We start from the raw sequence: 56,919 nt of genomic DNA, 5'->3' as shown, positions 1-56,919 counted from the left end.
GATCACATCACTAATCCCAATATCATCGTTGGCGATTACAGCTATTACTCGGGCTTCTATCATCAAAAAAGCTTCGAAGAGCAAGCGGTACGCTACTTGTTGGGTGACCCCGTCACACTTCAAGAATGGCAAAGTAGAGAACCCGATAGCATCGACAAATTAATCATTGGCAAGTTTTGTTCCATCGCTTCTGGAGCCACCTTCATGATGGCAGGAAACCAAGGTCATCGCATTGACTGGATTTCGACCTTCCCCTTCTCTCCTGAAGACTTTGGAGAAGGCGTACAAGACGGTTTCGAGCGTGCCGGAGATACAGTGGTGGGGAACGATGTTTGGATTGGCAGCGAGGCGATGATCATGCCCGGAGTAAACATCGGCGATGGAGCCGTCATCGGAGCACGCGCAGTAGTGACGAGAGACGTCCAACCTTATTCGGTGGTGGTTGGAAACAACCAAGTCGTACGTCAACGATTCAGCGATAAAGAGATTGAAACTCTACTCAATATCCAATGGTGGAACTGGCCAATAGAACACATTAAACAAGCAATGAAAGTAATGTGTAGCAGCCAAGTCGGTGCGCTTGCGGACTACTATCAAGAGCACATTGTCGATTTGTAGATAAACAAAAGCCCATACATCTTGTTGCGACGTGTGGGCTCAGTGAGTAAGAAAGCTTAAACCGCAGCGACGTCCTCTTCTTCCAAGTTCGCCGAGACTTTAATTTCGTATTGATTGAAACGGAACGAACAACCGCCATGAGTACGCTTTGTCGTTACTTGCTCGTCGCCAAACTGCACCGTCACGCGAGTGAAGACACGCTCTTTGGCTTCGACAATATTTTCTTCTAACGCGACTTCAAAGTCATGTTCCGTTTGTTCTAGCTTTTGCTTTATCGCTTCAAGCTGCTCGTTGTTTTGTGTTTTCATCACATCAATCTGAGCTTGTTCTTCGTCGGTACGTTCGGCTTTAGGACGTTTCTTAAATTCGAGCTCTTTACGAATCACATCCATCGTGCCTTCTTGAGCGCGTTTGTATTGATCTTTGAGCTCTGCTAATCGCTCCTTAAATGCAGAATAGCGCGCGAACGCTTCTACCTTAGTGGCGGTGTCGCCTTCTACGCCCAATTGTAAGCACACCACTTTGTCACCGACTTTTGCATCTCCGCCGCTGAGCGTACCGTTCCTACCGTTCGCATCCAGCACCGTCAGATTGCGCCCACAAACAATATCGTTATTCATGCTGTGCACCGCCAACTCAATATCTTCGCCGGCTTGCAAATCACAATATTGGGCGTAGCTGGCAAGAATCGAACCTTTGGCTTTGACGTGACAACTCTTTGGCTGGCCATCACTCACGGTGTGGCCAATGATCCCTTTACCAACTTGGATGTCGTCTTGCGCTTGTACGTCAGCCGATTCAATGAAGCCGCCTACAGTAATAGAACCCGTCGCTTTAACAATCATGCCAGATTCAATGTTGCCACCGATAATCACATTCCCTTTGAATTTCACGTGGCCTGTATTCACGCCAACGCTATTAAGGCAGAGTGCGTTATCAACTTCGATGGTTTTGTCTTTAATCAGAGGCGTACCGGATACCGATGCAATCAATAGGTTTGGGTCTTGCTTGCTTATCTCGGTGCCCTTGCCTGGCTTCATTGGGCTGTCTTTTCCGACTTGTGGAGGAATCACTCGCCCTTGAACAGTAAAACCAGGCGTACCTTTGGTCGCAGGCGTGCGGCGCATCACCTCATCGCCTACGTCAACCGCGATAGTTTCACCGAGGTTACGTAAATCAATTTTGTCGCTAGCAGATTGGCCGTCTTTGGGTTTGAGGATGCGTTTGGTGATGTCTTTAACAAGAGGAGTAAAAAGAGCGTCTTTGCCTTTGATAGGTTGCTTACCAACCGCTACAGGTTGAGAAAAAGTTTCGCCGGGTTTGAGCTGAGTGCTGACAACCAACACTTTCTTCAAAGCCAGTTTGTTGATGCCTTTCGAAACTCGCGCTTGAGCAAGGGCTTGAACAATCTCGGGGCCACGTAAACCTCGGCCTCCGTACGCGCCGACAACGTTCATACTGGCGAGCATGTCATTATTCGATAATTCAACCTCAACTTGCGCGTTGCGTTTTTCCGCAATGACGATGCCTTCGTAGGCCTCGGCTTTACGTTCTTTGGCGCAGTTAATGAATCTCACGACTTCCCCCTCAACAACAAACATCTTTTCAGCGTTCATTGCGACGAGCTGCTCGTTTAATTCATTTTGATTTAGCTCACCACCGAGGTCCACTTCTCCCGGAAGACGGGCTATCACCTTGGTCTTATCTTCAGATAACTCAAGACACAGCTTCCACATACCCTTACCACTTTGCTTCCCATCAACACTTTCAGTCTACCCAAATCCGTTTTCTGAACAAACCTCGCATTTCTTATTATAGGGCTCACGTCACTAAAGAAAGTAATCCATCAATAACGGTTAAACAGATATTAAGAGAGCATTTCGATTTAACCTAAAGCTCAATCAAAATACACGCCGAAATAAAAAGGAGCTGGATTTACAGTGTAAAATCAGCTCCTAATAATTTCATTTACAGTGTAAATTTCCCTTTAGTGTTTACAGTGTAAATCGTTCCAAATGTGTCTTACTTCGTCCCTTAACTGCTGCTCAACTTGCCTTCTTCCAGGTAAACCAAATTGCTGAGCACATTCAGTCCAACTACGGTTAAGAAAAAGCTTACTGATCATCAAGTCGGAAGCGGAGTTCAAACCTAAGTTAAGTAACCACTGCTGAAGCCAAGCAGACACGGACTCATAACTGTTACCACCATCAGCATAGCATTCAATTAGTAATAACTTAGCGGGATGAAGTGGACTCATTCCCAAAGGTTGCGGTAATAGAGCTCGAAAAATAGAGGCTTCTAATTTTGGATAGACGTCAGCCACATTGTTAGACAACATTTCTTCAAATAGCGCCTGAGATTCATCGACCCAAGCCGTCTGTTGGGAATCACAAGGTTTGACCATCAAGACTGAATAACAACCGCTAGCAGCATCGCGCATTGACCCTAAACGAATTGCACGGAAGTTCGATTGTCGCCAGAAATAGAGCAACTCTTCCGTCGCACCAAAACTCGTGGATAAGTAGGCAATGTGTTTAGCAGCCATTTGCTCAAGTTGCTGCAGAATTTTTTGACCAATGCCTTTGCCTTGCAATGCTGGATGAACCGCAATTCTCATGACTCGCAGCGTCGATAGATTCGCGACATTCGGGAATCCTAGGTGGTTTGCAATCGTAATTGGGGCTAAGTGTCCTTTAGGACGACGCTTACCAAGCTGGATTTCTTCAATCAATTCATCGTCAAGGCCCCCCTCTTCGACCGCTAATATCACCCCCACAACCGCATTATCTTGCTTAGCAAAATAGAGCTGACTGTTGTCGTCTTGCAAAAGGTGAATCAAATCATTCGGAGAGGTCTGATAATGAGCATTCACCAAAAGAGCGAAGCACTCACGCAGCAAACTAGGCTGCGATATCAAATTGTTCTTATCGGCTTTAGAAAGGGAAATTGAGTCGACCTGGTTAAGTTGATGGTGCGTTAACTCCGCATCCAACAAAAACGCGTCATAGAGCCATGATTCGAGCGCATCATTCATGCTCCAGCGGATGGGCTGTGTCATGTGCCATGTTTTCATTCCCGAACGCTGTTTCTGAAGCCAATCAACAAATTTAATCGTAAAGCCCCGACCACAACCTTCATAACCATGAACAGTCGTAGAAAAAACGAGTCGATGATAATGTTCGGTAATGCTTTTGAGCATAGGAACTGGAATTGCAGCCGCTTCATCGACAAGTAACAAATCACATTCAGGTCTGCTCGATAGAAGTTCGTCAGGAGCAATGAATTGAATGGCTCCCTGCCCTGATTCTAATCTGTCCTTCCTAATACGCTGCGCATTAGGAAGTAGCCGCAAAGCATGTTGGTAAACAGGCTCAACGGCTTTTATAGATGGTGCCGTAATTAAGATTCTAAGCGGCTTCTGCTTTAATAAGTTCGCACACGCAATGCCGAGGGCACTTGTTTTTCCACGTCCACGATCAGCGGTCAAAACTAACGGTCGCTTTCGATGTCCAGTTACCACCTTTTCAATTAGAGAAATGGCATGTTCTTGTTCCGTGTAGTGGCTTTCTTTTTCTGCTTGCTTGATGTCTGGAGCCGTTGGCAATGGTTTGTCTTGCTCAAGAACAACGAGCTTCTCCCATTGTTTGTGCATCCATTGCTGAGCAAAATTCGTTGGTTGTCGCGGCTCAGTAATGACAATAAGAAAACCGCCGCCAACCAATGAGCCAAGCGCGGCGGTAAAACTATTTGCGTCAAAGCCATTTCGAGCATCAAACAATAGAACGTCACACTCTCTGCCTAGCAACATGTGCCCTTGTTTAGACGAAACACTGGATACGTTTTTCAAACCAAAATCACCAACAGAAAACCAACGTTGATGGCGCTGCGTTTTATGGAACTCTGACATCAACGCATTTTGCCAAGAAGCCTCGCCTTGAATGACAACACCAATCCTTTGGAAAGATTGGTGAGCTTGTTGTTGAAGTGATGAAAGGAAATCAGATTGTGTCTGCATTTTGTCTATCCAACGTTGAACTGACGCAATGGTATCACATCTTTAATTTGACGCTTCTCAGATATAAAAAAACCGCCCGGAGGCGGTTGATTCAATCATCTTTTGTTATTGCAGCTTGTTTTGCACAAAGGCAAGAATCTCTTCCATCAAGCTGTCGTCAACTTTCTTCAAGTTCAACGCCAGACTGCTACCTTTTCGGCTGTAGCTTGCTCGACCTTTAACTAAGTCGACTTTTTCCGTCTTCTTACCAGGTTTTGCTGGTGCAAGTTCAGTAATCCAATTTTCGATGCTTTCCGTGACTTCTTTTGTCAGACGAGCAACGCCTTGAGCTGTGCTTCGCTGCCATAAGAATCCTTCGCTAGAGCGACATTTATCTAACAGCTCTTGCTGTTGCTCTGGCGTTAGCGTTGAAAACTGTTTGTGCAGTTTCACGATTGTTGGGCGACCGAGATCGCCAACATTCGGATACGCTTGAAGCAGTTCTAACGGTAATGCTGCGGCTTTTAAAGCGCCACTTACCAACGCTTCACTGCACTGGAACATTTTTGCCAATGCTTTCTGATCCTCAGCTTCACCACTATCAAGCTTAGCTTGCATCTCTTTACCTTTTTCGTATAAAGAGAGCGGCTTGTGAGCATTTGCCACATCAGACAAAAACTTAGCATGGTCAGTATTGATGTTGTCAGCAACATAAACCAAAAAATCTTGTTCAGCGAGGATACAAGACATGCGACGACGGCTACCATCTAAAACTTCAATCTTGCCATCTTCAGTTCTACGACCCACAGCTGGATATTGTTGGCCACGCTCTTTGAGTGTGACCAAAACATCAGATAAAGCATGTTCGTTTAAGAACGATTGCTCACGAGCGTTATCAACAAATACTGTTGTTTCTGTCGCAACTTTATTTGCGGGAATACGCACAAGTTCAAACTGAACAATATTTTCACCTGCAACTGCTAGTTCAATCGTTTGAGCTTTCTCTTTTGCCGCAGTTTGCGCCTCTTGCGGAGTCACAACACGACGCTTATTCGTTTTGCCAAATAATTTCGCGTTTAATTCAGACGTTTTCAAAGCCATTTACTTATTACCCCTGATTCAATGACGGCCAATTAGAGTGCAGCACACGCTCTAATTCCAGTGCGCTTTTATGAACAGCGTCTTGCGCGGTAGCTAGTGTCTTCTTACCGCCTTCAAAATCGCTTACTGTCAGATCAAATACTGTGCTGTAGGTATCGGCACAGGTTTCAAACGCACGGCTACGAGGAATAGTAGCCATCATAACTTGGTCACCTAGAAGATAGTTCATTTCAGTTAAAACAGAAACTTGCTTCTTATTGTCGTCCTCAAACATGGTTGGCATCAAGCGAACAAACTCAAGACCATTCCAGTCCTCCGGGAACATTTCATATACCGTAGGCAAATGCTGGAAGAAGTTTACTGTTGAAGCCCAGTCCAGACGCTTAGCCGCACAAGGAATTAGCAAGGCATTTGATGCATACATAGCATTCCATACTAATGGGTCAACGTGTGGACCGGTATCAATCATAATGATATCGAAGTCATCAGCAATTTTATCAATCAGTTGCTCTTTCAGCAGACGGACGATATCGAGTGATGGGTCTTCAGATAGCGTTTGCCATGCTTCCGCATTAAACATCGCGTCTTCTGGAAACGCTGAAATCGACTTTAAGTTCGGATATTGCGTTGGCAGCAATACGTTTTTACGTAAGAATTCACTGTCAATTTCCACACCATCTGGCACGTTACCCAACATAATGTCTACCGCAGAATAGATATTATCATGCTCTGCCATGCTGATTTGCGGGTTGAGGAATAAACGTAGCGAGCCTTGTGGGTCTAAGTCGATTAAACAAATACGGTATCGTTTATCCAAATTTAGCGCTAAACATGCCGCTAAATGAACCGCGGTCATTGATTTACCTGTACCGCCCTTTTGGTTCTGCACATTAATAATCCAAGGTTTGTTACCTGAATTCTTTTTACGCTCATGAAATTTAGGCACTTCAGCCGCATCCATGAGCATGTGTGCTTCTTCTAACGTAATTGAATAATGATTCGCGTTGTTTTTAGTAAATTGATGCCCAGCGGCTTCCATTTTACCAATCGCGTCGTCGAGCTTACGGCGAGTTAGACCAGAACGGGTTTCCATCATCGCTTTCGACATTGGTGGGAAGTAGTTATCGCTTCGCTCTTCTAAAACAATTTCAATACGGTCAGCTTGAACCTGCTGAGTCAGCTCCGCTAACTCAAGAAGGTTTTCAATCGTTTTTTCTCTTTTCATGCCAAATTCCGTTGGAAGGATTTATAATTGCAATTGTACAGCAGTAAAGACCAAAAACAACAAAAAGGTGCACGAACATTTTGAATTACCATCACATAAAAAAACACCCAAATCGACGCTTTTATGATTTATGGTCAAAAAGATAACTATTTTTAATCAAATAATCTTCTCATAAGTGGACACCTAAACTTAAAAATAAAAAGTGTTACAGCGTCACTCATTTACAATGTAAATCAATTTTCTACCGGAACGATTATAATCTTAAGCTAAATTACGGATTATGTTAGACCAACCTAATTTAAACGAAAAATAGTAAGTAATATCGAAACAATAAAGACCTGAACACCTTGATCATGTCTCCGAGCAAAATAGGGCAGTTCCAGCGAAACATCTATGGAAGTATGATCAAGGTATGCTTATGATCATGCTTCCGTGTTAATAAACAAATCCGAAAGCATGATCATGGAAAAATAGAGCAGAGTACGGTGTAAACACTCAAATAAAATAAGATCCATTAATCGGAAATATGATCAAGCCTTAGAATCTCTCGGAAGCATGAGTTTTCTTCTCTGATTTACGGTTGAGTGCAGACAGAATGGGGGATTGAGCAGAAATTGACGGTATAGAAGCCGGAACAATGAAATTGCTCAAGTTGCTATGATAAATCACGCTCTCATGATCATGCTTCCTGTAAATAAGCAGAGACTAGGATTTACTTCTAAATATGAGCGACTTGAATGTATTTTAATCAGATGAGTGATATCTCATCAATATGGACGCCAGAACGATAGATATATTGGCTCTTGATCATCGATCCGAGTATAAATAACATCACCAATGCACGATATAATCATCGTGAAGATCATTATTAAATACTGCATCTGTGGATAACCTGTAAAAACATCATGATCATCGTTTCAAGACTCTTTTGATCATCTTTTCATAACCTTAATGATCATGCTTACGAATAAATATGATCATGCTTTCAGGTTATTGTTGATCATACTTTCAGACTTCTTATGATCATAGTTCCGAAATACATGGAAGCAATAGTCTTATAGAACAAAAGCTTAGCGAAAAATTTCAAGCCAGATCATTAGATCATATAATCAATTAAGATCAGATTAATCAAAAAGATCAGTTATTTAAAAAACAATCTTTTTTCTTTATTTATGATCTGTTTTTCTTTATTCTTCGGAACCATAGCACAACTACGGCTAGTGTGATCTGGATCTAAAATGACGGCTGATGAAAAAATTCTGATTAAAGCACCGAGAAGCCACAAAGATGGCCATCTTTTTGAGGTACATGAATCCTCTGCGGATTGGGTAGAGCAGTACCAACATTTCAAAGGGGTGACCAAAAGCATCTTAGAGTTGCTTAATCTGATCTCATTACGAGGCTTCAGCAGCAAGGATGGTTTGGTTTCAACCACTGAGATTGTGGAAGCAACAGATGGGCAACTCACACGCGCAGCCCTGCAACAACGTTTGCGCGCGGCAGTAAATATTGGTTTATTTACTCAAACTCCAGTGCGTTTTGAAGAGGGACTTGCTGGTAAAACGATGCTACATAAATTTGTGAATCCCAATCAGCTTATATCTGTGTTGGGAGCAACAAGTCTTGTTACCGACAAAGTTCGCCAGAACGAGAAACAAAAACGTTCGAAAGCATTGGCTCAGACTCAAGTAAACAAACGTTTGTTGAATGAGCACGGGTTAAACACACCTCCCACGATGAAAGATGAAGCCGATCAATTTGTTGTATCTCCAACAAATTGGGCTGGGATCATTGATCAAGCACTTGCGCCACCAAGAACTCGAAAAAGTTATCAGAAATCCATGGTGTCGATCTCTGGCACAAAAGCCGTTATCGAGACGCGATCATCCAAAAATATCATGACTGTGGATGATCTCATGACCCTGTTCGCTCTCTTCACGTTAACGGTTCAGTATCATGATCATCACAAAGATCAGTATCAGCTTGATGCGGCTCACGTACCAAACAAAACGCCGCTATACATCACTGATATTTTGTCGCTCAGAGGCAAAAAAGACAGTGGGCCAGCTCGTGATTCCATTCGCGATAGCATTGATCGCATTGAATTCACTGATTTTCAGCTCCATGAACTTACTGGACGTTGGCTAAGTGAAAACATGCCAGAGGGCTTCAAAAGTGATCGTTTTCGTTTTCTTGCACGAACCATCACAGCCTCTGAAGAGGCACCAGTGGAGGGTAGCGATGGTGAAATTCGTATCAAGCCAAACTTATATATTTTAGTTTGGGAACCTTCGTTTTATGAAGAGCTGTTAACACGCGATTATTTCTTCTTGTTTCCGCCAGAGATCTTGAAACAACATACGTTGGTGTTTCAACTGTACTCTTTCTTCCGTAGTCGCATGGTTCGTCGTCACACGGATTGCATGCTACTGAGTGAGTTAAATCAGAAGCTTGCACGTAACATTGAATGGCGTCGGTTCTCCATGGATCTGATCCGTGAGCTGAAACGCTTGTCAGACGGCAAAGGGACAGACGATCTTTTTGTGGTGAACTTATGGGGCTATCACTTAACGATCGAAACTATGATCGAGAATGATAAAGTGATGGATTACCAGATCGACATCAAATGTGACGTCGAAGAGGTACTGCGTTACTCACGTGCTCGTACAACCAACGCAGGCAAGCGCAACATGGCGCCTACGCTGCCAAACCCGCTTCGTAATGAGATGGTAACCCGACAGCAGCTTGAGGAGCTCTCAGGCATCATAGACGGCGAATTTGAGCCCATTCAACGCAAAGCACCGTCTCCAAGAGGAAATTTAGGGCGACGCGTGAAGCAAAGAAAACATTTGGTAGAGATCAATGCTGATGAGATCACCATTACTCTATCTAAATATACCTCACCAGAGGCTCTAGAACGCAGTATAACGGCTTTGTCTGCGATGACAGGGCACTCGTATGCCTCAATCAAAGAAGAGTGCTCAGATTACATAGAGAAGCTCGATTGGCTAAGGGTAGGGGATGAGCCGATTCCTTATGAGACATTAAGTAAAACCGTCGAGCTGTTTAACACCCAGAACGATGTTAAGCATCTTACCATCGAGCGACTGATTGCGGGGTTAGCGGTGCGTCGGAAAGTTTGTCGTCAAATCTTCGATGGTCACATGGATGAAATGGTATTTCGTGCCTTGGATGAAATGGCGATTTAAAAGTGTCGCTTGATGTGTATCAAGCTATAGGTGTGATGTATCGGTTTGAAATGTAACAATGTCTTTCGATGATAAAAAACAGACTTAACTCTTACAAACCACTGACATTAGAAGCTAAGCCTAATACTACTATTTATCCCGAATAGACAACCTTTTGTCCTTTCTGATGATTAATAGATTGGCTCATATTGTTACATTCATTCTGAATAGACTTCGCGAGTTTCTCCTCAGGAAACTCGCTTTTTTTTGCCTAAAATTCCGCTAATTAAGCCTTGATCATTTTTCCGGACTAATGAGGTAAACCTTGATCATGCTTCTTGGGTTCATTCCAATGTAATGAACGCATCAACGCAACATGTGATTCGATTAAGCTATGGGCTTGTTCCTGCCACTTGTTTTGATCACACTGCTGATTACAAAACTCTAAAGCCACAACGGTGAGATGCTGAAGTCGTCTCAAACACCAATCTTTGATCAGAATATCAGTCGAGACTTGGCATGCTGCTTGTTCAAGCTTTGCACTCGTATAAAGCAAGGTTTGATATGCTTTCTGAGGGTCTTGGTACCTTGCATGTTGAAACACGCGTAAACATCCATCCAACCAGCAAGCAATCGCTTTACTTTGAAGATCACTCAATTCGGGTCCAAACACGTCATCAGGCACCTGATATAAGATCGTTTCCAATTTTTCTACTTGATCATGTTTCCGCTGTTCGTACCACATGGCGATTTGATCTTGCCAAGTACTCAAATCCATTACGCTGCCTCAGTCCATTGTTTTACATAGTGATTTGGCCCTATTTGATCAAATTCGTCGACAATTATGCTGCTACGTTGACGAATTTCATCGGCATCTATCGAATAGTTTGGCTCATTTTTCACTAAGTTACCAAAAGGTAAGTCAGGATCAGGAACGGCAGAAATCAACAGCTTAGTATAAGGATGCTGCGGATTCTTAAGTATTGAATGAGTGTCGCCCCATTCAACGATTTGCCCTTTGTACATTACTGCGGTTTCTTCCGCGATGTAGTGCGCAGTCGCCAGATCATGAGTGATGTATAAAAAACCAATTCCCAGTTCTTGCTTCATTCGTTGCATTAAATTCAACACTCCCAAGCGAATAGAAACATCCAGCATAGACGTAGGCTCATCCGCAAGAATGATTTGCGAACCTACCGCTAAAGCCCTTGCTAAGTTTACTCGCTGACGTTGCCCACCACTGAGTTCGTGAGGGAACTTATTCAATGTCTCTTCAGGTAGTTCCACCAGCTTTAGGAGCTCTTCCAAGCGGGCTGGGATGTCGCGCTCGTTTTTGACTTGTTTATGAATTTTTAAAGGACGTGTTAGGTGATGGCGAATGGTATGAGTTGGATTGAGAGAGCCAAACGGGTCTTGAAACACCATTTGTACTTTACTGCGATATTCTTGTAGAGCCGATCGTGACGTGATCTCATTTATGTCAGTGCCATTGAAAAGGATCTCGCCTTCCGTTGCAGGATAGACTTTGGTTATTAAGCGAGCGCAAGTACTCTTACCGCAGCCTGACTCTCCAACCAAAGCCAAGGTTTTTCCTGCGTACAGATCAAAAGTCACTCCTTGAAGCGCACGAAAGGTTTCCTCTTTCGCTAAACCACCGCCCACTTTGAATTCTTTAATCACATTTTTCATTTGGATGATAGGCTGGCTCATGGTTACGCTCCTTGTAACTCTGGTTGTTTGTGGACGTCATGGATGTTTGGGAAAGAAGCCCATAGCTTTTGCGTGTAGGGGTGTTGAGGATGATTGCGTATATCGTATGCTCGATTGACTTCGACGATTTCTCCGTGACGCATGATTGCAATTCGATCACATAGTTGGCTCATGAGTGCCAGGTCATGAGTGATAAAGAGGACTGAAAAACCGAACTCATCTCTAAGCTGATAAATTTGCTGTAAAATTTCTCTCTGTACCACTACATCTAATGCTGTTGTGGGTTCATCCATAATGATCAGTTTTGGATTTAGAGACAAAGCAATGGCTATCACCAACCGCTGACGCATTCCTCCTGAAAATTGATGAGGATATTCTGCTAAGCGTTCTCGAGGAATATTGACCAAGTCCAACAACTTTTCTGCTCTATCTTTTGCTTGAGCGTTAGTGAGGCCTTGATGGTGTCGTAACACATCTGCAAATTGCTCTTGTATCGTTAAGACAGGGTTGAGTGAGTTCATCGCGCTCTGGAACACCATGGCGATTTCACTCCACCTTAGAGCGGTCAGTTCAGAGTCTGAGATACTAAGGATATCTTTGCCATCAAACCATATTTTACCGCCAGAAATGAACGCTGGCGGCTTATGAAGACGATTTATTGAGAATGCGATTGTGCTTTTACCACATCCAGATTCACCGGCGAGACCAAATACTTCGCCTTTGCCGATATCAAAGCTGACGGACTTTACCGCATTAAAATCACCATTATCAGTGATGTAATCGACGCACAAATCTCGGATCTGGATGACCGGGTCATTGTGGTATGCATGACTTAAGTTAATACCATCCATATAAACACCTAACCAATCTAAAAGATAATTATTATCATTATCAGGTGTGACGGTTTTTAGAAAGTATCAAACCATGAATCAGTGAAGTGACTCGAAAGTTAGGTGAAACAGGAAGTGGTGTAATGCGTCGTTGATAAAACTAAAGAAGAGCAGAATTGAGAGCTAGATCAGCACACTTTTCGTAGGGGGAATTACTCAAATTTAATCGTAAATTTGTCCCTTGGCAAAACTTAAATGATTAATCTATTAAGGAGTTAACGAAAGGGCGGGAGGGGTCACATTTCCCTACAGTTTTTCTTACCACCTTGTTCCGGTTTTGCTATAGATTACGCATCGAAAACATGGTGTGTTCGGAGGAAATATGTCCATTAATTCTATCGACCATGACGAGATGACCAACATCGCTCACAAATGGGAATTACCTGATGAGGAAACCGTTGTGAAGCCAGAGAAAACAGTGAAATCAGCAGAAGCCAGAAGACGCATTGAAGCGTTACGTGAGATCCGTGAAAGTGGGTTGACCATTGAAGAAGCAAGGGAGCTTGGCTTGATACACTGATCGCCTCAGGTTGGTTTAGCAACCCATAGGGTAGTCGACGGACTGCCCTTTTTATTTTTTCACTCTATTACTCTCTTATTCAAACTCTCCATTTATCTGTCTTGCGCCTCAAAAGCACGAGTTTCACACTCACGTCCCGTCCCGAAGAAGTTTGACAATCTGACCTTGTGTTACTAGATATATCAGTAGCGATATGCTTTTTGTTGATTATCGCAACCACAAAGCAAGGAGCGCAAGTATGGTTGATCAAATCCTTTTTTATGAGCCCGATGAGCCCCACGGTTTTCTCTCAAATTTTTGCCATGCCCCAGTCAATATCTCCTCCCAAACTTGGCCCACCAGCGAACATTATTACCAAGCCCAAAAGTTTCTCGATGCTCAGTTGCAAAGTAAAATTCAGCACGCAAGCACCCCTGACGAAGCGTTTGCTTTAAGCCGCAAATACGAACACTTTGTCAGAAGCGATTGGGACGATATAAAGTTGGCTGTTATGGCTTTCATCGTTAGGGAAAAGTTTCTACAAAATCCACCATTAGCGCAGCAATTAATGAGAACGGGTAACGCTTGCCTAACAGAGCATTCTCATAAAGATGCCTTTTGGGGAGACGGGGGAGATGGTAAAGGAGAAAATCATCTAGGAGAGATTCTGATGAATGTGCGGGCAGAGCTGAGACATGTTGAGCCTTACAATCTCGTGAAGTTTATCGATAAAGCCAAATTGCCCACCCAGTGGGGCACATTTATGATGTACGGCTTTATTGAAGCCGCGACAAATAAAGAGCATCTTGCTCTGGTCTATGGCGAGCCAACAAAAAGTGCAGCTCCACTTATTCGGTTGCATTCGGAGTGTCTTACCGGAGATGCTCTATTTAGCACGCGTTGTGACTGTGGTTTTCAGCTTAATAGAGCGCTACAAAACATCGTCAAAGAGGGATGTGGCGTGCTGCTTTATTTACGTCAAGAAGGGCGTGGAATCGGCTTGATTAATAAAATTCGTGCCTATCACTTACAAGATGATGGCGCAGATACCGTGGAAGCAAATGAACGTTTAGGTTTTGCCGCTGATATGCGTGATTACGCGTTCTGTAAAGGAATGCTAGAGCATTTGGGGATTGACGCTGTGCGTCTAATGACGAATAACCCACGCAAGCTCGCCGCCTTAAAAGCGGTTGATATTAACGTCATTGAACGAGTGCCATTACAAGAAGGGAATAACCCAAGTAATCAACATTACCTGCAAACCAAGGCGAGTAAATTGGGGCATATGTTTGATCCTAAGTTTGTTAACCACACTAAGTAAGTTCTACAGATTTCTCAGAAACAAAAACGCCAACGTATCATCGCTGGCGTTTTTGTTAATGAGTTGATTCATTGATACTTTTGAATGATTTCATCAATTTCCCCTGAGGTTTTTAATTCAACGAGTCGTGTATTGATGTAATTTTGAGTTTCTGGTTGCATTTGAGGTGAAAAAGCTAGGTAGATTGAGTAGTCAGGAATAACCGAGCTGAAAGGCTGTATCTGAAAATTCTCTAACGGCAAATTGAGTCGCTTTAAGTTGTAAAGGACTCGGGATTCCATCTCGACAAAAGCTGTATCTCCAGGGGTTCGGCTTATCACTCGGTATGCGGCGTTGTAGTCTTTCACACGCATTTCATTGACACTGCCATTTTCAAAGAACGGTGTTAAATTTGGATAATCAAACCCCAGCAGTAATACAATAGAACGACCATGCATCGTATCCATATTTTTGAATTCTAAAGGCTTCTCGCTACTCGACACCAGTACATGTTTTACAGTGTAAATGGGCTCCTCAGATAAATTTTCCGATTGCACCTTGCCCCAGTTCGGGCTGCCATAAGTTAACCAGTTTGGCTCAGCGCCTTCTTCCAATATGGAAATCATACGTTTAAATGGATAAGTATGATAATTCACTTGGTAATCCGACTCCGCGAAGATAGCGCTGACGATATCGGTCACAATTCCGGAGTGCATTTGTCCCTGTTGTTCAATTTGAAATGGTCGAGCTTGTTCAGCAATGACGTAATAGTTCACTTGATTTGCGGTCACATGAGAACTTACAACAATTAAGCTAAAAGCCAATCTAAGTAGAAGTCTTTTCATCGTATCCTCGATTATTATTTGTGCGTAGCTATATTTAGAGTAGCGCAAGTTTATCGGAGCGGTTTCATATGGATGAAAAAGAGCGATCTCAACGTCGTTTTAGTATCGGCAACCAACTTATGTTGGCGGTATTAACGTTGAGTTTAATCTTTACGGTCATCATTTCTACAGTGAGCTTATATCGAGTTTTTCACGAAGATTTAGCCCATTTAGATGTTGAATTAAAGCAGGTTGAGTCTAGCTATTTATCGAGTTTTTCTGCGAGTTTGTGGGTAGAGGATAGGGAGCTGTTGCTGACACAAGCTCAAGGTGCAATGCGTATGCCCTCGGTGGACTACTTACGTATTGCTAGTGAAGACGAAGTTATCATTGAATTAGGTTCGGCGCTTTCTGAGGATGTTGTCGAGAGAAGCTGGCCGATGCAGTATCGGGTCGGCGATAAAACGTATGATCTCGCGATATTAACGGTTCAATCGGATCTTAGCGCGATATATGAAGATCTTTGGCAGCAGTTCTTTTTTCTACTTACGACAGAAGCGATCAAAATTCTTGTCCTCATCATTGGTGTTCTTTGGGTGGCGTTTCGCTTGTTGGTCAATCCGTTACAATTGCTGTCTGGTGCGGTGAGCGATTTTCGTGGCGGTACAGTGCCGAGTAAAGTGACTCTCCCTAAACGATGGTGCTTTGATGAAGTGAGTGTTTTGGCAGAGAAATACAACCGAAGTGTTGAGAAAGTGAAAGAGCACCAGACTGAGTTAGAGGCTGAACGCGATAGGGCAGAAGTCGCTAATCGTAAGAAAAGTGAGTTTCTTGCCACTATGAGTCATGAGATCCGCACACCGATGAATGGCATTATTGGTGTGTCGTCGTTGCTCAATGACACCGACCTCGATCCCCAGCAAAAAGAGTTTGTAGAGATCATTGACAGTTCTTCTCACTCACTAATGACGATCATCGACGACATTTTGGACTTCTCTAAAGTTGAAGCTGGCAAAGTAGAGCTGGAATACACGAGCTATGATCTTCGCGAGCTACTTGACGATGTCATCAGTTTACATAGTGTCAAAGCCAAGCAGAAAAACTTACAGCTGCTCAGCGATATTGATCCTCACTTGCCAATGGAAGTGCAAGGTGATGCCACACGATTGAAACAAGTTCTGAACAATTTGTTGAGCAACGCGATTAAATTTACCGAGCGCGGCCATGTGAAGCTTCTTGTAGCGTTATCTCGACTTGATGGAGAGACCGCTCATATCCGGTTTCGAGTTGTGGATTCTGGTATTGGTATTGCGAAAGAGCACCAACAAGCAATCTTCGAACGCTTCCAACAAGCTGATGGTAGTACCACCAGAAAGTATGGTGGGACAGGGCTTGGTTTGGCGATAGCTGCACAGTTGGTTAACTTGATGGGAGGGGAAATACAACTAACAAGTGAGCTTAGGCTGGGAAGCTGTTTTGAATTTTCGATTCCTGTTGCTGTAATAAATGCGCAATCGACCTATACCGACCAACTTAATGTATTAGATTTCCCGAAAGCGGAAGACAACGAAATCAGCCCTCAAGATAACGATAAACCTTGGGTATTGGTTGTTGAAGATACCATCGTCAATCAGAAGGTAGTTCGCATCATGTTAGAAAAACTGGGTGTGCGAGTGAGTGTCGCCAACCATGGCGAAGAAGCATTGCAGCTGTGTGATCAGCAGCCTTTCGATTTGATTTTTATGGACTGCCAAATGCCTGTGATGGATGGGTTTATTGCTACGGAGCGAATTCGAAAAATGGGAGAGTGGGGGAAACACGTTCCAATTATTGCGCTAAGTGCCAATGTCATTAAAGAGGATCAGCAACATTGCTTCGATGTTGGGATGAACGAGTTCGTGGCTAAACCCGTTACCAAGACTCGATTACAACAAATATTCGAACAGCATTTACCAAAAGCACTGAAAATCAGCGCTGTGCCTAAATAGTTAACTTGAAATCGATCAAGTTAAGTGCGTTTCTATTCTGTAATTGTAACTCTGTGTGATATAGTGCCCGGCTAGTATTTAAAGTACCTTGAGGCTGTGAATGTCGTTTAATCTATCCCTATTGCCGCCTGACGAAAAAAACAAAATCGAACTGGATAAGCAGGCGTCGTTTTTGGTTTGGAAGCTCAGAGAGGCCAAATCTGGTCCTGAAGCAATAGAAGAACAGTTGTCCAAGATTAACGATGCTGATGAAAAGGCGTTTTTCCAGCAATCGGTCGAAAAGTACAAACGAGTAATGGGTGTCGCTTAACGCGAACCGTGGCAATGGTTCAATCCAATGCGACGAATGAGGTAACCTCCCTATTCCTTTGCTAAGCGAAATTGAAAAGGTTTCGCTTTTTGCTAAAATCCTTCGCATTAAATTTGAATTTAGAGAGACATCCCGATGGGAAGAAGTTTTGAAGTGCGCAAAGCCTCTATGGCGAAAACTGCAGGCGCGAAAATTAAAGTTTATTCCAAATACGGTAAAGAAATTTACATGTGCGCGAAAAACGGTGGTGGTGATCCAGACATGAACTTGTCTTTGAAGCACCTGATCGCAAAAGCGAAAAAAGACCAAGTTCCTGCGCACGTTATCGATAAAGCGATCGACAAAGCGAACGGTGGCGGTGGTGAAGACTACACTCCAGCACGTTACGAAGGCTTCGGTCCTGGCGGTACTAGCGTTATCGTTGACTGTCTAACAGACAACGGCAACCGTACTTTCCAAGATGTACGCCAATGCTTTGTGAAAGTCGGTGCGAAAATTGGTGTTGAGGGCTCGGTTTCTCACATGTTCGATCACCAAGCGGTATTTCAGTTCAAAGGCGACGATGATGAAATCATCCTAGAAACGCTAATGATGGAAGACGTAGACGTTACTGACGTTGAGCTAGAAGACGGTGTTATCACTGTATTCGCACCTCACACTGAATTCTTCAAAACAAAAACTGCGCTTAACGGTGCATTCCCAGATCTAACGATCGATGTTGAAGAAATCACATTCGTTCCGCAAACTCATACGCCTGTATCGGGTGAAGATGCTGAGAAGTTCCAGAAATTCCTAGATCTTCTAGATGACTGTGATGATGTTCAGCAGGTTTACCACAACGCAGAGCTGTAATTAATTCGCTCATATCGTTGTAAAAAGGCTTCCTCAGGGAAGCCTTTTTTTGATCGCTTTTTCTCAAGCAGAGCTATGCGTTACGATATTTGGAATAACACAGCGACATGATTACACCAAAACAGATACCTTGAGTTAGCATCGCCGTGCCGCCATAGCTAAAGAAGGGAAGTGGGCTACCCATTACTGGCAACAAGCCACTCACCATGCCCGTATTGATAAAAGCATACAGAAAAAAGCTCATCGCTAATGCGCCACTTACCAGCCGACTAAAAAAGTGGTCAGACTGACATGCAAGCAACATAACGCGTGCAGTAATAAACAAGTACAATGCGAGTAAGACTAAACTGCCAACAAAGCCCCATTCTTCCGCATAGGTCGAAAAAATAAAGTCCGTATGACTTTCTGGAATAAAGCCAAGTGTTCCCTGCGTTGCATTCATCCAACCTTTGCCTTTCATACCGCCTGAGCCAATTGCAATCAAAGATTGGATGATTTGGTAGCCCGAACCCAGTGGATCGGACTCAGGGTGCAAGAACTGTGTTACACGGCTCTTTTGATAGGTTTCCATAACGAAGAACCATAAAATAGGTGTTAACGTTAAAATGCTCGCAATAAACCCGCAGATTATTTTCCAGCTCATGCCAGCCAAAAACAAAACGAACAATGCATAAATGATGGTAAAAACAGCACCGTCTAAATCCGGTTGTAGCGCGATTAACCCGGCAGGAATCATTGTAATAAGTAAGCAAAACGCAATTTTCCGACTGTCTGGTCGACCTCCTTCAATATGCAGCATCCAGGCGATCATGATTGGAATGGAAAGTTTGATTAGTTCAGACGGTTGAAAGCGGAAGAAGCAGATATCGAGCCAACGTTGAGAGCCATTGGTGCTATCACCAAATAAAGCGACAGCAAGTAGTAGCGTAACCGCAATAATGTAGAGATATGGAGCTGAGCGCTGATAGCTGGACGCTGGAATCGAGGACATGACCAAGATACAAACTAATGTCAGTCCGCAGCGCGCCAAATGTTTGAAGAGCATCGCCTCATTAAAGCTACTGGCACTCCAGAGAGTGAGCGAACTTAACAGCATGATCGGAATGATCGCCATGAGTAGTGGCAAATCAACTCTTGGGAAATAACGCTTATTCATTTTCAACGACCTAATAACGCACCTATTTTGAGTGCGAAAACAACTAAAACTCGAAGAGTTCAAACTATTCCGATGCTAAGAATCTCGATTTGGAAACAACAGACACCATGCAAAGGTGTGTAAGAAAGGAGAGTGCGACACTGTCTGTTATGGGTAGTTGTGGGATGGATAAATACACTAGCCTCAGATTTTAAGCCAGTGTTTTTATTGTGACTGCCGTAAAAATGTAGCGTTACGAATGAACGGAATTGTATTTTCTGTTTAAGTGAATGTCATTCATCCTCTCTCAATACCATTCACTCCGCATAATTGCCATTGGTCGCATGCACAAGCAGCGTGCGACCTTCTCCCTTAATCTGAAACCATCAAATCACGTTCAACTAAGGACAGTACATGATGGTTTCTCAATCTCGCTCAATCAAAGCTCTTAAACTGGCAAGTACGTTTATCGCCGCATTTGCACTTAGCAGCAATCTGGCTCTGGCTAATCCAAGCGAGCGCACACTCAGTCAATTCAACCAAGCGGCGCAGGGTGACTCTGGTTTAGTTGATACCGTTTACGGCGAATTATCCAAACAACTTGAAGAGCAGGGCGCAACGCCGGTGACCTTGGTTTACTTGGGCAGTGCGGAGACGTTGCAAGGTCGTGAGGCGTTTATGCCTTGGAACAAGATGAAGTTCACCGAGCGCGGTCTTGCCACAATCCAAAAAGGTTTGGACTTAATGGCGAATCAGCCATTACCACTGCAAGAGCAACAACGCTTACAAGGCTTGCCGGAATACCAGCTAGCTACCGCCATGGCAGCTACTACGTTTACCTCTCTGCCAGACATGTTCAATCACTTTGAGCGTGGCTACGAGCTGTACCTTTCTCTGCTCGATGAACCGAGTTTTAGCCAACAACCTTTCGCGGCTACTTCGTGGATTTACCGTTATGCCATTGAAGCGGCACTGCGCGCTGAAGATGTTCAACAAGCCAAAATATGGTTAGCGCAAATGGAGCAATTGGGCGACAGCAATCTAGAAACGCAAACCGCGAAAGCGCTGCTAGCCAAGTATTAGGGAGGCGTCATGATTGTTTTTAATCAACTTAGCCGCGATTACGCCCTTGGCAGCCAAACGGTGCGTGCATTACGAGACGTTTCTGGTGAAGTGTTTTCCGGCGAAATGGTGGCATTGTGCGGACCGTCTGGCTCAGGCAAAAGCACCTTACTTAACGTGCTTGGCATGCTGGATACTCAATACCAAGGTCAGGTGACATTTGCAGGCAGCCCATACCCAACCGGACAAATGCAGGCGGCGAAAATGCGCCGTGAAAAGCTTGGTTTTGTGTTCCAAAAATTCAATCTTGTGCCTGTGATGACGGCGTTGGAGAACGTGGCGTATCCGTTACACCTCAACGGCTTTTCAAAAGCAGAGCAAACCGAGCTCGCTACGCAAATGCTAGAACACGTTGGCTTGGGCGAATTTATTCATCATATGCCCGATAACTTGTCGGGCGGTCAGCAACAACGTGTGGCAATTGCTCGTGCGTTAGTACACAAACCAGCGTTGGTGATTGCTGATGAGCCAACCGCAAGTCTTGATAGCCAAACTGCCAACAAGGTCATCGACATTATGAAAGGGCTTGGACACGAGCTTGGCACTACTTTTATCGTCGCCACACACGACCCTCGTATGGCATCCCGCTGTGACCGCACCATTGAGTTGGTGGACGGCAAAATCACCCAAACGCATGCAAGTGTGGAGGAGGTTTCATGGGCAAGCTAATTCCTGTTTCGGTTCGCCTCGCTTGGTTGAACCTGCAACGTAATCGCCGCCGCAGTTTATTGTCGATGCTGATCATTGCCATTGCCGTGTTTGCGTTAACCAGTGCGGGCGGTTTTGGTCTGTACACCTATGACAGTTTGAAAGAATCGACAGCGCGTGACACGGGGCATCTGACGTTAACCACGCCGGGTTACTTCGCTAAAGAAGAAGAGATGCCACTGAGTAACGGTTTAACTCACGCCGACGACATCACCAAGCAATTGATTGGCTTAAACGAAGTGCGAGGCGTGCAGCCACGAGTTGAGTTCAGTGGTTTGATTTCCAACGGCAACAAATCATCGATCTTTATCGGTATTGGCGTGAACGAGCGCGAATTCGATATGAAAGGACCGTTTTTGGATGTGCGCGAAGGGCAAACGCTGTCCAACATTCATGCATCGCGTTATGACCCAGCAGAGCCGGAAGTGATGCTTGGCGTTGATTTGGCGAACAACTTAAGCGTGCACGTTGGCGATTGGATCACCTTGCTGGCGACCACAACCGACGGTGCATTGAATGCGTATGACTTCAAAGTACGTGGCATCTACTCAACTGGCGTGCCTGAGCTTGATAAACGCCAACTTTACGTACACATCAACAGCGCGCAATCGTTGCTCGGTTCAGACAAAGTCAGTGCGTTATCTGTCTTCCTGTTCGATACCAGTTTAACTAACCAAGTCGAGCAACAAGTGGCTTCGGTGCTGAGTAAGCAAAAGCAGAACTTTGGCGACCAAGATATTGAGATTACGCCTTGGCAAGAGCGCGCGTTCTTCTATCTCAAAGTGAAAGATTTGTACGACCGTATCTTCGGCATCATGGGCGCAGTAATGGCGCTGGTGGTCTTTGTTGCGCTGTTCAACACCATGACCATGTCGGTCACCGAGCGTACACGTGAAATTGGCACCTTGTCGGCTCTTGGTAGCTACCCTCGCGAAATCATTGCTGGGTTCTTGCGCGAAGCAGGGTTACTCGCGGTGATTGGCAGCTTAATCGGTGCTTTGTTTACTGCGTTAGTTACCGTCTTACTGATGGTCGTGGAGGTACAAATGCCGCCACCACCAGGACGCACGGAAGGTTACCCATTAACGATTTACTTCTCTTGGGAGCTGGTGGCCGTCGCAGGATTCGCAGTATTGATGATTTGTTTGGTTACGGCGTTTTTCTCGGCGCGCAAAGGGGTGAACAAGCCAATTACGGAGGCACTGATTTATGTTTAATTTCAAATCACTATTACCAATTGCATTGCTGACGGCAAGCGGCGTTGTAAGCATGAATGTCAGTGCGAATGAAAGAGCGTTAGATGCACAGCAAGTTGCGCAATTGATTGAAAAAGCCGACAGCTACCGCTTGCACGATGATTCCTCCAAAGTGGTGTCTCTGGTGCGCTTATATCAAGACCAAGAGTTAGATAAAACCCGCCTTTACCACGTGTACACGCGTCCAAATCGTGAATCGCTGGTGGTGTTCAAATCAGCAGTCGAAGCTGGGCAAAAGATGCTGATGATGGGCGACAACTACTGGCTGCAAATGCCAAAGAGCCGCCGTCCGATTCGCATTACGCCAATGCAAAAGCTGCTTGGTGAAGCGTCTATCGGCGACATCTCAACGCTGACGTGGAGCCAAGATTATCAAGGTGATTGGAAAGCGACAGAAACTGTCTCGGTGAACGGAGAGAGTGTCGCGGCTTATCACCTTGCGTTAACCGCGAAAACCAAAGGGGCGAGCTATCAGAAGATCGATTTGTGGTTGTCTGAGCAAGATGCGTTTCCAATTAAAGCTGATCTCTACTTGCGCTCTGGCAAGCTCGCCAAGCAAGCGCAATATGGACGTGCAACCGACAACGGCGAAGACTACGTCAGTGAGATGACCTTGCTTGATAGCATTCAGCCGAGCAAAAAGACCGTTATCGAGTACCAAGAAATCGTGCCTTGGCAACTGGATAACAAGTTCTACAACCCAAGTTATTTGCCTAAAGCCAACACGACTCAGCTTTAGTCTGAGCTTCGTAAATAGAACCATGAAAACGAGCAAGGAAGTCACATGAAATCGCGCCAGCCTAACTTTACCAAAAGCACCAGTTTGTTGATTGCTGCCTCATTGTGTGTGGGCGCGTCAGCCCCTGCTTTTGCCAATGATGAACTGAGTTTTGAGTGGGATTGGGCTGTCAGTTACGAAACGGCCAAGCAGCGTGATAGCGCATTTATGCAGGCGCAGAGCAGCTCTCGTGATTCACTTAATGCACTGTTGGATGTGCAGGTGAATTATCAGAACTTCAGTGGTTTGTTCGCTCTGTATAGCCAAGGTTTGTACCTCAATCAACAAGGAAAGAGTGATTGGTGGAGTGAAGCTGATAACCAGTTGCTGATTAGAGAGCTGGCTTGGCTAGGGGAATGGCAAGTCGGTGATACCACTCTTGATGTGAGTTTAGGTAAGTTGCGTGTGGATTGGGGCGTGGGTTATGGCTACCGACCTTTGGATCTGTTTAAGCCTTATCGACAAAACCCGGTTGGCTTAGTCGCAGAAGAGGGGGCGGGTGTGTTTTCACTTTCACACTATGATATGGCCGGCGAGTGGACCGTCATTGCGACCGATTCAAGCTGGGGGCAACAAAACCAAAGTGCACTTGATCAAGCCGCAGAGCAGCAAGGTGTTGGTATTCGTCGATACGCGCTGGTGGGTGACACCGAGTATCAACTTATTGGTTATTACGATGATGTGCGCCGAGGTTTACTCGGAGCCAGTGCCATTGCCGTGTGGGATGAATCCATCGCCATGCACGGATCAATGCTGTGGCAAAAGCAAAGTGTCGGCTATCAGTTTCAGCAAGACGATCTTTACCAACCCGTTTCAGTTGAGGAGCAGGGAAGCGCATTCCAAGCCTTAGTTGGGGTGAACTGGGCAAACCAAGCCGGACACAACGTGATTGCTGAATATTGGTACGACAGCCGAGCATGGTCGAAAAGCGAATGGCAACAAGCAATAGAGCGTGGCGAATTACTCTCTCAACCCCTTAATTCCCAAACGTCTCTACTTGCGACAAGCTACGCCCAAGGGTTTCAGCATGCCAATATCGTTCAGCATAATGTAATGCTGCACTGGAGTTGGGATGTGGAAGCGTGGGCTGCATGGAACGGTAAAGCGGATATGGGCTGGCTAAGTGATGTAACCCCTACGTTGGATGTGATGTTGTCGCCACAAGATGGTGGTGTGATTGTCACGCAGTGGCTTAACTACCAATGGATTGATACTGGCGATCAAAGTGTAGAAGTGGAAGTTGCCGCACGCTTTTTAACCGGAGACGACCAATCTGCTTACGCACAAATCAATGATAAGCATATGATTGTATTTAACATCAAAGGGAAATTCTAAATGTGTTCAGCAAAATCAGTGGTGAAAAGTGGATGGCCGCGTAGCTTATTAGTGACCACGGCATTTTGTTTCTTTATTGCAGCAATGACGCTCTCGGTTTGGGGCGGTCCATTTTATATTCATGTGGCGGTTAGCTTTGGATTTGGCTATTCGGCTATCTTCTTCTCATGGCTTGTCGACCGCCTGTTTCCTACCATTCCTCGTTTGGTGGAAGTGGCTATCTCGCTGACGGCTTGCCTATTGTTTGGTGTGGTGAACGCCCAGCTTTGGCTTGGGGAATACTTCGGTATCTCAAGTATGCTGTCGGTTGGTCTGATGGGATTGTTATTCAGCGCCATGTGCTTTTTCTATTTCTACTCACGCGAGCAACATGCGGTCGCTCAGCGAGAGTTGGAGGCCATCAAACGCGAGAAAGCAGAGCAAGACCGTGCGCTGCTGCTGAGTCAACTTAAGCAGATGCAAAGCCAGATTGAACCGCATTTCTTATTTAATACCTTGGCGAATATCAGCGCGCTCATGTCGCAAGATGTCGATAAAGCCAAGCTGATGCTAGAACAATTAACCGCGCTACTGCGTGCAACGCTTAAAAGCTCACGTGAAGAACGCACCACCATCGACGATGAAACGGCGTTAATTGAGGCTTACTTAGGTATTCAACAAACTCGTTTGGGTGAACGACTCAGTTACAAGATTGAGGTGGAAGAGGGTTTGGGCAGAACCGAGTTACCGCCGATGATGCTACAACCCTTAATAGAGAACGCTATCATCCATGGTATTGAGCCGAAGCGAGAGGGTGGTGAAGTCCGTTTGCTCATCAAGCGCGAACAACAGAACTTGAAGATTGAAGTCAGAGACACCGGTGTTGGCTTGAATCACGTTAGTGGGCACATGGGCTCTGGCGTGGGTTTAAGTAATCTCAAGCAGCGAGTTGAAGCTTTGTTCGCAGGGCAAGGAGAGGTTTCTATCAGTGAGTCTGCTCAGGGTGGCGTTTGTGTTCGCTTGCGCTGGCCAATGGAATCGTAATCAAGGAAGAAAGGAATGAATACAGGGTTTACTGCCATTATTGCTGATGATGAACCGCTACTGAGGCGCCATCTTGATAAAAGCCTAGCTGAAGTGTGGCCAGAGCTAGAGGTGATAGCCAAAGTCGCGGATGGTGAACAAGCGTTGCAAGCCATTGAGCAAAACCAACCTGACATTGCGTTTCTTGATATTCGTATGCCAGTTCTGGATGGCATGACACTAGCGCAAAAACTCAATCAACTCGCCAATCCACCTTTGATTGTGTTTGTCACTGCGTACGATGATTACGCCATCAAAGCCTTTGAACAAAATGCCGCCGATTATTTGCTCAAGCCTATCTCGGATGAGCGCCTGATGACGACGTGTGAAAGAGTGAAAGCACGCCTTGCTAAGCGAGAGCAAGAGAGCAGTAATGTGCAGATGAGCAGCCTGTTAGAACAGTTACAACAATTATCCGCGCCACAAACGCCGCAATATCTTCAGTGGATCAAAGCGACGCAAGGGGAAGATATTCATCTGATTGCCACGTCTGATGTGTTGTATTTCAAAGCGGAAGAAAAATACGTTTCTGTGTATGCACAACAAGGACAAGGCAAAGTGCAGGAGTATTTGATTCGTACATCGTTGAAAGAGTTGATAGGGCAGCTTAACCCAGAACAGTTCTGGCAAGTGCACCGTTCAAGCGTGGTGCAAGTGTGCAAAATTAGCAAAGTAAACAAAGACTTTGCTGGCAGAATGTTTGTTCACGTTGGAGAGAACAGGCTCCCGGTGAGCCGTGCATCTCAAAGTTTGTTCAAAGGGATGTAATCGCTAGAGCTGCTCACTTTTTACACTGTAAACTCGCTGCTCATTTTTTTCAGCAATAAAAACAAAAAGCGCCTAGGTCATAAGACATTAGGCGCTTTCTTCGTTTTATAGCGACGATTTCTCCGAAGAGGCGAATGGGCTTATTCGCTGATCGTCACTTTCTCGATAATGATTGGATCGCATGGCACATCATCGTGACCAAGTTTAGAGGTCGTTTTCACTTTCGCGATGCGGTTTACGACATCCATACCCGCGGTCACTTTACCAAACACGGCGTAGCCCCAGCCTAGGTTGGTGGTTGCGGTGTGGTCTAGGAAATCATTGTCTTCCAAGTTAATGAAGAACTGTGCCGTTGCAGAGTGCGGAGCATCGGTACGCGCCATTGCGATAGTACCAACAAGGTTTTTTAGACCACGGTTTGCTTCGTTCGCGATAGGGGCGCATGTTGGCTTTTCTGCCATGTCTTCGGTATGACCGCCACCTTGGATCATAAAGCCGTCGATAACGCGGTGGAAAATGGTGCCGTCGTAGAAGCCATCTTCACAGTATTTTTTGAAGTTCTTTGAGCTAACTGGCGCTCGTTCTAGGTTCAATTCAATTTCGATGTCACCGAAATTGGTGGTCATAATAATCATCTTGTTTGCCCTTGTGGGTGCTAAGTTGGCGGCATTATAGCTAAGTCGCATTATGATAGCAGAAATAAAAACAGCGACGTTTTGGCGTCGCTGTTTGCATGTTGAGTGTTTGAGGAAAGCTCTAGACCGTAAAGCGACCGACCAAGTCGTACAGCTCGTTAGCTTTGTGGTTTAGGTTGCCACTACCTGCGCGGTTTTGATTCGCAAGGTGTGCCGATTGGCTGCTTTGTTGAGAGATGACTTCGATGCGTTGTGAAATCTCTTGGCCAACTTGGCTTTGCTCTTCGGTTGCTGTTGCGATCAGGGTGTTCATGTCCATGATGTTAGCAATTGCGGCTTGGATTTCTTGCAGTGCGGCAGAGGCAGCTCGTGCTTCCTCAACCGTTGCTTCACCACGCGCTTGGCTTGAGCCCATGGCTTTCACTGCTGCATCCGAGCCAGACTTCAACTGCTCAATCATTTGGTGAATTTCGCCTGTGCTGTCTTGAGTGCGACTTGCCAGTTTACGAACCTCATCGGCAACGACTGCGAAGCCTCGACCTTGTTCGCCTGCACGGGCTGCTTCAATGGCTGCGTTTAGTGCCAATAGGTTGGTTTGCTCGGCAATGTCTTGAATCACTTCTAGCGAAGAAGAAATGTTTTGTACGTCGCTCTCTAAACGAGAAATTACCGTGCTGGCTTCCGACACCTCTAGCGCGAGCGCTTCGACAGAGTTCGCTGCCGAATCAACAATGTGTTTTGCTTGTTGTGAGTTTTCATCGGCGTCTCTGGCTGATTGCGCGGCTTGGTTAGCGTTGTTTGAAATCTCGTGCGCCGTTGCTGTCATCTCAGTCATTGCCGCAGCGACCTGTTCGGTTTCTTCACGTTGACCTGAAGCTAACTCGTCCACTTGCGATGCACGCTGTGACATCTCGTTGGTCTCTGAAACCACTTCTTGTCCGACATGGCTAACACTCTTGATGATGCCTTGCAGGCTTTCAACGAAGATATTGAAGTTACGGCTAAGTTGGGTGAACTCCGGCACGCTCGATTCTTCCATGCGCGCGGTTAAATCTGCATCGCCTTGCGCGAAAGAGTGAATTGAAGCATCAAACTGCTCAATAGGCTTCATGATGCTGCGGTTAACAAACACGGCAAAGACTGCAACTATCGCTGTAATCGAGGCACAAAACAGGGCTATCGCAGTTAGTGTGGTGTTGAGATCTTCGTGTGCGGCTTTTTCCATGTCTGCCACAATGGCGTCGATATCGTCCGTGTAGAAACCCGTTCCTAACATCAAGTTCCATTCAGGAATAAAGACTGAGTAGCTGAGTTTCGGTAGTGCTTCACTCTGACCGAGTTTCGGGAAGTAATAAGTCGTGAACTCACCAGTTTTGGCATTTTTGATCAAATCCTGAATCAGGTAATTGCCTTTCTTGTCCTGCAAGTTATAGAAGTTTTCCCCGATGCCTTTGGTGTTTTTACCCACCACGACGCGAACGCCTTTTGAATCATAACCAAAGATGTAGCCGGATTGACCAAACTCTAGTTGTTTCAAGATAGGCAGAGCCTCTTCCAGTGGGGCATTTTGTGCGAGTAGCGGTTCGACAGCGGAACGCGCCATTTGTACGTAACTTTTGAGTTCGGCTTTTTTCATCTCCATCATTCGACTTCGAGTTTGCTCAATCTCGTGCTCGTTGTAGGCCGTGGTTTGTACGTAGGTGAACCACATCATGCCTATTGCCATAGTTAGAATTGGAATTATTGAAAGGATATATAGTCGTTTTCTGATCGTCAGATTCATAGAGACGTCCTTCTCTCGGCGCAGCGTTACAAGTGACAAGCTGAATAAGCTTGCCTGATAAAAGTGTTAATACTTATTGTTGTAATGCTTAGAGATTAACCGAGTTAATCAATCAGAAGTACTGGAAATTTGTAAATCTAGACGAAGGTCGTAGCATTTTTAAGCGGGATCACAATTAACGTGAACACGACCCACTATTGCAACGAGAAGTCCCTGTTAACCAATATGAGACGCGATACCTATTCTTTGCGAATTTGAGGTAAAGCCAGTCAGCAACAGGTTTAACGAGGCGCCAACGCAGTGGAGCGTAGAGCCAACCGCGACCAACTAATTGCCACGCACGATGAGTCACGTCCAACCCAAGCAGAAGCTCCCCCTTTTCGTTGAGGGCGTGCAAAATGGTGTTGGCTTGTTCAGGATCGATCTGCGGATAATCTGCGAATGTATCACTATAGATATCGACGGTTTTGATGTGCTGCTTGGAATCGCGTTGTTTTAGCGCCTTCATCTCTTTGGCACAAAGCGGGCAGGTTCCGTCATAAAATATGGTGAGGTTTGTCATTGCGGTCTTCTTATTTGAGATTTTCTAATCGCTTTTACGTGGCGAATTTTCTTTTGGTTCATTGTTTTGCAAGTAATGCAGCCAATTGTCGCGAATGTTGCCGTAATTGAATTGGCAGAACTCTTTGCGATCACGCAGGTAGTCTTTTTCTACTTCATCGAGTAAGGCTTTGTATTGCTCAGGATCACTACCGTACACCAAACATAACGTTGAAAAGTAACGCTGCAAATCAAAGCTGTGTTCGTCAATGTACTCGCCAAAATCGTAGTAGTCCGGTCTGTCGTCGGATTCGAATGCGAACATGTCGGCGGCGCTAATGGCCATATCTGCGCCATCTTCTAGGAAGTCAATCATTAAAATAGTGGCAAAATTATCGACCGCATCTTCTTCTTTTCCGAGAACAGGGATGCTTTGATCTTCGATGTAAGCATGTCCAGCTTCATGAAGTAAAGTGTGCAATAACGTATCTAGCGCCCCTGTTTTTGGGGATTTTCCGAAGCGTTCTCCATACTGATTATTGGAGAAGTAATTGAGCGACTCCAAATAAAAAGTGTAAGGAACGTATATTGTGTGTGTATCAGGATCATACATTGGACCATCTTCTCCGCCGTAAACCAGCGTGAGAGCTTTATCAAATGGAAAGTAGGCCTGAGACAGCTCAACAAAGATGGTGTTTACATCGCTGCTTTGAATCGATTGTTGGGCGATTTTTTCATGAGTTGTCTCTATGGGAGAATATTGAATACGAATGTTTTCAGCTGCTGTAGCTGATGAGACGATGCTGAGTAATAGCGCAGCGCAAAGCGAATGAATGTTCATGTGGGACTCTTGTTATTGAATAACTTGTATAAAAAATTATACATGTTTTTGTCTGATGCATAGTTGGGGGTGTACTCATTAGCCAAAGTCGGGACGTCGGTCTCGAAAAGCAATCATGATAACATCGCATATTTCGGCTGCTTGGTTCTCTAGGGCGTTTATCAAGACCTCTTGGATAAGAACGGCGGTGAAGTTATTAGCTATGCATCGTATTCTAAGAAGCTTACTGAGTAACTGTGCTTCGATTTTTATCTGTGAAAATGATAATAGGCAGTTAATCATTGCAAGGTTTAACTATGGGGGTGGTGAATGTCACTGAATTGAAGAAAATTATCAGCGATATGTTATAATCCTGCTCCGTTGTGACGAAAACGTTTGTTGCAGCCTGAGAGTTTCCTTGGATTCGGCTCGTTTATACACCATGAGCCAGAGTTGAAAAGCTACGACAGGAACAGGCAAACCCAATTGTTTTGAACGCGCTCTCGGCGTTTAGCGGTTACAACGGGAAGGAACTTTGTTTGATAGTAATTGACACATTCTGTTTAAGTAAGGGAGCCCGAAGTGGTTCAGAAAGTGTCACCCAGAATTTACTCACAACACAACACCCCAAGCGATAACGCACAGGTATTGCGAGGGGCCATTTGAAGGAGCTGTATCAGCTCCTTTCACATTTAAGGGCTTGCTAACAGCGTAAAAACTGACACATCGCTTAAGGAGCGCCCCTTAAACTAGCCTAAGGCGCATCTACACCAACTTTTTGAGTATTTTCGAAACAATAAAGCGAGAAAATTTGCTATTGAACGAAGGTTAAACTAACACTCATTCATTACGGAGAATGAAGAGAACAATAATAAGAGGCGATATGAATCATTTAATATCTGTAGGTGCACTGGAGTCCTTCTTGGTCGCAATCAGTGTGCTTTTCCTGGGGCATTTTATTAATGCTAAGCTACCGATTTTAAAGAAATTCAACATACCTGAGCCGATTGTAGGTGGTCTTATTGTGGCCTGCATGATTACTGCTCTTCATTTCAACGGCATCGACTTAGAGTTCGACTTGCCATTACAAAATACGTTTATGTTAATGTTTTTTGCGACAGTTGGTTTGGCCGCAAATTACACTCAGTTGATGAAAGGAGGTGCGAAGGTTTTTATCTTCTTAGCTGTCGCATCGTTTTACATCATCATACAAAACGGCGTTGGCGTTTCACTTGCGGCGGCGCTCGGTTTAGATCCTTTGATGGGGTTAATTGCTGGCTCGATTACTCTGTCAGGTGGTCATGGTACAGGTGCTGCGTGGTCACAAACCTTTCAAGACGTGTATGGATTGGATAACGTCTTAGAAATTGCAATGGCATCAGCGACTTTTGGTTTGATCATCGGCGGTATCATTGGTAGCCCTGTAGCGCAGCGTCTGGTGGAAAAGAACAACATAGAGTCTGAGTATGGTCGTGGTGGTCGAGATGCCAAAACTCACGAGAAATTCCCGGAGTTGGTGACTTACAATGAATACGAAGAAGATAAAGTAACGGCGAAAAAAGTGGTGGAGAAACTCTTCTTCCTACTGATCTGTGTTACTGGGGCCAAGTATGTCGAGCAATGGGTAAGCACGTATGAAATCTCATGGCTGATGATTCCAGACTTCGTATATGCGCTATTCATTGGTGTGATCATTACGAATTTCTTGGAAGTGACCAAGATTCGTAAGTTAGATGCCGAAACGGTCGATATGTTAGGTACGGTATCGCTATCTCTGTTCTTAGCGATGGCTCTGATGAGCTTGAAGTTATGGAATATCTTCGATCTAGCGATTCCATTCTTGGTTATTTTAGCTGTGCAGTCTGTCGTCTTAGCAATCTTTACGTACTATGTTACGTTCAAAGTGATGGGAAGCAACTACGATGCTGCTGTTATTGCAGGGGGGCACTGCGGTTTTGGCTTGGGGGCAACCCCAACAGCCGTAATGAACATGGGTTCGATCGTTAACCGATTTGGCCCGTCGCCACAAGCATTTATGGTGGTGCCAATTGTGGGCGCTTTCTTTATCGACATCGTCAACTTAATTATCTTGCAAGGCTACATTTCATTCCTTGGTTAAAGTTAAGTGGATGAGCTCCTAGAGGCGAAATAAAACGGTCACAACACTGGTTGTGACCGTTTTTTTATGACTTGGTTTGGTCGTTTATTGAACGAAGCATTATTGGATAGTTCGGCTGAACTTGAGGCTAGCTGTCCAACCAAGAATACCAATGAAGGCGTAAATGCCAACGTTTAACCAACCCGCTTGAGGAATGGCATTGAATGGGTTTGGTGTAATAATGGCGTGCAGCGGAAGGTAAAGCACTTCGGAGAAAAACTGATCTAGCCCGTAGAAACCAAAAAGTGCGATAGGCATCCAACGCAGCGCATAAATGGCGATAAACAAAATGACCAGTGGTGAGTTCACTTTTTGTGAAATAGCCATCGCAGTTAATGCCAGCGGTAACAGCAGAATACCGGCGAACAACATTCTGATTAAAAACTCTCCCCAATGCAGCAGCACGTAACCTAACGAGGCTTGGCGGTACAATAAAGCCAATTGGTGATCAGTAGAGATGTTCAGCAACCACAACATTGAATTTGCAGCGAGTACGAGCACCGAGCAGACAAGCGGAATCACCAATAAGCCAAATCCTAGCTTCACTAAATGGGCTTTTATGTCACTGACAGGCATACTGCGCCAAAACATAATGCTGCCTTCCGCCCGTTCTTTGCGTAGCGTTCTTGGGAAGTACTGAACGGCTAACAAGATAGACAGCAGCCCTGCTCCTCCGGTAATCAACATATTGACATCATCACCAAGCTCTTTGTGAATGTCACTGACATCGCCACCAAAGCTCATTTGGAAAAACATATTGTGTTGTAGAGTGTCGTTACTCATTAAACTCACAAAGAGAATAACTCCACACGCCAACACAAACAGTGGAATACGTAAAACAAGAGGGTTTTCTAACCACTCTTTTTGCAACATCGCGACAACTGAACGCATTACGCTGCCTCCTTCTGCAATGCTAAAAATAAATCCGCTAATTTCACCCCATGGATGGAGCCCATTGTTTCTGCTTGTTGGGCATACTGGGCTTTGAGTAACCATTTCGTTGAACCGAGGCCTTTTTGTGACGAGAGTGGGTTCATCGCTTCAATTTGTGTGCGGTGCTCGTCGTTGGCTTCAAGAATGAAATAGTCTTCACTGATACTGTCCATCGAGGTTTGCAGAACGGGGCGACCATGCTTAAGAATCAGAACATCTGTCAGCAAGTGCTCAATCTCTGATACTTCATGACTGGCGATGATCAACACGCGCTCGCCGTCGTGAAACCATTCCAATAAGTGACGATAAAACGTCTCGCGATACACGAGATCTAACCCGAGTGTCGGTTCATCCAATATGAGGATTTGGGTGTTGGTCGCGATCACAATCGCGAGGTGTAATTGCACCTTCATCCCTTTGGATAAAGATTTGATACGCGCACGAGGTTTGATGTCCGTTTGACGAAGTAGCGTATCTGCTTGGGCGCGATTGAACCCTGGGTGCACGCCCTCGGTATAGTTAAGCAGTTGAGCAACGGTCATCCAATCTGGCAGAACGTTGACATCCGAGATGTAGGATAAGCTCTGCATTATCTTGTCGCGTTGCATAATGGGTTCAAATCCGTTGATACGAATAGTGCCCTGATATTCATGTGCACCGAGTAGGGCATTAATAAGCGTTGATTTACCTGCGCCATTATGGCCGAGTAAGCCAAGTACTTGTCCTGCATGTAGGTCGAAACTCACTTCATGCAGTGCTTCTCCTTGTTGCTGATATTGCTTGGAGACGTTGTTTACACTGACTAATGCGCTCATTGGTCACCTTTCAAGTGTGGTTTTAGTTGTTGAATGAATTCGTCGAGTGACATATCCAGACGCTGTATTGTGTCGGCTATCTGCGGAATTTGTTGCTGAAGAAAACGTGCCTTCTCGTCTGCGAGTAATTTGAGCTTTGCTCCTGAAGCGACAAACATACCTTGACCGCGTTTTTTCTCCACTAGCCCGTCATCAACAAGCAATTGATAGCCTTTCATAACGGTGAGGTGGTTAATTTTCATATCTGCAGAGATGCTACGGACGGAGGGCAGAGCATCGCCTTCTTGCCAGACACCTTGCAGTATTTGCTGCGTGATCTGGTCTGCCAACTGTCGAAATATCGGTTGGCGATCATGCCAATTAGTCATGAGTGAATCTCTTGGTTGAGATGGTGTTATATATATGTATAACACCTAGTGCATTAGAGAGAAAGTAATAATTTAAAACCTAGTGTATCCGCCTGTCTCATTCGCTCTAAATATCCACCTATGTGGTCGTTGTTTTGAGGTTTTGTTTTATATGGAAATTAATTGCTTCTCATAAGTTGAGAAGTGTTGTTTTTCTCTTCCCATCAATACACTTATCGCCTGTTCTAAATGAATATTCTCACCGAATGATAATTAGCATAATTTTAGGTCTGCCTATTTCTTACTTGATGAGAATTGATGGTCAAGGAGGCCTAGAAAACAAAAGTTTCGAGAGGCAATCTGACTGGCTTAGGCACCTATCTCACGTTGAGCGCGTGCTCAATGAATGAGAAAGAGTAGAGTAAAGAGGTCTCATGAATCAGGTAATATCTATCGGCCCACAGGAGTCGTTCCTCGTCGCAATTTGCGTGTTGTTTTTAGGGCAGTTCATCAATACCAAGTTACCAACCTTAAAAAAATTTAATATTCCAGAGCCAATTGTTGGTGGTCTAGTGGTCGCTTGCGTCATCACGACGATGCACTTAAATGGTGTGGATGTCTCCTTTGATTTACCACTGCAAAACGTCTTTATGCTGATGTTTTTTGCAACCGTTGGCTTAGCGGCAAATTACACCCAACTGATTAAAGGCGGTGCGAAGGTTTTCATCTTCCTAGTTGTGGCATCGGTCTACATTCTTATCCAAAATGCGGTCGGCGTGTCCTTAGCAACAGCGTTGGGGTTAGATCCACTCATGGGGTTGATCGCCGGATCCATTACGCTTTCTGGCGGACATGGAACTGGAGCTGCGTGGTCGCAAACTTTTCAAGAAATGTATGGTTTGCATAATGTTCTAGAGGTGGCAATGGCTTCTGCTACATTTGGCTTGGTGATGGGCGGGATTATTGGCAGCCCTGTTGCACAAAAGCTACTAAACAAACACAACTTGGAATCGGAATACGGACGCACCAATCAAAGTCATCAGAGTTTCCCTGAACTGGTGACGTACAACGAACATGAGGAAGATCGTGTCACAGCGAAAAGAGTCGTTGAAAGTTTGTCCATCATTTTACTTTGCGTGACAGGCGCAAAGTATCTGGAGAGTTGGGTAAGCAGTTTTGACATCAAGTGGCTAATGATTCCCGATTTTGTGTATGCGCTGTTTATTGGTGTTGTTATCACTAACATCATGGAAGTGACGAAGGCGCGCAAGGTTGATTTAGAAACCGTTGATATTCTTGGCACGGTTGCACTATCTCTATTTCTTGCCATGGCCTTGATGAGTTTGAAATTGTGGAATATTTTCGATCTTGCGATCCCATTCCTTATTATTCTTGCTATTCAGTCGGCAGTGTTGGCGATGTTCACTTACTACGTAACATTCCGCATGATGGGAGGCAACTACGATGCGGCGGTGATCGCTAGCGGACACTGCGGTTTTGGGTTAGGTGCTACACCAACTGCGGTCATGAATATGGGCTCCATCGTGAGTCGATATGGTCCATCACCACAAGCATTTATGGTTGTTCCAATTGTCGGTGCATTCTTCATCGACATTGTGAATTTAGTGATTTTGCAAGGATGCATCGCTTTTATTAGATAACATTCGCTTTTTACCGAAATAACAAAGCCAGCACCTATACGCTGGCTTTGCTATTTGTAACACGAAATCTTGTTTGCCTGACTTCAAGCCGTGAAATCAATGCGTTACTATGACGACATAGTGTTCATTTTGCAGCAGCATGAGGTACCCACATGTCTGAAAAAATATCGACGTCGGCATTAGCGAAAATGCGCAAGGTAGAAGCTAAGCTGCTGTTTGCCGATCTCAAACGTGCAGGCTACATCGTTCGCCAAGATGAAAAGTGGATTTTGACCGAAGAAGGAGCAAAGTTTGGCGGTGAGTATGTGGATCACCCTAAATTTGGCCAGTTCATCGTCTGGCCGACCAACTTACATATTGAGCTGACTCCCAGCTCAGGGAAAACATTGAGCGCGACACAACTGGGTGAAAAGCTGAAATTGAATGCGAAGCGCATGAACCAGCTTTTGAGTGAACTGGGTTGGTTGACCAAATCCGAAGAGGGATGGAGTGTCACAGAAGCTGGTGTGCGCGCTGGTGGGCAGCAAAGAACCGATAAAGAAACACAAAATACCTTTGTCGTATGGCACGATGTGGTGCTGCGTAACAAGCGTCTTAAGCAGTCTGTCATTGAGTTTTTAGGGCAAGATGCGGAGTCACATTCTACGGATAAATCGTACTCAAGCTTTCGCCAAAAATTTGAAGCCAAGCACCGAACATTAGATGGGCATTACGTGCGCTCTAAGGGGGAGTTGCTCATCGACAACTGGCTGTACTTGGCTGGTGTAGTGCACGCTTATGAGCGTCAGTTGCCGATTGACCAAGATGTCACTAGCGATTTTTACTTACCAGGCGGTAAAGTCTATTTGCAATTTTGGGGAAGTGACGATGGGGAGATGGCTCAGGCCGACCGTGAGACCATTCGTACTGTTTATGAGCAGCATCATTTCAACCTTATCGAAGTCGAACCGAGTGAACTAGACAAGTTGGATGAAGTGCTTCCTAAGCGTCTTCGTCAGTTTGGTATTAAAGCTTATTGACGACTTAAGCCCGCTGTTCAGATAAGAAAAAACCCGTGTTCAACACGGGTTTTGTATTTTTAGTGTATTTCTAGGCTGCCATCCTATGAGTTAAAAGCCTTTGATGTTTTCTGCTTCTAGCTCAGAGAAGTACTTCACTGTCTTCACTTTCAGTTCTTGTTGAGCTGGTTCGTCGCATACGATCACCGCTTTAGGGTGAAGCTGAAGTGCAGAAACTGTCCATAGATGGTTTACACAACCTTCCACGGCTGCTTCTAGTGCCTGAGCTTTGTTATGACCAGTGACCAAGATCATCACTTCTTCTGAGTCTAGAAGCGTACCAACACCGATAGTCAGCGCGTATTTAGGCACTTGGTTGATATCGCCGTCAAAGAAGCGAGAGTTCGCAATGCGAGTGTCTTCAGTGAGGGTCTTGATGCGAGTACGAGAAGAAAGAGATGACGCTGGCTCGTTGAACGCGATGTGACCGTCGTTACCCACGCCGCCCATGAACAGGTTGATCTTGCCGTAAGACTTAATTTTGTCTTCGTAACGCTTACATTCTGCGTCGTGATCGTCTGTGTTACCGTTCAGTAGGTTGATATTTTCTTCTTGAATATCAATGTGATTAAAGAAGTTGTTGTACATGAACGAGCGGTAAGATTCTGGGTGATCCGCAGGGATGCCAATGTACTCATCCATGTTAAAAGTCACGACGTTTTTGAAGCTCACTTCGCCGGCTTGGTAAAGCTCGATTAAGGCTTTGTAGGTTGCTAGAGGAGTGCCACCAGTTGGTAGACCCAGAACGAATGGACGCTCAGCAGTAGGTTTAAAGTCGTTGATACGCTTAGCGATATGCGCAGCTGCCCACTTACCTACTTGTGCTGCTCGAGTTAACGGGATAAGTCTCATTTTGTGCCCCTAGTTATTGGAATTGACGATGTACTGAAACATTAATTCGCATTATAAAATAAGTAATGGCGAACTGCTATTGTTTTAGGTCAAAATTTTGCTTTTTCTTTAACCAATGTTGGTTTTGTCGACGATTTTTATATCTAAATGCTTTTATAAGACGATTTTTTACAAAGAAATTGCATTATGAAACTGACGAATCAATAGATAAAATTTATGATCTAAATTAAGTTCTGCCTTCGCACTTAACCTTGTTTTTTAACAACCTACAGAGTGCGAAATCGCACACGAACTTCAAATATTATGGGTTAGATATGGCATGGCGCTCATTCTTTAACCATAATTGAAATGTGTAAACCAGTGAGGAATTCGGTATGAAAAATGAGTTAGATCCGAGCAAAGTACTACAGGCTTACGAATGTGTGATGAACAACGGTACGCCAACCGAATTTGGTAAAATGTATGAAGGTGTAGAAGCGTTTTCTGACTACGATGGGTACAACGTTTTCTTGAGAGGGAATGGTGTTGAGCTAAAAATTGGCTTCCACAACACCTATCACTTGGAATATGACCAAGAGCATTTGAAAGAGAGCTTTCTGAAAAAGATTGCGACGCTCGCCAAGTAAACGGTCATCACCCAAATATTAAAAAAGCCCTTGGGAGAATGCCCCCTTGGGCTTTAGGAGAAGAAATGAGCTTGTCTTGCTCGCTCAGTAAAGTCAAACGAGCTTTCGCCTACTGCTAGAAAAAGGCGAGAACTAGGTTATTGGTTATTAATCGTCTTCAACCAAACTCTCTTCAATGTATTCTTCTGTGGCGTCAGGCTTGTTACGACCATTTAGCGTATGGAAGCGCTTGCGACCACGAGCAAGTTGGGTGTACTTTAGCCACGTACGCTCAAGTTTTGTTTTTGCTTTGCCCGGGTTTTCTAACACCTTGATGAAGTGTTTCTCTTCGCTGTTTTCAGGTGTTAATTCGCCTGACTCTAAGCCAAGCATTGTATCCCCATAAATTGTTAGGATTTCCTCTTCTGAAAGAGTAAAATCGCCAGACTTTGCAAAGCCGCGTGGGAATTTTACGTTATCGTAAAAACGTTTTTTGCCATGACGGAATTCAGTGTCAGACATGTCAACAGCCTCTGTAACCGTTATTGATGAATGTAGTGAACTTACGGCGAAAATTAGGCTTAAATCTAACAAAAGAAAAACAAAACTTTTTTGTCGTCATGATTTTAATTAGTTGTTAATCTGGTTTTATATTAACCAGGAGATGGTTTATGGATGTAAAAGTCTTTCGAACATTTTTAGAGCTGGCAAGAGTTCGTCACTTCGGACGTGCTGCTGAGAACCTTTATATTACCCAAGCCGCTGTGAGCGCACGTATCAAACAATTGGAAAGTTACTTCGATACGCAATTGTTTATTCGTGATCGAAATAACATAAAGTTGACCTCTGCAGGTGAGCGCTTAATCAGCTATGCCGAGGTAATGGTCACTACATTGCAACAAGCGAAGCTAGAATTATCGCTTGAAGATGGCAAAGCGCTGCAACTAACGTTAGGTGGCACGCCAAACATTTGGGACGCTTATTTACAGAATTGTTTAAGTGTCGTCACAGATTCGTTTGGTGGTTATGGCTTCATGGCAGAAGTGATGGGACGTGAGATGCTCAGTCGTAGCTTGCTAGAGCGCACGTTAGATATGGCATTTGCGTTCGATCAGATCAAAGCTGATGAGCTTAACTGTAAAAAAGTGGCAGATGTTGTTCTCGTTCTGGTATCAACTGAGAAAGATTCTTTAGACACCGTTTTCGAAAACAAATATGTGTACGTTGACTGGGGGACGCGTTTCTCCTCGGAGCATTCTGAACGTCACCCTAAGATTCCGGCTCCATATTTACGCACTTCAACAGCGCGTATCGCATTGGACTTTATTTTAGAGAAGGGTGGAGCCGCGTACTTACCAATCTCTCTCGTGGAGCCATTTATCGCTAATGGGCAGCTTCACAAGGTGTCTGGAGTAGAAGATTGGTGTCGCCCTATCTATTTGAGCTATCGTAAAGCTAGCTCGTCTGTAGACGCAATTAAGCAAGTGGAAGAAATTGTCAAAGAGATCGATCCACTGACCGCTTACAGTTTTCAGCAAATTGGTTCTGGCACTTCCGACGAATAGCGTTGAATGAAAAGTCAGAAAAACGAAAAAGCCGCCTTGAGAAATCAAGGCGGCTTTGTTTTTCTCTCGATGAATCGATAGTTATGGTAAGTCAAACAACAGGGCTGTTGTGCTTTCGTTTGATGTATTGCGCAAAACAACCTTACTCTGGTGTTCAATCTTCGCGCCGTCGCCAGCCGTCAAAGTGGTATTGTCGACACTAAGGCTCCCAGTCACTTGATGGATGAATAGATTTCGGCCCGACTCAATCTCAAAGTTTAGTTCGCTACTTGGCTCAAGAATTAACTGATGCAAAGTCGCATCTTGCTTAATAAGTAGCGTGCCGTTTTCTCCAGTTGGAGTTGCGATAGTCGTTAACCCAGGATTGCGACCAAAATCTTTTTGCTGATAACCTGGTTTGGTTCCAAATGTGTTCGGTTGAATCCAAATCTGTAGAAACCGCAGCGTATCTTGGTTCGATGCATTGTACTCACTGTGGTAAATCCCTTTCCCTGCCGACATGAGTTGGAATTCACCTGCAGGTAGTGTTTTGACGTTACCTTCACTGTCTTTGTGTGCGATAACACCTTCCAACACATAGCTGATGATCTCCATATCACGGTGGCCATGTGTATCAAAACCCGCGCCAGGCTTGACTACATCGTCATTAATGACTCTCAGCTCAGAAAAGCCCATATGTTGAGGATCGTAGTAGCTACCAAAAGAAAACGTATGTTTGCTATCAAGCCAGCCAAAGTTTGCTCGACCTCGGTCTGCTGCATGTCTTACCGTAACCATAAGGCCTCCTTAAGAGAGCTTTTTGTTTAAAAAGTTATCTAACGCTGCTTTACCTGCGCCAGAGAACGCCAGAGAAACGCTCGCTGCCAGTAATGCCAAGCCAAACTCGTAACCGTTGTTTGCCATGAACAGGCCATTCTCAAAGTGGACAGAGAATATCGCTACCACCATCGTGAACGCCAAAGCAACGGCTGCTGGTCGAGTTAGCAGACCAAGTAAAATGAACAAGCCGCCAAAGAACTCTGCGCTGCCCGCAAGTAACGCCATGAGTACGCCAGGACCTAAACCGATAGATGCCATCCACTGACCTGTGCCTTCTAGGCCGTAGCCACCAAACCAGCCAAACAGTTTTTGTGCGCCGTGCGCCATAAAGATAATGCCGATTGGAACGCGAAGTGATAGTGCGCTGTAACCTGCGTTTGACGTGGTAATTTTCTGTAATAGTGCTTTCATGATTCTGTCCTCTGACTCTTTTCAATGAGTGGGAAGCGTGTGCTCCCGTGCTGTTGAGAACAGTTTAGGTAGAGGCGAACATAAAAATAACGGGAGGATTTTGATAAACTCGTTCTAAAAAATTGAATGATTGGTTTTTATTTATTTAAATCAATGTCTTGATTTTTATATTCGGGTGTTTATTTGCCGATTATTGTCTGTTTTAAATCAAGGTCTGTCATTATTTTCGATAAACATTTTTGCTGTTAAATAAAAAAAGAGCACATGTACTGTGCTCTATTGCTTTCGCTTTTAACAAGGGAGAAAGGTGTGTTAAAGAAAACCGTCAGAGGTTCATTAAGCTCTCTAATGACTCCTCTACATTGTTGTAGTGATAAGTTCGAATATTACGTCCATCCGTCGCATTAATCTGAATTTCTGAGATCTCGTTATCTGAGTCTCGTTCGATAATTCCAATAGAATGATCTACGGATTTACTGGTAATAACCTTTTGGTTTCTTAATACAATTACGCAAGTATGTAAGTCCATGCCAATTCCCTTTAGCCGACGTTGTTGTGATGTTCTGGATCTAACTCTAGTGTACAAAAGCGCTAATGCCAATAAATCTCAATATTGAGTTCCGAAAATGGCTAATTGCGGGCGCTTAAGCAAGCTACAATAACACTATATTGAACGATGCCTATGAACAATAAATGACAAAAGGCATGAGCAAGGAAAGCACTATGTTTATTCACCCCCATACCTCACTGACCTTCGAGCAGTGTCACAAGGCGCGAGTCGCGCGAGACAGTCGTTTTGATGGGCGATTTTATGTGGCGGTAAAAACAACGGGAATCTTTTGTCGTCCGATTTGCCCGGCAAATTTGCCTAAAGAAGAAAATGTTGAGTATTTCGCTGATAAGACGCAAGCCCTTCAAGCAGGGTACCGTCCGTGTTTACGCTGTCGACCTGATAGCGCGCCTGGATCTTGGGCATGGAAAGGTGTCGAGACGACCTTTCAACGAGCGATTTCGTTAATTGATAGAGGGGAGTTGCATCACCATTCGGTGTCTGAGTTGGCTGAGCGTGTTGGGATTTCTGACCGTTACTTACGTATGTTGTTTGAGCAGTATCTAGGTATGTCACCCAAGCAGTATGCGCAATATCAGCAACTAATGTTCGCCAAACAGTTGCTTCACTCCAGCTCTATGTCGGTCACCGACGTGGGGTTTGCGTCAGGTTTTAACAGTACGCGCCGCTTTAACGATGCTTTTCAAAAGTTTCTCAAACTAACGCCTTCTCAAGTACGCCGTAAAGAGTTTGATGGTGCGGGTTGCAATCGAATTGCCTTACCTTATCGAGGTGAGTTGAATTGGTCGCACATGTTGGACTTCTATCGTTTGCGAGCGGTTGAGGGGGTTGAGCTAGTGAGTGATGAGAGTTATCAGCGCAACGTTTTTTTGGATAACAGCAAAGCCTGGTTTAAAGCGACAAAAGGTGAAGGATACTTAGAACTGGCGTTTGAAATTGAAGACGTAACGAAGCTGCAAAACTTGGTGTCTGACATTCGTCGTATGTTCGATCTTGACGCTGATATTTGTACTGTTGAGCAGCATTTGGAGTATGTCGCGCCTGGGCTCGTGTCGAGTAAAGGTATTCGTATTCCTGGTGTATGGAATGCATGGGAAGCAGGGGTTAGAGCGATTTTAGGCCAGCAAGTGTCGGTTAAAGCTGCGATTGGTCAACTTAACTTATTGGTGGCCACACTTAGTGGAGAGTCAGAAAAACGTTTTTTCCCGACTCCCAGTGATATTGCGAACGCCGACGTGAGCTTTTTGCGCATGCCGCAAAGCCGTAAAGAGACGCTAGTGCGCTTCGCCCAGTTTATGCAGGACAACTCAGAAGCTGACCCCCAGCACTGGCTAGCTTTGAAAGGCATTGGACCTTGGACCGTCAGTTATGCTCAACTGCGAGGGCAATCTCAACCCGATTGCTTTCTAGATAAAGACTTAGTGGTGAAAAAGGCGATGCAGCGTTACCCATCACTGAATACGCACACTGCGGCCCCTTGGGGAAGCTACGCGACGTTTCACTTATGGAATCAATCATGAAAACATTTTATACCGAAATGCCGAGTCCACTAGGAACGGTGACTATCCAATCGAACGCTGAGGGCTTACTTGGCATTTGGTTTGAAACATGCACCACTAAGCCGAGTGAGCTGGGGGTGCGAGACGAGCAGCATCCGGTCTTGCGCCAAGCTGTCACCCAACTGGATGAATACTTTGCTGGTCTGCGCAACGAATTCGATTTGCCCCTTGCAGCGACAGGCACTGATTTTCAAAATCAAGTTTGGCAGGCACTAACGACCATTCCATATGGGGAAACGTGGAGCTATCAAGATCTCGCGAATGCGATAGGTAACCCTAAAGCTGTGCGTGCTGTTGGGTTAGCAAACGGGAAGAATCCGATTTCTATCGTGGTGCCTTGTCATCGCGTTATTGGCAAAAGCGGAAAACTGACTGGGTATGCAGGTGGAGTGGAGCGCAAGCAACGTTTGCTCGCGTTGGAGCAAGGTACACCGCTTTAAGTGAGGCGATTCTCGTATTGGGATTAAGCGTGCTACACAGGGGTAACGATAGTGTAGAGTTTCATAATCGTTATACGAATAGAAGAAGGACAATAAGGACATGCCTTTCAAAACGGATTTTGATGCCTTCATGAGTGAGTGTTGGCAGCATCACGAGGAAAATCCCGAACAAGTTTATGCTAAGCTAGAAACGGCTCTGAGCGAGGTGGAAGACGTTACCCAAATCGAGCGAATATTCGCATTGATGCTGCATACCGCTATTGGGCATCTCCAGTGCCCAGAACAGTTTCTTACTTGTTTAGAGCACTTTGATGAACGCAAGGTTGCCGAGAGTTTGGCATTTCAACGCAGTATTGCCGTTGTGCGCTATTTCGTAGATGGCACTGACAGTATGGAATTATTGGAAGAGCAAGAACAACGCCGAGTTTACGCTTTGATTTCGAATGAACTTTCTGCACTTGTTCAGCTTGAACTGGCGAGTCAATGGTTGGTGAAGGCAGCGTTAGGAATGACGCCGAACGATGCAGAAGGGCCATTAGCGCGCGCTATCGCGATCACTGCAAACAACTTAGCATGTCAGTACGAAGCGCTGGCTGAGCGCACGTGCATGGAAAAATCGAAGATGTTAGAAGCAGCGACACTCGCGCTAGACTATTGGAAAGTGGCAGCGGGTTGGATGCAAGAAGAGCGCGCAGAGTATCGCTTAGCGATGAGCTTGCTTAAAGCGGATAAACCGCAAGAAGCCAAAGTGCATGCTGAGCGCTGTGAGGCTATTTGTCAGCAAAATGGTAGCGACGCGTTTGAGCTGTTCCACGCACATAACTTGTTGATGCAAGTACACTTCCATCTTAGCCAGAAATATAAAGCTAAATTGGATGAAGAGATGCAGCAGCACTGCAAAACGAGCTCGTTGACGTGATCTTAGCGTTGAATGAAAAAGCCCCGAGCGACTGGCTGGGGGCTTTAGGGTTGTTGACTATGCAGCGATGATTATGCTGCTTGCGCTTTTGCTTGGTATCGTCCTGGTTTATGGTTCATCGCCAAAATCAAGTTCGTTGCGATGGCACCTAGAACAGATAGAGCGATAAGGTGCACATCTACAATGAACAGTGACATCACCACGATGGCACAATCTAACGCCATTTGAACTTTACCCGCTCGAACTCCAAAACGTTCCTGAAGGTACAACGCTAGAATGTTAAAGCCACCCAAACTCATTTTGTGACGGAAAATTACCAACATACCGATTCCAATCAGCCCACCACCCAAAAGTGCCGCATAGAAAGGTTCGATTCGTGAAATCTCAATCACATGATGCAGATGATCGACCGCAAAAGAGACAATCGAAACCGCAATAAAGGTATTGATAGTGAAGCGCCAACCCATGCGCATCACAGATAAAATATAAAAAGGGAGGTTAAGAGCGAAAAATATCTGACCAAAACTGAAGTCACTCACTTTGGTTAGGAAGATCGCCAAACCAGCCGTACCGCCAGTGAGCAATCCTACTTTGCTAAAAAATATCACCCCAAGTGACACCAACGCACTGCCGAGCGTCAGAGCCAAGAGGTTCTCTCTTAGGCTATGATCTTTGTCCATAAATTAATTTCCTTGGTTTAAAAACCGCGCCGGAGATAATACGTCTCACGGACGCGATAGACAGTCGCCAAAATAGCAACTAACAAATCGGCCAATAAAATGTCGCGAAAAGTGATGGATGTCGAGTTTTTGGACGAGATTATGATGATATTAACCTGTTTAACATAATGTACACAGATAGAAAAACAACAAGGAAAAGTTATGATTAAGAAAGTTGGCAACACCCAAATCAACACATTACATCGACTGAGTTGCCACTGTGGAAAAGTTGAGTTGGAACTGGCGTTACCCAATGGTATTGAGAAACCGAGACGGTGTGACTGTTCTATGTGTCGACGTCGTGGCGCGATTGTCGCATCTGTACCTTTGAACGGTATTCGTATTATGCAAGGCGAAGACGTCTTGAAGCAGTATCAATTTAATACACACACTGCGAAGCACTTTTTCTGTGGCGAGTGCGGTATTTATACGCACCATCAGCGTCGTTCTGACCCGAGTGAGTATGGCTATAATGTCGGCTGCTTAGAGGGCGTCAACCCATATGAGTTGGGAGCGATTGAAGTGATGGATGGCGTTAACCATCCATCCGACCGCTAGGTTGTGTTGCAAGTTAAGCACCTGATTGTCGGTGCTTTTAAGTAAATAAACCGCTATTCATCCACAAGTGTACCGCAATACTGGCGGCATAACCCAAGGCGATGACGGGAGCCCACTTTAGGTGGCCAAAGAAGGTGTATTGTCCACGCGCGGCTCCCATTAAAGCGACGCCTGCCGCGGATCCGATGGAAAGCAAACTGCCCCCGACACCTGCGGTTAATGTGACCAGTAGCCAGTTGCCCATCGACATGCTTGGTTCCATGGTCAGTACAGCAAACATAACCGGAATGTTATCGACGATTGCAGATAGGACACCAACCATTACGTTTGCCCAGACTGGGTTCCATTGCGTGTACATGACGTTTGAAACCAGTTCGAGGTAGCCAAGTAAACTTAAACCGCCAACACACATTACAACACCGTAGAAGAACAACAAGGTGTCCCATTCGGCTCGAGACACACGATGAAACACATCAAACGGAACCACTGAGCCTAAGCGCTTCAATGCCTGATCATCGCCATTGGCAATTGCCATAGCTGCTTTTTTTGCGAGTGAGTGTTTGAGAGTTTGGCGCAAAAAATATCCGAAAAACTGTAAGTACGCCAAGCCCATCATCATGCCCATAACGGGTGGGAAGTGCAGCACAGCATGGAAAGAGACTGCGGTGGCAATCGTCAAAATGAACAACGCGACAATACGCCTTGCCCCGCGTTTTAGCTCAACGTGTTGGTGAATCGTATTCGGTTTTGTGTTTGGAACAAACAGTGACATCAAAAATGCGGGAACCAAGTAGTTCACCAATGACGGTACAAACAACGGAATGAACTCAGCAAAGCTGACATGACCGGCCTGCCACACCATCAGGGTTGTAATATCACCAAATGGGCTGAATGCACCGCCAGCGTTGGCTGCGATAACAATGTTGATACAAGCAAGATTGACGAACTTAGGATTATCACCAGAGACTTTCATCACTACAGCGCACATCAAAAGGGCCGTAGTTAAGTTATCGGCAATCGGTGAAATGACAAAAGCGAGAAACCCCGTCAGCCAGAACAACTTTTTGAATCCAAAACCTTTACCAACCATCCACGCCTGTAAGGCATCGAAGAGTTTGCGTTCTTCCATTGCGTTGATGTAAGTCATCGCCACGAGCAAAAACAGCAGCAACTCGGCATATTCCAACAAGTTGTGTTCTAGTGCGGATTTGGCGATTTCAGGCTGGTTGTGCTGAGCAAAGGTGTAGCCAATCAGAATCCAAATTAACCCTGCAGCGAGCAGCACAGGCTTGGATTTTCTCATTTTCAGATACTCTTCCAACATAACCAGTATGTAAGCGAACGAAAAGATAATCAGAGCCGCGTAACCGACACCAGAATTAACAAGATTCAGTTCATTGGTTGATGCAGCAAAGGTGGCGCTAGAGAACAACAAACAGCAGAAAGCCACAATTGGATAGATCGGCATAGACATTTCTCCTTTGTCTGGTTGGAGAAATATTAGCCACAAATGAATGAGTTAGTTGTGAGAGAGCTCGAATTAACAGTAGGAGTTAGGAAATGATAGTGTGCGCCACTATTTTCTGAGTGACGCAATGCTTGCTGCGCCGAATAAAACCGCAGCGGCATATAAACCGTAAGTTAACCAGTGACTAATCTCTAAAAAAGGAACGAGTCCTTGACCTGCCCACATACAGCCTCCGTTTAATGAGCAATGTTGTAATAGTCGAGCCAATTTAAAGGAAATGAACAATGTTTTTTGTGAGTGAAAGCAAATTCTGAAGGATTAGAAAGTCAAAAATTGGTCAGTGAGAGAGAAATCTCATTTTTAACTGGCTAGCTCTAACCCTTTTGAGTTAAAGCTAGCTATATCTAGAGCTGAATGCATTTAGCGTAGGAGCCATTTTTTCAACGGTGAAGCATCAATTGCTTTCACAAGCAGTATGGTTGCAACAATCGTTGCAGGATAGATAAACACATCTTTCGCGAGGTGTTGCAGCCCGATAAATTCAGCGACATTCATCATGACAATTATGATAAGCAGATGGCTAACATATATTCCTAACACGCAAGGAGATAGTTTGAAGACCCAAGGCATGTCGCCAAAATGAGGGTGAGCCAAAAGCCACATAAAGACACCTACAGCCCAGATAACGGTACCGAATAGGAAGTCGTGCGAGTTGAAAGCGATGTCATGTTGCATCAGCCAGTAAGCTTCACCAAAATGCAGTGCCATGCCAAGAATAATGCATCGAACCGTATTGTTTCGCGACCACCGCCACTGCACTTCTCGTGCGAAATAACCTAGAGCAACTAGCAACGTGCTGAAAAAAGGCCCGTTACGAGTAAAGAAAGGCGCTGGCAGGTCGGTAATGGTCGCGTAACTGCCAGCAAAGGCCCCGTATATGTATAGCAATACTGCGGTTGGCAGTATCAGTTGCGCCATATTGATATGCACGAGAAAGGCAATTAACGCTACGGCAATGACCAGAGCCGGAATAAACCACAGATGAACGAGTCCGCCTTCGATGAGTGAATTGATCGGGGTTGACCTTAAGTACCCCCAATAACCTTGCCTTTCGGCGAGATACCCAGCCTCAGCGACCGTCTGCCATTGGAATGGCATCAGTAAACTGATCATGCTCCAAATGAGCCAAACCTTCATTAACGGTTTGGCGTAGTTCTTAAGAGTATCGATAGGTGAATGACTCAACTTCGGCTGGATTAGATAACCCGAGATGAGAAAGAACAGCGGAACAGCAAAACGAGCCAGTTGGTTGAGCATATAGCCAACCCATGGTATCCCATCCCACTGCCAGTACGTCAGTGCCATCTGGCAATGCAAACCCACAATCGCAAGCATTGCAATGATACGTGCAAACTCTAAGCTGGCTATTTTTTGTTTCTTTGCCATTACATTGTTTACCTAAATAAAAAACTTAGGTGAAAATAGCAGGTTGTTGTTGAAGTAATACGTGAAAAAGTCAACAGACTTGCGCTTACATTGAAGCTGTTTCGAAAATTAAGACTTACTTCAAACTTCTTAATTATTAACCTATTAACGCAATCAATACCTGATTCGTGAGTCGAAAATAGCACTGAATAATGGTTAGACCAGTTAACTCTAGATTGCAAAAAAGAACGATCGTGCTAAAAATAAGATTATGCAAAAAGGAAAAGTGACAAAAGAGTTTATTCTGCAGCGGGCTTTTGAGATCGCCAGCGAAGACGGATTAGAAAGTCTTACGATTGGAGAGTTAGCCAAGCAATGCGGTATGTCGAAAAGTGGTCTGTTTGCCCACTTTAATTCGAAGTTGAATTTACAGCTATCGGTGCTTGATCACGCCAATAAAGTGTTCGCTGATCGGGTTATTGAGCCTGCTCGAGAACTCGGGGATGGCAATATCGAGCGTAAAATTCGAGGGTTGCTCGACTCTTGGATGACTTGGAATCACGCATTCCAAGGAAGTTGTATGTTTCTTGACGCTTGGAATGATACGGCAGATAAAGATTGCCCGCTTCAGGCCGGACTGCGTAAATCCATAGACACTTGGCTGAGTTATTTGGAGATCCAAATAGCGAAAGGCAAAGAGAAGCAAGAATTTGCAGCAGACTTAGATACACGCCAAGCAACGTTTGATTTGTACGGTCTCTATTTGAGTGCGCATGTTTTTTACTCAATTAAAGGTGAGCAAGAAAGCTTGCGTCTGTTTTGGCAAGGGATCGACAACTTATTTTCTCGCTGGAAAGGCTAATATCGGTTATTCGCTTCCCAGATTCGTAGACATAAAATCACAAAGAGCGGCTGAGTTCGCTCTTTCTTATCAGCATAAAAAGCACGACCGTTCTATTTTGTGCAAAGCTGATAGTTAAGGACATGATTATGAGTGAAAAAATTTACTTTAATACATCGCAACGTTTCAGTATTAAGCGCAGTTTGGTGAACATTAGTACTCGGTTACACCATACACTGGCCCCGTCACATGCAAAGAAGACCGCGCGCAAGCTTCTTCTGACACCGGCTCGTACGCAACCTAAAAATATTGAACCTCAAGGGCTTATCAAAGGTGAAATTAAAGGGCATGCAGGCATCATCAAAACCTATACTTTGGGCTCTGGACCTATTTGGGTGCTAACTCATGGTTGGTCTGGAACGGCAAGTCAGTTTTATCCACTGATGGAACATATTGCGTCGAAAGGGTTTACTGCTTTGGCGTACGATCATCCGGCACATGGTGAGAGTGAGGGGCAGTATGGGCACATTCCGGGGTTTGTCAGAGGATTAGAAGATGTGTTGGATACGGTCGAGGATATTGTTGGCCTAGTTGGGCACAGCATGGGCACCGCTTCTGCTCTTGAGTGTAGGCACAGTAAATTAGAAAACAAGCCTTTGCTGCTTATTGCTCCGGTATTAAATTACGTAGAGAACTTATTCGGTAGCATTGCACGTTCCGGTTACTCGATGAAGCTTTTTAATGCTGTGGTTTCAGAAGTTGAAGACCAATTTGGTTATCCGTTACAGTCCATTGATCCGATGAAGCGTTTGTCTGAGCGTCCGTCTCACACCATTATTATTCATGATGAGCAAGACAAGTTCACCAAATACAGTGTCTCGGCAAAAGCGGCTGAAGAGATTAAAAACGTTGAGTTAGTGACAACACAAGGTCAGGGGCATGGTCGAGTGATGAAGTGTGAGCAAGTCTTCAGTAGTTTTGACCGTTTGCTCGATAGTGCTTGGTAACCCTTACTTTTACTGATTGACTCGCTCCGTTTTGCGCTAATTCGATTTGAAAGTAACACCTCAGATTTTTTCGTCTCTGGTGTTGCTCTCCTCGTTAAGAGGTTAAATCCAAAAAGGACAGCCGAAGCTGTCCTTTGTTTATTTAGCAGAACGTCTGCAAGGCTGAAATTAGTTACAGTTAGCTACGCCAACTTCTTTCCAAACGCCCCATTCGCCAGATTGGCTAGGATCGTCACCCTGAGTCCACCATTTCGCTTCCCAAGTTTTACCTGCGTGAGTCACTTGGTTACCACCTGTGTACACTGCGCTCGCATCCCATGCGTTGTCACAAGTACCAGGGTTCGGATCGGTTGTGTGCTGTGCAACAACCACTGTCGCGCTTGCCGATGAAGACGCTTTACCGTCGCTCACACTTACAGTGAAGCTTAAGCTTGTGTCTTGCGGGTATTCCGCAGCAGTGAACGTGACTTTAGAGCCTTCAACCGTTGCATTCAGACCTTGAGGTAGAGTCCAGTTGAATGTCAGGGTATCGTTGTCAGCATCGCTAGACGCAGCTGCATCTACAACCACAACGTCACCAGCGTTTGCTGTTGCTGGAGCAACAACTTGCGCTACTGGTGCGTTGTTCACTGGGTCAACAACACCTGCTGGTTTCACTGTTACTACAACGAGGTCAGATGCCGTTGCACCTTCGTTATCAGACACCGTCAGCTTGAAAGTTAATTGCTCTTCAACAGTAACTTCTGCTGCATCAAAGCTTGCTTTCGCTGAGTTTGCACCTGTTAGTGCCACTGCTGTGCCAGATACTTGTTCCCAAGCGTAGCTTGCGATGGTGCCGTCAGAGTCTTTTGACAGGCTGCCATCTAGAACCACATTTGCAGGACCTGTTACCGATTGATCTGCGCCAGCGGCTGCGGTTGGTTTACGGTTTGGTTGAGGTACCACACCACCGGCCATACCTTCGTGCATCGCGTTTAGAATGTCACCGTTATCCGCGTCAATTTCCCAAGAGAATAGACCAGCAAGACCAAGAGACTTCGCATAGCTACCTTTTGCTAGCACTGAACGGTGGTCATCAAATGTGATCAACTCGCCCGTAGTACGGTTCCATACCCATGGTGCTTCTGCTTGTGCATCGTAGCCGTACTCGAAGCCGTTAATGCCAGTGTTGTTTGCACCTAACATGAATGACTTAATGCCTTTGTAGTCAATTACGCCATCTTCCCAAACACCTTGTGCTGTGCTGCCCTTCAGTTTACCTGTAGCAGTACCTGTCATTGGGTCGTTTGGATCGGTTAGCGTATCTGGAGTTACGCCTTCCCAGCCACGACCGTACATTGCTGTACCAAGTACTAGCTTGTTCGCAGGAACGCCTTGAGCAAGAAGAAGTTGGATGCCGTTATCTGCTGTGTAAGCAGGACCTTTGTACGGTTCGCCGTTCTCATCAACGCCACTACCGTCACACTGACCAGGACGCATGAATGAACCACAGTAAAGCGCAGTTTGGTGACCAGGAACGTTATTCCAACCACCGTAGAAGTCGTAAGTCATTGCGAAGATGTAATCCATGTACTGAACTGCATCTGCGTAGTCTACGTCTTCAATCTTGTCGTAACCGACACCGATAGCGGACGTTAGCTCGTAAGTACGGCCTGTCTCAGCTTCTAATTCATCAAGCATTACGCGCAGTTCACGCATCAGTGCGATGTATGCTGGGCCATCGTTTACAGGGTCGCCCTTATCGGCTGCTGCACCGCCGCCGCCAGGGAATTCCCAGTCGATGTCAACACCGTCGTAGAATTTCCAAGTTTTCAGGAACTTCTTAACTGATGCGACGAATGTGTCACGGTTTTTCTTGTCCACGAAATCGAAGAATGGGTCAGACAGTGTCCAACCACCGATCGATGGGATGATTTTTAGATCAGGGTTACGTTGTTTCAATGCCATTAGCATTGCGTAGTTACCCTTGATAGGCGTGCTGTATTCATGACCAGCTTGTGGGAAGCTCTTCTGATAAGCAGCCCAAGGGTCATGGATAACGACTTCATAATCAGGCACACCTGTACAAGCAGTTTGTAGCGCGTTGAAACTGTTGCCGCCAACAGACTTCACAGACTCATTTGGGCCACAAATTGGGATAAAACCGTAAAGGATGTGAGTCAAGTTGTCGACCGGCATATTATCGACTGTGTAGTCACGGCCATAGATGCCCCATTCAACAAAATACGTACCCATCACGACGCTTGGATCGGTATTGTAGGTTTTGTTGTTTGGATCAACATTCATCGTTAGTGGCTTCAGGTGAGAACCATCGGTATCTGCAATTGTGATTTCAGCTGGTGCGCTTTTCGCACAACCTGTCGCATCACATGCTTCGATTTCCATTTGGTATAAGCCACCTTGGCCGTATTCAAACGAAGCTGTCGTTTGGCTACCAGTGATAGGGCCGCTTGCTACTTTTACACCATCAAAATAGACGTTGTAAGTGTCACCAGGTGTGCCACTCCACTGGTTAAATTTAACAGTGATCTTCGCTTGCTCATGGTATTTCACCATGTCGTAGTAGCCTGACGTGGTTTCCATCGCGAGTTCAATTTTAGAAAACTGAAGGTTGTTGGAACCGTACATATCGATACTTGGTGCGGTTGGAGCCGCAACTGCAGCACCTGATAGCGCTAAAGCAACTCCAGCTGCACATAGGTTAAATCGAATCATAACTTCTCTCTCAATCCTTGGATTCATGTTCTACCTCGAACATAGGCTGCTCTTGCACCAGATAAGATGATTGGATTTACTCCACGTGCAAAAGCATCACACTCAGCATTTCAGAGAGTTTTTTTTCGTCAAAAAAAATTAAGACGGTTTTCGAGGCACTTGAGAGAACTTAACTAAAACTCGCACTCTGTTACACAGAAAGTGTCAGACTGAGTCAATAATTTATAAAATCTCAGCAGAAACTAAAATTATTGTTTACTCAGTAACGAGTTAGTTAAATGCGATGAAGGCCTTATTTTGTTGTTTATTAAGGTTTTGTTTCATTGATATAGAAAGAGAATTGAAAGGAAAAATAGCCGTGAAGACGTACTAGTCACGGCTGAAGTGTTCACTCAACGCGGCACGACGTTTAGAGGCTGCGCCGGTTTCTGAGCCCTGAACGGTATGCTCAAATCCTTTACGAATGAATCGCTGATCTGGAATAAGAGGCTCAATACGGCGTATTTGAGGTGAAAGATGAGAGCCCGAGATCTGATACGCGGTCTTTCCTAATCCGGTATTCAACGTGATGACCTTGCCATCGAATTCAAATTCCGTCGTAATAAGTCGATGGTTTCGGTATACCCCATCTTCAGTGAAAACGAGACGTTCTGTTTGGTAGGGTGGCGCGCCAATCTCAATCCATTCGCCGTACACCTTTTCCGGATCAATGTGGTCTTGATAGGAGAGGTGGATTTGATAGCCAAAAAACGTCAACAGACCCATCCCGAAGCAGACAAATGTACTCTTGAGGATTTTGGATTGGTGGCGAGCCAAAAATGAAAGTTTTGGTTCTTGTCGTGCTTTTCGCCTTCGGCGAGTCGAGTCCGTCATAGATCTAATTTTCTCCACTTTTTTAACATGGTGGAAACCTTCCTTTTTAAAAACAAACAATCCCGCCATTGAGACGACGAAACTATGATCTAATGTCCACTTTTACATTCAGATACACATCTTATTGATGGTTTTGTTGTTTGCTCACATTCATTACTTCGCAGGTTTTCTTGCTCGGTTTAGGTCGCCTGATTAATCCTCGCGAAAAGAGGTTCTCGCTCAGTAGCAAAGGATGTGCGTTACTACGTTGAGTTTAATGGCTTTCAAAGCTTGAGTAACGGAAAGAAACAAGGTAAAAAAGAGCGGACTTTTGATAAGGAAACCAATAATGAATATTAAGGAAAATAGCTATTTTGCTGGTAGTGTAAAATCACTAGGCTTTAACCAGAAAGATCAGGATGTTAGCGTTGGTGTGATGCTTCCTGGTGAGTACACGTTTGGTACTCAAGCACCAGAGCGTATGACGGTTGTAAAAGGTGCGCTTGTGGTCAAGCGTGTTGGCGAGAGCGATTGGACGACTTATCAAAGTGGTGAGTTTTTTGAAGTGGAAGGTAATTCTTCATTTGAGCTTCAAGTGAAAGAAGCGACTGCGTATTTATGTGAGTACTTCTAGCGTTCATTTGTTGCTCGTCATAAAACCACCTTCGGGTGGTTTTTTCGTCTATGTGCTTCACTTATAACGCATCTTTTTGGTTATTTGGGTATATACTTAATAAAAATGTACCCATCGACCAGGGAGGAAGTGATGGCAGTACAACGCAAGCATTCTGATCTCCCTCCTCGTTACGAGGATAAAGATCTCACCAATGAGCAAAGACAGCGCTTTACCGAAGTTGCCAACGCCGCTCATAAGAGACGTGAATTTTATCGACGTGCTCTAGGGAAGAGCTTAATGGGCAAAATGAAGGGCCGTGCGTTTAAAGATCAACCCACTCGTCAGCAAGACAAGCCGAACAGAACGTTGCAAGTAGTGTGGTTAATCGTATTCCTCGTTGTGGGGCTTTGGGTGATGCATGTGTTCGCTTAGTCATTAGCAAGCTTCTGGTACCGCTGGTGCATCAGATGTTGACTGTTCTTCCGTATTGCAGTGCTCATAAAAGGCGTACTGGTTTTTACCAGTATGTTTAGCTGCGTACATTGCTTTATCTGCACATCGAGTCAATTCAGACAAATCCTTTGCATCTTGCTTATAGATAGCAGCACCTACACTCATCGTTAACTCGTTAATCATATCGTAGCTTCGGTAACCTGTCGGAAACAGATTTACGATCCGTTTTAGGATGCTGTCGAGGTCATCTTTACTTTTTACATCGTAAAGCATGATTACAAACTCGTCGCCCGCAAATCGAGCGATGGAGTAGTCGTGTTTATCTGTTTTTCTGTCTTTGTTGCGAATGTTATTTTTTAATCGAGTGGCGAAGGCTTGAAGTACTTGGTCACCAATATCGTGCCCGTAGGTGTCGTTGATGTGCTTGAAGTTATCGATATCGAGAAAAACCAAGGCGGTGATGCTGTCATCAGATGAGTGCTTGATTTCATCGAGCTTTGCGCGCGCCCAAGTCTCAAAGCTCCAGCGATTGGCAAGCCCAGTGAGCTGGTCAAAATATGCTAACTCCTCAATCCCCTCGCGATACAGTGTTTGAATGTAATTGAGGACTTTCGTGTAGTAATACGAGAACGTGTGACACACAAACGCGGTCGCTATCAGGGTCAGCATCAATCTCCGCTCTATGATTTCTGTGGCTGCTGGCAGTCGATCTAAAAAAGCGACCCCAAAAAAGATCAGTAAAATGTAGGTGCCACTGAACAACAGACCGACCTTAAACTCATTAATTAATACCAGAGTGGCGACAATAGGATATAGCCATAACATTTTGCCTGACGGAGCGTCGTTATACAGAAGTAACAATAACCCTTCGAACATTAAGACAGCACTTAGCCATAAGTCGGCGTATTGATGGTGCCGCTGGACTTTTATTACATAACTGATTGCTAAGCATGCCAAGGCACACAAAGCATGGAAAAAGCTTAAACCCCAGTTATTCTCAAGTGATTGAGCAATGGAACCATAAGTTAAACAGGCAGCGGCGATACTGGAGCATAAAAAGACAATTTTCTTTTTTCTTGTTGAGCGGATGTCCGCCATTTCTTCTAAGCGC

General features: G+C 44.9%; 54 protein-coding genes (2 of these 54 cut by a window edge). 27 read left to right on the top strand and 27 right to left on the bottom strand.

Going from position 1 to position 56,919, the window contains the following annotated elements; all coding sequences use genetic code 11:
* Nucleotides 1-618, top strand: the 3' portion of a protein-coding gene (gene catC, locus R7E47_RS00565; RefSeq protein ID WP_042522290.1) for a type C chloramphenicol O-acetyltransferase. Its footprint begins 42 nt before the window's first position; the window shows 618 of its 660 coding nt (coding positions 43-660); the start codon falls outside the window, past its left edge; it ends in the stop codon at nt 616-618.
* A 56-nt stretch (nt 619-674) separates the two neighbouring features.
* Here the strand turns inward: catC and R7E47_RS00560 are convergent, their stop codons facing one another.
* The 4 genes from R7E47_RS00560 to R7E47_RS00545 form a co-directional block, all read right to left on the bottom strand.
* Complete coding sequence (locus R7E47_RS00560) at nt 675-2,354, bottom strand: FapA family protein (protein WP_318083523.1); 1,680 nt, start codon at nt 2,352-2,354, stop codon at nt 675-677.
* A 251-nt stretch (nt 2,355-2,605) separates the two neighbouring features.
* Nucleotides 2,606-4,633: a tRNA(Met) cytidine acetyltransferase TmcA gene (locus R7E47_RS00555; protein ID WP_318083521.1), complete on the bottom strand. Its 2,028-nt coding sequence runs from the start codon at nt 4,631-4,633 to the stop codon at nt 2,606-2,608.
* 105 nt (nt 4,634-4,738) lie between these two features.
* The gene (locus R7E47_RS00550; RefSeq protein ID WP_042522297.1) at nt 4,739-5,713 is read right to left on the bottom strand and encodes a ParB/RepB/Spo0J family partition protein; all 975 of its coding nucleotides are present in this window, start codon (nt 5,711-5,713) and stop codon (nt 4,739-4,741) included.
* 7 nt (nt 5,714-5,720) lie between these two features.
* A complete protein-coding gene (locus tag R7E47_RS00545) occupies nt 5,721-6,938 on the bottom strand; it encodes an AAA family ATPase (RefSeq protein WP_005374503.1) in 1,218 nt (405 codons plus the stop codon).
* Between the two features lie 1,238 nt (nt 6,939-8,176).
* Here R7E47_RS00545 and R7E47_RS00540 point away from each other — a divergent pair.
* The gene (locus tag R7E47_RS00540) at nt 8,177-10,147 is read left to right on the top strand and encodes a replication initiator protein RctB domain-containing protein (RefSeq protein WP_005374502.1); all 1,971 of its coding nucleotides are present in this window, start codon (nt 8,177-8,179) and stop codon (nt 10,145-10,147) included.
* Between the two features lie 289 nt (nt 10,148-10,436).
* Here R7E47_RS00540 and R7E47_RS00535 read toward each other — a convergent pair whose 3' ends face one another.
* Genes R7E47_RS00535 through R7E47_RS00525 form a run of 3 tightly spaced genes read right to left on the bottom strand, consistent with a single transcriptional unit; the run spans nt 10,437 to nt 12,687 of the window.
* Nucleotides 10,437-10,904, bottom strand: a complete 468-nt coding sequence (locus R7E47_RS00535) for a hypothetical protein (RefSeq protein WP_005374501.1) — start codon at nt 10,902-10,904, stop codon at nt 10,437-10,439.
* The gene (locus R7E47_RS00530) at nt 10,904-11,836 is read right to left on the bottom strand and encodes an ATP-binding cassette domain-containing protein (protein ID WP_017821873.1); all 933 of its coding nucleotides are present in this window, start codon (nt 11,834-11,836) and stop codon (nt 10,904-10,906) included. The genes R7E47_RS00535 and R7E47_RS00530 overlap by 1 nt, the downstream gene beginning before the upstream one ends.
* 2 nt (nt 11,837-11,838) lie before the next feature.
* Entirely contained in the window at nt 11,839-12,687 is an 849-nt protein-coding gene (locus R7E47_RS00525) for an ABC transporter ATP-binding protein (RefSeq protein WP_005374497.1), read from the bottom strand.
* A gap of 361 nt (nt 12,688-13,048) precedes the next feature.
* Between R7E47_RS00525 and R7E47_RS00520 the strand changes: the two genes are divergently transcribed.
* Together R7E47_RS00520 and ribA are read left to right on the top strand one after the other, a co-directional pair.
* The gene (locus R7E47_RS00520; RefSeq protein WP_005374493.1) at nt 13,049-13,246 is read left to right on the top strand and encodes a PA3496 family putative envelope integrity protein; all 198 of its coding nucleotides are present in this window, start codon (nt 13,049-13,051) and stop codon (nt 13,244-13,246) included.
* A 238-nt stretch (nt 13,247-13,484) separates the two neighbouring features.
* Complete coding sequence (gene ribA / locus R7E47_RS00515; RefSeq protein WP_017635221.1) at nt 13,485-14,546, top strand: GTP cyclohydrolase II; 1,062 nt, start codon at nt 13,485-13,487, stop codon at nt 14,544-14,546.
* 68 nt (nt 14,547-14,614) lie between these two features.
* Here ribA and R7E47_RS00510 read toward each other — a convergent pair whose 3' ends face one another.
* Nucleotides 14,615-15,370: a substrate-binding periplasmic protein gene (locus tag R7E47_RS00510; RefSeq protein WP_005383196.1), complete on the bottom strand. Its 756-nt coding sequence runs from the start codon at nt 15,368-15,370 to the stop codon at nt 14,615-14,617.
* Between the two features lie 68 nt (nt 15,371-15,438).
* On the opposite strand from R7E47_RS00510, the gene R7E47_RS00505 reads away from it, so the two are divergent.
* From R7E47_RS00505 to R7E47_RS00495, 3 genes are all read left to right on the top strand, one after another.
* The gene (locus R7E47_RS00505; RefSeq protein WP_054575279.1) at nt 15,439-17,337 is read left to right on the top strand and encodes an ATP-binding protein; all 1,899 of its coding nucleotides are present in this window, start codon (nt 15,439-15,441) and stop codon (nt 17,335-17,337) included.
* A gap of 100 nt (nt 17,338-17,437) precedes the next feature.
* A complete protein-coding gene (locus R7E47_RS00500) occupies nt 17,438-17,647 on the top strand; it encodes a DUF3283 family protein (RefSeq protein ID WP_005374484.1) in 210 nt (69 codons plus the stop codon).
* A gap of 135 nt (nt 17,648-17,782) precedes the next feature.
* Complete coding sequence (locus R7E47_RS00495; protein ID WP_005374482.1) at nt 17,783-18,499, top strand: YebC/PmpR family DNA-binding transcriptional regulator; 717 nt, start codon at nt 17,783-17,785, stop codon at nt 18,497-18,499.
* A 73-nt stretch (nt 18,500-18,572) separates the two neighbouring features.
* Here the strand turns inward: R7E47_RS00495 and rodA are convergent, their stop codons facing one another.
* The gene (gene rodA / locus R7E47_RS00490) at nt 18,573-19,655 is read right to left on the bottom strand and encodes a rod shape-determining protein RodA (protein ID WP_318083519.1); all 1,083 of its coding nucleotides are present in this window, start codon (nt 19,653-19,655) and stop codon (nt 18,573-18,575) included.
* 393 nt (nt 19,656-20,048) lie between these two features.
* On the opposite strand from rodA, the gene R7E47_RS00485 reads away from it, so the two are divergent.
* From R7E47_RS00485 to R7E47_RS00455, 7 genes are read left to right on the top strand one after another with little or no spacing between them, the layout of a single operon-like run.
* The gene (locus R7E47_RS00485) at nt 20,049-20,717 is read left to right on the top strand and encodes a hypothetical protein (protein WP_038898418.1); all 669 of its coding nucleotides are present in this window, start codon (nt 20,049-20,051) and stop codon (nt 20,715-20,717) included.
* Between the two features lie 9 nt (nt 20,718-20,726).
* Nucleotides 20,727-21,425, top strand: a complete 699-nt coding sequence (locus R7E47_RS00480; protein ID WP_005383201.1) for an ABC transporter ATP-binding protein — start codon at nt 20,727-20,729, stop codon at nt 21,423-21,425.
* The gene (locus tag R7E47_RS00475; protein WP_318083517.1) at nt 21,413-22,681 is read left to right on the top strand and encodes an ABC transporter permease; all 1,269 of its coding nucleotides are present in this window, start codon (nt 21,413-21,415) and stop codon (nt 22,679-22,681) included. Before R7E47_RS00480 ends, R7E47_RS00475 begins: the two co-directional genes overlap by 13 nt.
* The gene (locus tag R7E47_RS00470; RefSeq protein ID WP_318083515.1) at nt 22,674-23,459 is read left to right on the top strand and encodes an outer membrane lipoprotein-sorting protein; all 786 of its coding nucleotides are present in this window, start codon (nt 22,674-22,676) and stop codon (nt 23,457-23,459) included. The genes R7E47_RS00475 and R7E47_RS00470 overlap by 8 nt, the downstream gene beginning before the upstream one ends.
* A gap of 45 nt (nt 23,460-23,504) precedes the next feature.
* The gene (locus R7E47_RS00465; protein ID WP_318083513.1) at nt 23,505-24,833 is read left to right on the top strand and encodes a hypothetical protein; all 1,329 of its coding nucleotides are present in this window, start codon (nt 23,505-23,507) and stop codon (nt 24,831-24,833) included.
* Nucleotides 24,834-25,856: a sensor histidine kinase gene (locus R7E47_RS00460; RefSeq protein ID WP_318083511.1), complete on the top strand. Its 1,023-nt coding sequence runs from the start codon at nt 24,834-24,836 to the stop codon at nt 25,854-25,856.
* A gap of 15 nt (nt 25,857-25,871) precedes the next feature.
* Nucleotides 25,872-26,663 (top strand): LytTR family DNA-binding domain-containing protein, encoded by a 792-nt coding sequence (locus tag R7E47_RS00455; RefSeq protein WP_318083509.1) that lies wholly within the window; start codon nt 25,872-25,874, stop codon nt 26,661-26,663.
* A gap of 140 nt (nt 26,664-26,803) precedes the next feature.
* Here R7E47_RS00455 and R7E47_RS00450 read toward each other — a convergent pair whose 3' ends face one another.
* The 4 genes from R7E47_RS00450 to R7E47_RS00435 form a co-directional block, all read right to left on the bottom strand.
* Nucleotides 26,804-27,298, bottom strand: a complete 495-nt coding sequence (locus R7E47_RS00450; RefSeq protein WP_238975634.1) for a peptidylprolyl isomerase — start codon at nt 27,296-27,298, stop codon at nt 26,804-26,806.
* 121 nt (nt 27,299-27,419) lie between these two features.
* Complete coding sequence (locus R7E47_RS00445; RefSeq protein WP_258634763.1) at nt 27,420-29,081, bottom strand: methyl-accepting chemotaxis protein; 1,662 nt, start codon at nt 29,079-29,081, stop codon at nt 27,420-27,422.
* Nucleotides 29,082-29,256: 175 nt separating this feature from the next.
* Entirely contained in the window at nt 29,257-29,643 is a 387-nt protein-coding gene (locus tag R7E47_RS00440; RefSeq protein ID WP_182038569.1) for a thiol-disulfide oxidoreductase DCC family protein, read from the bottom strand.
* A 24-nt stretch (nt 29,644-29,667) separates the two neighbouring features.
* Entirely contained in the window at nt 29,668-30,462 is a 795-nt protein-coding gene (locus tag R7E47_RS00435) for a DUF4344 domain-containing metallopeptidase (RefSeq protein ID WP_182038571.1), read from the bottom strand.
* 862 nt (nt 30,463-31,324) lie between these two features.
* On the opposite strand from R7E47_RS00435, the gene gltS (R7E47_RS00430) reads away from it, so the two are divergent.
* Nucleotides 31,325-32,560: a sodium/glutamate symporter gene (gene gltS / locus R7E47_RS00430; protein WP_025768730.1), complete on the top strand. Its 1,236-nt coding sequence runs from the start codon at nt 31,325-31,327 to the stop codon at nt 32,558-32,560.
* Nucleotides 32,561-32,659: 99 nt separating this feature from the next.
* Here gltS (R7E47_RS00430) and R7E47_RS00425 read toward each other — a convergent pair whose 3' ends face one another.
* The 3 genes from R7E47_RS00425 to R7E47_RS00415 are packed head-to-tail and all read right to left on the bottom strand — an operon-like array spanning nt 32,660 to nt 34,715.
* Entirely contained in the window at nt 32,660-33,490 is an 831-nt protein-coding gene (locus R7E47_RS00425) for a membrane protein (protein ID WP_025768731.1), read from the bottom strand.
* The gene (locus R7E47_RS00420) at nt 33,490-34,347 is read right to left on the bottom strand and encodes an ABC transporter ATP-binding protein (RefSeq protein ID WP_005383221.1); all 858 of its coding nucleotides are present in this window, start codon (nt 34,345-34,347) and stop codon (nt 33,490-33,492) included. The genes R7E47_RS00425 and R7E47_RS00420 overlap by 1 nt, the downstream gene beginning before the upstream one ends.
* Nucleotides 34,344-34,715 carry a GntR family transcriptional regulator gene (locus R7E47_RS00415; protein ID WP_005374444.1) on the bottom strand — a complete coding sequence of 124 codons (372 nt, stop codon included), beginning with the start codon at nt 34,713-34,715 and terminating at the stop codon, nt 34,344-34,346. The genes R7E47_RS00420 and R7E47_RS00415 overlap by 4 nt, the downstream gene beginning before the upstream one ends.
* Nucleotides 34,716-35,128: 413 nt before the next feature.
* Here R7E47_RS00415 and gltS (R7E47_RS00410) point away from each other — a divergent pair, with 413 nt between their 5' ends.
* Nucleotides 35,129-36,355, top strand: coding sequence for a sodium/glutamate symporter (gene gltS / locus R7E47_RS00410; protein WP_005374443.1), 1,227 nt, complete (start codon nt 35,129-35,131; stop codon nt 36,353-36,355).
* Nucleotides 36,356-36,507: 152 nt separating this feature from the next.
* Nucleotides 36,508-37,374, top strand: a complete 867-nt coding sequence (locus tag R7E47_RS00405) for a hypothetical protein (protein ID WP_005374442.1) — start codon at nt 36,508-36,510, stop codon at nt 37,372-37,374.
* A 90-nt stretch (nt 37,375-37,464) separates the two neighbouring features.
* Here R7E47_RS00405 and nagB read toward each other — a convergent pair whose 3' ends face one another.
* A complete protein-coding gene (nagB, locus tag R7E47_RS00400) occupies nt 37,465-38,265 on the bottom strand; it encodes a glucosamine-6-phosphate deaminase (protein WP_005374441.1) in 801 nt (266 codons plus the stop codon).
* A gap of 374 nt (nt 38,266-38,639) precedes the next feature.
* On the opposite strand from nagB, the gene R7E47_RS00395 reads away from it, so the two are divergent.
* The gene (locus R7E47_RS00395; protein WP_005374440.1) at nt 38,640-38,891 is read left to right on the top strand and encodes a DUF3081 domain-containing protein; all 252 of its coding nucleotides are present in this window, start codon (nt 38,640-38,642) and stop codon (nt 38,889-38,891) included.
* Between the two features lie 147 nt (nt 38,892-39,038).
* Here R7E47_RS00395 and R7E47_RS00390 read toward each other — a convergent pair whose 3' ends face one another.
* Nucleotides 39,039-39,392, bottom strand: a complete 354-nt coding sequence (locus tag R7E47_RS00390) for a DUF413 domain-containing protein (protein WP_005374439.1) — start codon at nt 39,390-39,392, stop codon at nt 39,039-39,041.
* Between the two features lie 149 nt (nt 39,393-39,541).
* On the opposite strand from R7E47_RS00390, the gene R7E47_RS00385 reads away from it, so the two are divergent.
* Nucleotides 39,542-40,435, top strand: coding sequence for a LysR family transcriptional regulator (locus R7E47_RS00385; protein WP_005374436.1), 894 nt, complete (start codon nt 39,542-39,544; stop codon nt 40,433-40,435).
* Between the two features lie 81 nt (nt 40,436-40,516).
* On the opposite strand, the gene R7E47_RS00380 is transcribed toward R7E47_RS00385, so the two are convergent.
* The 3 genes from R7E47_RS00380 to R7E47_RS00370 form a co-directional block, all read right to left on the bottom strand.
* Nucleotides 40,517-41,212, bottom strand: a complete 696-nt coding sequence (locus tag R7E47_RS00380; protein ID WP_238970634.1) for a pirin family protein — start codon at nt 41,210-41,212, stop codon at nt 40,517-40,519.
* Nucleotides 41,213-41,221: 9 nt separating this feature from the next.
* Nucleotides 41,222-41,665: a DoxX family protein gene (locus R7E47_RS00375; protein WP_005374434.1), complete on the bottom strand. Its 444-nt coding sequence runs from the start codon at nt 41,663-41,665 to the stop codon at nt 41,222-41,224.
* A 325-nt stretch (nt 41,666-41,990) separates the two neighbouring features.
* The gene (locus R7E47_RS00370; RefSeq protein ID WP_017633816.1) at nt 41,991-42,194 is read right to left on the bottom strand and encodes a hypothetical protein; all 204 of its coding nucleotides are present in this window, start codon (nt 42,192-42,194) and stop codon (nt 41,991-41,993) included.
* Between the two features lie 194 nt (nt 42,195-42,388).
* Between R7E47_RS00370 and R7E47_RS00365 the strand changes: the two genes are divergently transcribed.
* The 3 genes from R7E47_RS00365 to R7E47_RS00355 all read left to right on the top strand — a co-directional run bounded on the left by R7E47_RS00365 (nt 42,389) and on the right by R7E47_RS00355 (nt 45,154).
* The gene (locus R7E47_RS00365; protein ID WP_085569478.1) at nt 42,389-43,756 is read left to right on the top strand and encodes an AlkA N-terminal domain-containing protein; all 1,368 of its coding nucleotides are present in this window, start codon (nt 42,389-42,391) and stop codon (nt 43,754-43,756) included.
* Nucleotides 43,753-44,235: a methylated-DNA--[protein]-cysteine S-methyltransferase gene (locus R7E47_RS00360; protein ID WP_005374431.1), complete on the top strand. Its 483-nt coding sequence runs from the start codon at nt 43,753-43,755 to the stop codon at nt 44,233-44,235. Before R7E47_RS00365 ends, R7E47_RS00360 begins: the two co-directional genes overlap by 4 nt.
* 100 nt (nt 44,236-44,335) lie before the next feature.
* A complete protein-coding gene (locus R7E47_RS00355) occupies nt 44,336-45,154 on the top strand; it encodes a hypothetical protein (protein WP_318083501.1) in 819 nt (272 codons plus the stop codon).
* 71 nt (nt 45,155-45,225) lie between these two features.
* On the opposite strand, the gene R7E47_RS00350 is transcribed toward R7E47_RS00355, so the two are convergent.
* The gene (locus R7E47_RS00350) at nt 45,226-45,834 is read right to left on the bottom strand and encodes a YitT family protein (RefSeq protein ID WP_005374427.1); all 609 of its coding nucleotides are present in this window, start codon (nt 45,832-45,834) and stop codon (nt 45,226-45,228) included.
* A gap of 201 nt (nt 45,835-46,035) precedes the next feature.
* Between R7E47_RS00350 and R7E47_RS00345 the strand changes: the two genes are divergently transcribed.
* A complete protein-coding gene (locus R7E47_RS00345) occupies nt 46,036-46,431 on the top strand; it encodes a GFA family protein (protein WP_053308033.1) in 396 nt (131 codons plus the stop codon).
* 37 nt (nt 46,432-46,468) lie between these two features.
* Here R7E47_RS00345 and nhaD read toward each other — a convergent pair whose 3' ends face one another.
* Together nhaD and R7E47_RS00335 are read right to left on the bottom strand one after the other, a co-directional pair.
* Nucleotides 46,469-47,899 carry a sodium:proton antiporter NhaD gene (gene nhaD, locus R7E47_RS00340; RefSeq protein ID WP_054576508.1) on the bottom strand — a complete coding sequence of 477 codons (1,431 nt, stop codon included), beginning with the start codon at nt 47,897-47,899 and terminating at the stop codon, nt 46,469-46,471.
* Nucleotides 47,900-48,319: 420 nt separating this feature from the next.
* On the bottom strand, nt 48,320-49,345 hold the full coding sequence (locus R7E47_RS00335; RefSeq protein WP_213965758.1) for an acyltransferase: 1,026 nt from the start codon (nt 49,343-49,345) through the stop codon (nt 48,320-48,322).
* A 250-nt stretch (nt 49,346-49,595) separates the two neighbouring features.
* Between R7E47_RS00335 and R7E47_RS00330 the strand changes: the two genes are divergently transcribed.
* Both R7E47_RS00330 and R7E47_RS00325 read left to right on the top strand, forming a co-directional pair.
* Nucleotides 49,596-50,186: a TetR/AcrR family transcriptional regulator gene (locus R7E47_RS00330; protein WP_005374416.1), complete on the top strand. Its 591-nt coding sequence runs from the start codon at nt 49,596-49,598 to the stop codon at nt 50,184-50,186.
* A 128-nt stretch (nt 50,187-50,314) separates the two neighbouring features.
* Nucleotides 50,315-51,172, top strand: coding sequence for an alpha/beta hydrolase (locus R7E47_RS00325; protein ID WP_017633823.1), 858 nt, complete (start codon nt 50,315-50,317; stop codon nt 51,170-51,172).
* A 168-nt stretch (nt 51,173-51,340) separates the two neighbouring features.
* Here R7E47_RS00325 and R7E47_RS00320 read toward each other — a convergent pair whose 3' ends face one another.
* On the bottom strand, nt 51,341-53,887 hold the full coding sequence (locus R7E47_RS00320) for a glycosyl hydrolase family 18 protein (RefSeq protein WP_318083500.1): 2,547 nt from the start codon (nt 53,885-53,887) through the stop codon (nt 51,341-51,343).
* A gap of 369 nt (nt 53,888-54,256) precedes the next feature.
* Nucleotides 54,257-54,760, bottom strand: coding sequence for a DUF2850 domain-containing protein (locus tag R7E47_RS00315; RefSeq protein ID WP_005374408.1), 504 nt, complete (start codon nt 54,758-54,760; stop codon nt 54,257-54,259).
* A gap of 328 nt (nt 54,761-55,088) precedes the next feature.
* Between R7E47_RS00315 and R7E47_RS00310 the strand changes: the two genes are divergently transcribed.
* A complete protein-coding gene (locus R7E47_RS00310; RefSeq protein WP_005383244.1) occupies nt 55,089-55,373 on the top strand; it encodes a pyrimidine/purine nucleoside phosphorylase in 285 nt (94 codons plus the stop codon).
* 132 nt (nt 55,374-55,505) lie between these two features.
* Nucleotides 55,506-55,787, top strand: a complete 282-nt coding sequence (locus tag R7E47_RS00305; RefSeq protein ID WP_154204117.1) for a hypothetical protein — start codon at nt 55,506-55,508, stop codon at nt 55,785-55,787.
* A gap of 3 nt (nt 55,788-55,790) precedes the next feature.
* On the opposite strand, the gene R7E47_RS00300 is transcribed toward R7E47_RS00305, so the two are convergent.
* Nucleotides 55,791-56,919 carry the 3' portion of a GGDEF domain-containing protein gene (locus R7E47_RS00300; protein ID WP_053308037.1) on the bottom strand. 20 nt of this gene lie beyond the right edge of the window, so 1,129 of the gene's 1,149 nt are visible here — the last part of the coding sequence; the start codon falls outside the window, past its right edge; its stop codon occupies nt 55,791-55,793.

Origin of the sequence: Vibrio sp. Vb1026, from assembly GCF_033338745.1 — a bacterium.
In the GTDB taxonomy this organism is placed as follows: domain Bacteria; phylum Pseudomonadota; class Gammaproteobacteria; order Enterobacterales; family Vibrionaceae; genus Vibrio; species Vibrio alginolyticus.
Note: the sequence above shows the minus strand (reverse complement) of the source record. Positions and strands in the feature narration are given on the sequence as shown.

Excerpts from the sequence above, each read along its gene's own strand:
- R7E47_RS00540 (WP_005374502.1), top strand. The coding sequence starts at position 8,177 with ATGACGGCTGATGAAAAAATTCTGATTAAAGCACCGAGAAGCCACAAA.
- R7E47_RS00310 (WP_005383244.1), top strand. The coding sequence starts at position 55,089 with ATGAATATTAAGGAAAATAGCTATTTTGCTGGTAGTGTAAAATCACTA.
- R7E47_RS00460 (WP_318083511.1), top strand. The coding sequence starts at position 24,834 with ATGTGTTCAGCAAAATCAGTGGTGAAAAGTGGATGGCCGCGTAGCTTA.
- R7E47_RS00350 (WP_005374427.1), bottom strand. The coding sequence starts at position 45,834 with ATGGACAAAGATCATAGCCTAAGAGAGAACCTCTTGGCTCTGACGCTC.
- R7E47_RS00500 (WP_005374484.1), top strand. The coding sequence starts at position 17,438 with ATGTCGTTTAATCTATCCCTATTGCCGCCTGACGAAAAAAACAAAATC.
- R7E47_RS00510 (WP_005383196.1), bottom strand. The coding sequence starts at position 15,370 with ATGAAAAGACTTCTACTTAGATTGGCTTTTAGCTTAATTGTTGTAAGT.
- R7E47_RS00445 (WP_258634763.1), bottom strand. The coding sequence starts at position 29,081 with ATGAATCTGACGATCAGAAAACGACTATATATCCTTTCAATAATTCCA.
- rodA (WP_318083519.1), bottom strand. The coding sequence starts at position 19,655 with ATGAATAAGCGTTATTTCCCAAGAGTTGATTTGCCACTACTCATGGCG.
- R7E47_RS00405 (WP_005374442.1), top strand. The coding sequence starts at position 36,508 with ATGTCTGAAAAAATATCGACGTCGGCATTAGCGAAAATGCGCAAGGTA.
- R7E47_RS00480 (WP_005383201.1), top strand. The coding sequence starts at position 20,727 with ATGATTGTTTTTAATCAACTTAGCCGCGATTACGCCCTTGGCAGCCAA.
- R7E47_RS00375 (WP_005374434.1), bottom strand. The coding sequence starts at position 41,665 with ATGAAAGCACTATTACAGAAAATTACCACGTCAAACGCAGGTTACAGC.
- R7E47_RS00465 (WP_318083513.1), top strand. The coding sequence starts at position 23,505 with ATGAAATCGCGCCAGCCTAACTTTACCAAAAGCACCAGTTTGTTGATT.
- gltS (WP_025768730.1), top strand. The coding sequence starts at position 31,325 with ATGAATCATTTAATATCTGTAGGTGCACTGGAGTCCTTCTTGGTCGCA.
- R7E47_RS00345 (WP_053308033.1), top strand. The coding sequence starts at position 46,036 with ATGATTAAGAAAGTTGGCAACACCCAAATCAACACATTACATCGACTG.
- R7E47_RS00505 (WP_054575279.1), top strand. The coding sequence starts at position 15,439 with ATGGATGAAAAAGAGCGATCTCAACGTCGTTTTAGTATCGGCAACCAA.
- R7E47_RS00435 (WP_182038571.1), bottom strand. The coding sequence starts at position 30,462 with ATGAACATTCATTCGCTTTGCGCTGCGCTATTACTCAGCATCGTCTCA.
- R7E47_RS00495 (WP_005374482.1), top strand. The coding sequence starts at position 17,783 with ATGGGAAGAAGTTTTGAAGTGCGCAAAGCCTCTATGGCGAAAACTGCA.
- R7E47_RS00415 (WP_005374444.1), bottom strand. The coding sequence starts at position 34,715 with ATGACTAATTGGCATGATCGCCAACCGATATTTCGACAGTTGGCAGAC.
- R7E47_RS00440 (WP_182038569.1), bottom strand. The coding sequence starts at position 29,643 with ATGACAAACCTCACCATATTTTATGACGGAACCTGCCCGCTTTGTGCC.
- R7E47_RS00535 (WP_005374501.1), bottom strand. The coding sequence starts at position 10,904 with ATGGATTTGAGTACTTGGCAAGATCAAATCGCCATGTGGTACGAACAG.
- R7E47_RS00385 (WP_005374436.1), top strand. The coding sequence starts at position 39,542 with ATGGATGTAAAAGTCTTTCGAACATTTTTAGAGCTGGCAAGAGTTCGT.
- R7E47_RS00395 (WP_005374440.1), top strand. The coding sequence starts at position 38,640 with ATGAAAAATGAGTTAGATCCGAGCAAAGTACTACAGGCTTACGAATGT.
- R7E47_RS00380 (WP_238970634.1), bottom strand. The coding sequence starts at position 41,212 with ATGGTTACGGTAAGACATGCAGCAGACCGAGGTCGAGCAAACTTTGGC.
- nhaD (WP_054576508.1), bottom strand. The coding sequence starts at position 47,899 with ATGCCGATCTATCCAATTGTGGCTTTCTGCTGTTTGTTGTTCTCTAGC.
- gltS (WP_005374443.1), top strand. The coding sequence starts at position 35,129 with ATGAATCAGGTAATATCTATCGGCCCACAGGAGTCGTTCCTCGTCGCA.
- R7E47_RS00365 (WP_085569478.1), top strand. The coding sequence starts at position 42,389 with ATGTTTATTCACCCCCATACCTCACTGACCTTCGAGCAGTGTCACAAG.
- nagB (WP_005374441.1), bottom strand. The coding sequence starts at position 38,265 with ATGAGACTTATCCCGTTAACTCGAGCAGCACAAGTAGGTAAGTGGGCA.
- R7E47_RS00360 (WP_005374431.1), top strand. The coding sequence starts at position 43,753 with ATGAAAACATTTTATACCGAAATGCCGAGTCCACTAGGAACGGTGACT.
- R7E47_RS00455 (WP_318083509.1), top strand. The coding sequence starts at position 25,872 with ATGAATACAGGGTTTACTGCCATTATTGCTGATGATGAACCGCTACTG.
- R7E47_RS00560 (WP_318083523.1), bottom strand. The coding sequence starts at position 2,354 with ATGTGGAAGCTGTGTCTTGAGTTATCTGAAGATAAGACCAAGGTGATA.
- R7E47_RS00370 (WP_017633816.1), bottom strand. The coding sequence starts at position 42,194 with ATGGACTTACATACTTGCGTAATTGTATTAAGAAACCAAAAGGTTATT.
- R7E47_RS00470 (WP_318083515.1), top strand. The coding sequence starts at position 22,674 with ATGTTTAATTTCAAATCACTATTACCAATTGCATTGCTGACGGCAAGC.
- R7E47_RS00355 (WP_318083501.1), top strand. The coding sequence starts at position 44,336 with ATGCCTTTCAAAACGGATTTTGATGCCTTCATGAGTGAGTGTTGGCAG.
- R7E47_RS00550 (WP_042522297.1), bottom strand. The coding sequence starts at position 5,713 with ATGGCTTTGAAAACGTCTGAATTAAACGCGAAATTATTTGGCAAAACG.
- R7E47_RS00315 (WP_005374408.1), bottom strand. The coding sequence starts at position 54,760 with ATGACGGACTCGACTCGCCGAAGGCGAAAAGCACGACAAGAACCAAAA.
- R7E47_RS00530 (WP_017821873.1), bottom strand. The coding sequence starts at position 11,836 with ATGAGCCAGCCTATCATCCAAATGAAAAATGTGATTAAAGAATTCAAA.
- R7E47_RS00525 (WP_005374497.1), bottom strand. The coding sequence starts at position 12,687 with ATGGATGGTATTAACTTAAGTCATGCATACCACAATGACCCGGTCATC.
- R7E47_RS00420 (WP_005383221.1), bottom strand. The coding sequence starts at position 34,347 with ATGAGCGCATTAGTCAGTGTAAACAACGTCTCCAAGCAATATCAGCAA.
- R7E47_RS00450 (WP_238975634.1), bottom strand. The coding sequence starts at position 27,298 with ATGATTATTATGACCACCAATTTCGGTGACATCGAAATTGAATTGAAC.
- R7E47_RS00335 (WP_213965758.1), bottom strand. The coding sequence starts at position 49,345 with ATGGCAAAGAAACAAAAAATAGCCAGCTTAGAGTTTGCACGTATCATT.
- R7E47_RS00545 (WP_005374503.1), bottom strand. The coding sequence starts at position 6,938 with ATGAAAAGAGAAAAAACGATTGAAAACCTTCTTGAGTTAGCGGAGCTG.
- R7E47_RS00555 (WP_318083521.1), bottom strand. The coding sequence starts at position 4,633 with ATGCAGACACAATCTGATTTCCTTTCATCACTTCAACAACAAGCTCAC.
- R7E47_RS00330 (WP_005374416.1), top strand. The coding sequence starts at position 49,596 with ATGCAAAAAGGAAAAGTGACAAAAGAGTTTATTCTGCAGCGGGCTTTT.
- R7E47_RS00325 (WP_017633823.1), top strand. The coding sequence starts at position 50,315 with ATGAGTGAAAAAATTTACTTTAATACATCGCAACGTTTCAGTATTAAG.
- ribA (WP_017635221.1), top strand. The coding sequence starts at position 13,485 with ATGGTTGATCAAATCCTTTTTTATGAGCCCGATGAGCCCCACGGTTTT.
- R7E47_RS00320 (WP_318083500.1), bottom strand. The coding sequence starts at position 53,887 with ATGATTCGATTTAACCTATGTGCAGCTGGAGTTGCTTTAGCGCTATCA.
- R7E47_RS00305 (WP_154204117.1), top strand. The coding sequence starts at position 55,506 with ATGGCAGTACAACGCAAGCATTCTGATCTCCCTCCTCGTTACGAGGAT.
- R7E47_RS00485 (WP_038898418.1), top strand. The coding sequence starts at position 20,049 with ATGATGGTTTCTCAATCTCGCTCAATCAAAGCTCTTAAACTGGCAAGT.
- R7E47_RS00475 (WP_318083517.1), top strand. The coding sequence starts at position 21,413 with ATGGGCAAGCTAATTCCTGTTTCGGTTCGCCTCGCTTGGTTGAACCTG.
- R7E47_RS00390 (WP_005374439.1), bottom strand. The coding sequence starts at position 39,392 with ATGTCTGACACTGAATTCCGTCATGGCAAAAAACGTTTTTACGATAAC.
- R7E47_RS00520 (WP_005374493.1), top strand. The coding sequence starts at position 13,049 with ATGTCCATTAATTCTATCGACCATGACGAGATGACCAACATCGCTCAC.
- R7E47_RS00425 (WP_025768731.1), bottom strand. The coding sequence starts at position 33,490 with ATGCGTTCAGTTGTCGCGATGTTGCAAAAAGAGTGGTTAGAAAACCCT.